Origin of the sequence: Oceanicaulis sp. UBA2681 (genome assembly GCF_002354675.1) — a bacterium.
GTDB lineage: Bacteria > Pseudomonadota > Alphaproteobacteria > Caulobacterales > Maricaulaceae > Oceanicaulis > Oceanicaulis alexandrii.
Genome location: NZ_DEMB01000004.1, coordinates 117,133 through 171,592, shown reverse-complemented (window position 1 = coordinate 171,592; position 54,460 = coordinate 117,133). Strand labels below are relative to the sequence as shown.

Annotated in this window: 59 protein-coding genes and 1 pseudogene; 32 read left to right on the top strand and 28 right to left on the bottom strand. The window is 63.6% G+C overall.

All coding sequences use genetic code 11. The features are described 5' to 3' along the window. Positions 1-34: 34 nt before the first annotated feature. Together trmD and rplS are read left to right on the top strand one after the other, a co-directional pair. A complete protein-coding gene (trmD, locus tag B3M53_RS04045; protein ID WP_273021064.1) occupies positions 35-739 on the top strand; it encodes a tRNA (guanosine(37)-N1)-methyltransferase TrmD in 705 nt (234 codons plus the stop codon). Next, a complete protein-coding gene (gene rplS, locus B3M53_RS04040) occupies positions 736-1,134 on the top strand; it encodes a 50S ribosomal protein L19 (protein WP_022700711.1) in 399 nt (132 codons plus the stop codon). Before trmD ends, rplS begins: the two co-directional genes overlap by 4 nt. 180 nt (positions 1,135-1,314) lie before the next feature. Here rplS and B3M53_RS04035 read toward each other — a convergent pair whose 3' ends face one another. Together B3M53_RS04035 and B3M53_RS04030 are read right to left on the bottom strand one after the other, a co-directional pair. Next, positions 1,315-2,337, bottom strand: coding sequence for a glycerophosphodiester phosphodiesterase family protein (locus tag B3M53_RS04035; protein WP_273021062.1), 1,023 nt, complete (start codon positions 2,335-2,337; stop codon positions 1,315-1,317). A gap of 84 nt (positions 2,338-2,421) precedes the next feature. Then, entirely contained in the window at positions 2,422-2,631 is a 210-nt protein-coding gene (locus tag B3M53_RS04030) for a hypothetical protein (protein ID WP_022700713.1), read from the bottom strand. 151 nt (positions 2,632-2,782) lie between these two features. Between B3M53_RS04030 and B3M53_RS04025 the strand changes: the two genes are divergently transcribed. Both B3M53_RS04025 and B3M53_RS04020 read left to right on the top strand, forming a co-directional pair. Further along, entirely contained in the window at positions 2,783-4,762 is a 1,980-nt protein-coding gene (locus tag B3M53_RS04025; RefSeq protein WP_273021059.1) for a transglycosylase domain-containing protein, read from the top strand. Positions 4,763-4,862: 100 nt separating this feature from the next. Further along, complete coding sequence (locus B3M53_RS04020) at positions 4,863-6,392, top strand: hypothetical protein (RefSeq protein WP_273021058.1); 1,530 nt, start codon at positions 4,863-4,865, stop codon at positions 6,390-6,392. A 21-nt stretch (positions 6,393-6,413) separates the two neighbouring features. On the opposite strand, the gene B3M53_RS04015 is transcribed toward B3M53_RS04020, so the two are convergent. Beyond that, a complete protein-coding gene (locus tag B3M53_RS04015) occupies positions 6,414-7,676 on the bottom strand; it encodes a polyhydroxyalkanoate depolymerase (RefSeq protein WP_273021056.1) in 1,263 nt (420 codons plus the stop codon). A 60-nt stretch (positions 7,677-7,736) separates the two neighbouring features. Then, the gene (locus B3M53_RS04010; protein ID WP_273021055.1) at positions 7,737-8,393 is read right to left on the bottom strand and encodes an SCO family protein; all 657 of its coding nucleotides are present in this window, start codon (positions 8,391-8,393) and stop codon (positions 7,737-7,739) included. Between the two features lie 247 nt (positions 8,394-8,640). Here B3M53_RS04010 and B3M53_RS04005 point away from each other — a divergent pair, with 247 nt between their 5' ends. The 3 genes from B3M53_RS04005 to B3M53_RS03995 all read left to right on the top strand — a co-directional run bounded on the left by B3M53_RS04005 (position 8,641) and on the right by B3M53_RS03995 (position 11,379). Next, complete coding sequence (locus B3M53_RS04005) at positions 8,641-9,999, top strand: ActS/PrrB/RegB family redox-sensitive histidine kinase (protein WP_160092808.1); 1,359 nt, start codon at positions 8,641-8,643, stop codon at positions 9,997-9,999. A gap of 111 nt (positions 10,000-10,110) precedes the next feature. Continuing rightward, entirely contained in the window at positions 10,111-10,668 is a 558-nt protein-coding gene (locus B3M53_RS04000) for an ActR/PrrA/RegA family redox response regulator transcription factor (RefSeq protein ID WP_022700719.1), read from the top strand. Positions 10,669-10,698: 30 nt separating this feature from the next. Further along, on the top strand, positions 10,699-11,379 hold the full coding sequence (locus tag B3M53_RS03995; protein WP_273021053.1) for a DJ-1/PfpI family protein: 681 nt from the start codon (positions 10,699-10,701) through the stop codon (positions 11,377-11,379). Here the strand turns inward: B3M53_RS03995 and B3M53_RS03990 are convergent. Together B3M53_RS03990 and mmcB are read right to left on the bottom strand one after the other, a co-directional pair. Beyond that, positions 11,339-12,052, bottom strand: a complete 714-nt coding sequence (locus B3M53_RS03990; protein WP_273021052.1) for a hypothetical protein — start codon at positions 12,050-12,052, stop codon at positions 11,339-11,341. The two genes, B3M53_RS03995 and B3M53_RS03990, sit on opposite strands and share 41 nt — an antisense overlap. Before the next feature lie 56 nt (positions 12,053-12,108). Next, a complete protein-coding gene (gene mmcB, locus B3M53_RS03985; RefSeq protein ID WP_273021051.1) occupies positions 12,109-12,564 on the bottom strand; it encodes a DNA repair putative endonuclease MmcB in 456 nt (151 codons plus the stop codon). A gap of 83 nt (positions 12,565-12,647) precedes the next feature. Between mmcB and B3M53_RS03980 the strand changes: the two genes are divergently transcribed. From B3M53_RS03980 to B3M53_RS03960, 5 genes are all read left to right on the top strand, one after another. Beyond that, positions 12,648-13,064 carry a metallopeptidase family protein gene (locus B3M53_RS03980; RefSeq protein WP_273021050.1) on the top strand — a complete coding sequence of 139 codons (417 nt, stop codon included), beginning with the start codon at positions 12,648-12,650 and terminating at the stop codon, positions 13,062-13,064. Between the two features lie 22 nt (positions 13,065-13,086). After that, a complete protein-coding gene (locus tag B3M53_RS03975) occupies positions 13,087-13,935 on the top strand; it encodes a DMT family transporter (protein ID WP_273021048.1) in 849 nt (282 codons plus the stop codon). A gap of 77 nt (positions 13,936-14,012) precedes the next feature. Continuing rightward, on the top strand, positions 14,013-14,702 hold the full coding sequence (locus B3M53_RS03970) for an inner membrane-spanning protein YciB (RefSeq protein WP_273021046.1): 690 nt from the start codon (positions 14,013-14,015) through the stop codon (positions 14,700-14,702). A 113-nt stretch (positions 14,703-14,815) separates the two neighbouring features. After that, entirely contained in the window at positions 14,816-15,469 is a 654-nt protein-coding gene (locus B3M53_RS03965) for a hypothetical protein (RefSeq protein ID WP_273021044.1), read from the top strand. 59 nt (positions 15,470-15,528) lie between these two features. Further along, positions 15,529-16,245, top strand: coding sequence for a DUF1223 domain-containing protein (locus B3M53_RS03960; RefSeq protein ID WP_273021042.1), 717 nt, complete (start codon positions 15,529-15,531; stop codon positions 16,243-16,245). 3 nt (positions 16,246-16,248) lie between these two features. On the opposite strand, the gene B3M53_RS03955 is transcribed toward B3M53_RS03960, so the two are convergent. The 5 genes from B3M53_RS03955 to B3M53_RS03935 form a co-directional block, all read right to left on the bottom strand. Next, positions 16,249-16,809, bottom strand: coding sequence for a DUF1579 family protein (locus B3M53_RS03955; RefSeq protein ID WP_273021040.1), 561 nt, complete (start codon positions 16,807-16,809; stop codon positions 16,249-16,251). 70 nt (positions 16,810-16,879) lie between these two features. Beyond that, positions 16,880-17,911, bottom strand: a complete 1,032-nt coding sequence (locus B3M53_RS03950; RefSeq protein WP_273021038.1) for a DUF4340 domain-containing protein — start codon at positions 17,909-17,911, stop codon at positions 16,880-16,882. After that, positions 17,908-19,755, bottom strand: coding sequence for a GldG family protein (locus B3M53_RS03945; RefSeq protein ID WP_273021037.1), 1,848 nt, complete (start codon positions 19,753-19,755; stop codon positions 17,908-17,910). Before B3M53_RS03945 ends, B3M53_RS03950 begins: the two co-directional genes overlap by 4 nt. Beyond that, positions 19,752-20,492, bottom strand: coding sequence for an ABC transporter permease (locus B3M53_RS03940; RefSeq protein WP_022700730.1), 741 nt, complete (start codon positions 20,490-20,492; stop codon positions 19,752-19,754). The genes B3M53_RS03945 and B3M53_RS03940 overlap by 4 nt, the downstream gene beginning before the upstream one ends. Beyond that, positions 20,489-21,241, bottom strand: a complete 753-nt coding sequence (locus tag B3M53_RS03935) for an ABC transporter ATP-binding protein (RefSeq protein ID WP_273021036.1) — start codon at positions 21,239-21,241, stop codon at positions 20,489-20,491. Before B3M53_RS03935 ends, B3M53_RS03940 begins: the two co-directional genes overlap by 4 nt. Positions 21,242-21,571: 330 nt before the next feature. Between B3M53_RS03935 and B3M53_RS03930 the strand changes: the two genes are divergently transcribed. Beyond that, positions 21,572-21,919, top strand: a complete 348-nt coding sequence (locus B3M53_RS03930; protein ID WP_022700732.1) for a DUF2794 domain-containing protein — start codon at positions 21,572-21,574, stop codon at positions 21,917-21,919. 66 nt (positions 21,920-21,985) lie between these two features. Here the strand turns inward: B3M53_RS03930 and B3M53_RS03925 are convergent, their stop codons facing one another. Beyond that, positions 21,986-22,747 carry a Bax inhibitor-1/YccA family protein gene (locus B3M53_RS03925; RefSeq protein ID WP_273021035.1) on the bottom strand — a complete coding sequence of 254 codons (762 nt, stop codon included), beginning with the start codon at positions 22,745-22,747 and terminating at the stop codon, positions 21,986-21,988. A 154-nt stretch (positions 22,748-22,901) separates the two neighbouring features. Here B3M53_RS03925 and thpR point away from each other — a divergent pair, with 154 nt between their 5' ends. Both thpR and B3M53_RS03915 read left to right on the top strand, forming a co-directional pair. Further along, positions 22,902-23,489, top strand: a complete 588-nt coding sequence (thpR, locus tag B3M53_RS03920) for an RNA 2',3'-cyclic phosphodiesterase (protein ID WP_273021033.1) — start codon at positions 22,902-22,904, stop codon at positions 23,487-23,489. Between the two features lie 133 nt (positions 23,490-23,622). Beyond that, positions 23,623-24,414, top strand: a complete 792-nt coding sequence (locus B3M53_RS03915; RefSeq protein WP_273021032.1) for a CPBP family intramembrane glutamic endopeptidase — start codon at positions 23,623-23,625, stop codon at positions 24,412-24,414. On the opposite strand, the gene B3M53_RS03910 is transcribed toward B3M53_RS03915, so the two are convergent. The 8 genes from B3M53_RS03910 to mutM form a co-directional block, all read right to left on the bottom strand. Further along, complete coding sequence (locus tag B3M53_RS03910) at positions 24,395-25,036, bottom strand: TetR/AcrR family transcriptional regulator (RefSeq protein ID WP_273021030.1); 642 nt, start codon at positions 25,034-25,036, stop codon at positions 24,395-24,397. The genes B3M53_RS03915 and B3M53_RS03910 overlap by 20 nt on opposite strands. Positions 25,037-25,073: 37 nt before the next feature. Next, positions 25,074-26,240, bottom strand: a complete 1,167-nt coding sequence (gene recF, locus B3M53_RS03905; protein ID WP_022700738.1) for a DNA replication/repair protein RecF — start codon at positions 26,238-26,240, stop codon at positions 25,074-25,076. Continuing rightward, on the bottom strand, positions 26,237-27,355 hold the full coding sequence (gene dnaN, locus B3M53_RS03900) for a DNA polymerase III subunit beta (RefSeq protein ID WP_160092823.1): 1,119 nt from the start codon (positions 27,353-27,355) through the stop codon (positions 26,237-26,239). The genes recF and dnaN overlap by 4 nt, the downstream gene beginning before the upstream one ends. 123 nt (positions 27,356-27,478) lie before the next feature. Beyond that, positions 27,479-28,921: a chromosomal replication initiator protein DnaA gene (gene dnaA, locus B3M53_RS03895; protein WP_273021027.1), complete on the bottom strand. Its 1,443-nt coding sequence runs from the start codon at positions 28,919-28,921 to the stop codon at positions 27,479-27,481. Between the two features lie 457 nt (positions 28,922-29,378). Next, the gene (rpsT, locus tag B3M53_RS03890) at positions 29,379-29,648 is read right to left on the bottom strand and encodes a 30S ribosomal protein S20 (protein WP_022700741.1); all 270 of its coding nucleotides are present in this window, start codon (positions 29,646-29,648) and stop codon (positions 29,379-29,381) included. Positions 29,649-29,768: 120 nt separating this feature from the next. Continuing rightward, positions 29,769-30,545 carry an enoyl-CoA hydratase gene (locus B3M53_RS03885; RefSeq protein ID WP_022700742.1) on the bottom strand — a complete coding sequence of 259 codons (777 nt, stop codon included), beginning with the start codon at positions 30,543-30,545 and terminating at the stop codon, positions 29,769-29,771. Positions 30,546-30,651: 106 nt separating this feature from the next. Then, entirely contained in the window at positions 30,652-31,566 is a 915-nt protein-coding gene (locus B3M53_RS03880) for a TraB/GumN family protein (RefSeq protein WP_273021025.1), read from the bottom strand. A 110-nt stretch (positions 31,567-31,676) separates the two neighbouring features. After that, entirely contained in the window at positions 31,677-32,537 is an 861-nt protein-coding gene (gene mutM, locus B3M53_RS03875) for a bifunctional DNA-formamidopyrimidine glycosylase/DNA-(apurinic or apyrimidinic site) lyase (RefSeq protein ID WP_286799655.1), read from the bottom strand. Between the two features lie 45 nt (positions 32,538-32,582). Between mutM and B3M53_RS03870 the strand changes: the two genes are divergently transcribed. The 10 genes and pseudogenes from B3M53_RS03870 (at position 32,583) to dut (ending at position 40,597) form a co-directional block, all read left to right on the top strand. Then, positions 32,583-33,227: a hypothetical protein gene (locus tag B3M53_RS03870; protein WP_160092826.1), complete on the top strand. Its 645-nt coding sequence runs from the start codon at positions 32,583-32,585 to the stop codon at positions 33,225-33,227. Between the two features lie 61 nt (positions 33,228-33,288). Then, positions 33,289-34,062 (top strand): class I SAM-dependent methyltransferase, encoded by a 774-nt coding sequence (locus B3M53_RS03865; RefSeq protein ID WP_028284593.1) that lies wholly within the window; start codon positions 33,289-33,291, stop codon positions 34,060-34,062. Positions 34,063-34,165: 103 nt separating this feature from the next. Continuing rightward, a complete protein-coding gene (locus B3M53_RS03860) occupies positions 34,166-34,531 on the top strand; it encodes a YciI family protein (RefSeq protein ID WP_022700746.1) in 366 nt (121 codons plus the stop codon). Continuing rightward, entirely contained in the window at positions 34,528-34,872 is a 345-nt protein-coding gene (locus B3M53_RS03855; RefSeq protein ID WP_273021021.1) for a YciI family protein, read from the top strand. The genes B3M53_RS03860 and B3M53_RS03855 overlap by 4 nt, the downstream gene beginning before the upstream one ends. Further along, complete coding sequence (locus B3M53_RS03850) at positions 34,859-36,106, top strand: RNA polymerase sigma factor (protein WP_273021019.1); 1,248 nt, start codon at positions 34,859-34,861, stop codon at positions 36,104-36,106. The genes B3M53_RS03855 and B3M53_RS03850 overlap by 14 nt, the downstream gene beginning before the upstream one ends. A gap of 63 nt (positions 36,107-36,169) precedes the next feature. Next, positions 36,170-37,699, top strand: coding sequence for a 2-polyprenylphenol 6-hydroxylase (gene ubiB, locus B3M53_RS03845; RefSeq protein WP_273021017.1), 1,530 nt, complete (start codon positions 36,170-36,172; stop codon positions 37,697-37,699). Between the two features lie 67 nt (positions 37,700-37,766). Continuing rightward, positions 37,767-38,938: pseudogene (gene coaBC, locus B3M53_RS14680) on the top strand (bifunctional phosphopantothenoylcysteine decarboxylase/phosphopantothenate--cysteine ligase CoaBC). Between the two features lie 73 nt (positions 38,939-39,011). After that, complete coding sequence (locus B3M53_RS03830) at positions 39,012-39,506, top strand: hypothetical protein (RefSeq protein WP_022700750.1); 495 nt, start codon at positions 39,012-39,014, stop codon at positions 39,504-39,506. Positions 39,507-39,633: 127 nt separating this feature from the next. Then, the gene (locus B3M53_RS03825) at positions 39,634-40,128 is read left to right on the top strand and encodes a hypothetical protein (RefSeq protein WP_022700751.1); all 495 of its coding nucleotides are present in this window, start codon (positions 39,634-39,636) and stop codon (positions 40,126-40,128) included. A gap of 22 nt (positions 40,129-40,150) precedes the next feature. Next, complete coding sequence (gene dut / locus B3M53_RS03820; protein ID WP_022700752.1) at positions 40,151-40,597, top strand: dUTP diphosphatase; 447 nt, start codon at positions 40,151-40,153, stop codon at positions 40,595-40,597. Here the strand turns inward: dut and B3M53_RS03815 are convergent. The 4 genes from B3M53_RS03815 to B3M53_RS03800 form a co-directional block, all read right to left on the bottom strand. Beyond that, the gene (locus B3M53_RS03815) at positions 40,594-41,403 is read right to left on the bottom strand and encodes a PIN domain-containing protein (protein WP_273021014.1); all 810 of its coding nucleotides are present in this window, start codon (positions 41,401-41,403) and stop codon (positions 40,594-40,596) included. The genes dut and B3M53_RS03815 overlap by 4 nt on opposite strands. Next, positions 41,400-42,704, bottom strand: coding sequence for an ATP-dependent DNA helicase (locus B3M53_RS03810; RefSeq protein WP_022700754.1), 1,305 nt, complete (start codon positions 42,702-42,704; stop codon positions 41,400-41,402). The genes B3M53_RS03815 and B3M53_RS03810 overlap by 4 nt, the downstream gene beginning before the upstream one ends. A gap of 64 nt (positions 42,705-42,768) precedes the next feature. Continuing rightward, a complete protein-coding gene (locus B3M53_RS03805; RefSeq protein WP_022700755.1) occupies positions 42,769-43,314 on the bottom strand; it encodes a hypothetical protein in 546 nt (181 codons plus the stop codon). A gap of 87 nt (positions 43,315-43,401) precedes the next feature. Continuing rightward, positions 43,402-43,821, bottom strand: a complete 420-nt coding sequence (locus B3M53_RS03800) for a hypothetical protein (RefSeq protein WP_273021012.1) — start codon at positions 43,819-43,821, stop codon at positions 43,402-43,404. Positions 43,822-43,927: 106 nt separating this feature from the next. On the opposite strand from B3M53_RS03800, the gene B3M53_RS03795 reads away from it, so the two are divergent. After that, complete coding sequence (locus B3M53_RS03795; protein WP_273021011.1) at positions 43,928-44,704, top strand: HesA/MoeB/ThiF family protein; 777 nt, start codon at positions 43,928-43,930, stop codon at positions 44,702-44,704. 243 nt (positions 44,705-44,947) lie between these two features. Here the strand turns inward: B3M53_RS03795 and B3M53_RS03790 are convergent, their stop codons facing one another. After that, complete coding sequence (locus tag B3M53_RS03790; RefSeq protein ID WP_156861404.1) at positions 44,948-45,187, bottom strand: hypothetical protein; 240 nt, start codon at positions 45,185-45,187, stop codon at positions 44,948-44,950. Beyond that, complete coding sequence (locus B3M53_RS03785; protein ID WP_273021010.1) at positions 45,174-46,079, bottom strand: MBL fold metallo-hydrolase; 906 nt, start codon at positions 46,077-46,079, stop codon at positions 45,174-45,176. The genes B3M53_RS03790 and B3M53_RS03785 overlap by 14 nt, the downstream gene beginning before the upstream one ends. A gap of 138 nt (positions 46,080-46,217) precedes the next feature. Between B3M53_RS03785 and B3M53_RS03780 the strand changes: the two genes are divergently transcribed. From B3M53_RS03780 to fabB, 3 genes are all read left to right on the top strand, one after another. After that, on the top strand, positions 46,218-46,808 hold the full coding sequence (locus B3M53_RS03780; RefSeq protein ID WP_022700760.1) for an SH3 domain-containing protein: 591 nt from the start codon (positions 46,218-46,220) through the stop codon (positions 46,806-46,808). Between the two features lie 114 nt (positions 46,809-46,922). Then, positions 46,923-47,459, top strand: a complete 537-nt coding sequence (gene fabA, locus B3M53_RS03775) for a 3-hydroxyacyl-[acyl-carrier-protein] dehydratase FabA (protein WP_160092837.1) — start codon at positions 46,923-46,925, stop codon at positions 47,457-47,459. After that, positions 47,456-48,670, top strand: coding sequence for a beta-ketoacyl-ACP synthase I (gene fabB, locus B3M53_RS03770; RefSeq protein WP_273021007.1), 1,215 nt, complete (start codon positions 47,456-47,458; stop codon positions 48,668-48,670). The genes fabA and fabB overlap by 4 nt, the downstream gene beginning before the upstream one ends. Before the next feature lie 274 nt (positions 48,671-48,944). Here the strand turns inward: fabB and B3M53_RS03765 are convergent, their stop codons facing one another. Both B3M53_RS03765 and katG read right to left on the bottom strand, forming a co-directional pair. Next, a complete protein-coding gene (locus B3M53_RS03765) occupies positions 48,945-49,859 on the bottom strand; it encodes a hydrogen peroxide-inducible genes activator (RefSeq protein ID WP_273021005.1) in 915 nt (304 codons plus the stop codon). An 89-nt stretch (positions 49,860-49,948) separates the two neighbouring features. After that, entirely contained in the window at positions 49,949-52,123 is a 2,175-nt protein-coding gene (gene katG, locus B3M53_RS03760; protein WP_273021004.1) for a catalase/peroxidase HPI, read from the bottom strand. 359 nt (positions 52,124-52,482) lie between these two features. Between katG and B3M53_RS03755 the strand changes: the two genes are divergently transcribed. The 3 genes from B3M53_RS03755 to B3M53_RS03745 all read left to right on the top strand — a co-directional run bounded on the left by B3M53_RS03755 (position 52,483) and on the right by B3M53_RS03745 (position 54,206). Next, on the top strand, positions 52,483-53,034 hold the full coding sequence (locus B3M53_RS03755; protein ID WP_160092841.1) for a peroxiredoxin: 552 nt from the start codon (positions 52,483-52,485) through the stop codon (positions 53,032-53,034). 206 nt (positions 53,035-53,240) lie between these two features. Further along, a complete protein-coding gene (locus tag B3M53_RS03750) occupies positions 53,241-53,771 on the top strand; it encodes a carboxymuconolactone decarboxylase family protein (protein WP_273021003.1) in 531 nt (176 codons plus the stop codon). 129 nt (positions 53,772-53,900) lie between these two features. Continuing rightward, positions 53,901-54,206: a hypothetical protein gene (locus B3M53_RS03745; RefSeq protein WP_022700767.1), complete on the top strand. Its 306-nt coding sequence runs from the start codon at positions 53,901-53,903 to the stop codon at positions 54,204-54,206. Positions 54,207-54,460: the final 254 nt, after the last annotated feature.

Genomic DNA, 54,460 nt, shown 5'->3' with positions numbered 1-54,460 from the left:
CGTCACAGGGTTTGGCGCCCCATAAGCGCGCGCCATGACGTTTAACGCTTCGGTTCTCACCCTCTATCCGGACGCTTTTCCGGGTCCGCTTGGGGTCTCATTGCTCGAGACTGCAAGAAAGAACGGACTCTGGGCGCTTGAGACGGTGGACATCCGGTCGTTTTCCCGTCATAAGCACGCCTCCGTTGACGACACGCCGGCTGGCGGCGGCCCAGGAATGGTGCTGCGCCCTGACGTATCGGCGGCGGCGATCGACAGTCTGCCCAGAGAGGGACGGCCGTTGATCTATCTGACGCCTCGGGGCAAGCCGCTCACTCAAGCCATGGTGCGAGAGTGGTCGGCGGGTCCGGGCGTTATTGTCTTTTGCGGCCGCTTCGAAGGTCTCGACCAACGGGTCATTGAAGCGCGCGGCATGGACGAGGTGAGTGTCGGCGACGCCGTGCTCGCCGGGGGGGAAGCCCCCGCCATGGTCCTCATCGAGGCCTGTGTGCGGCTGATCCCCGGCGTGCTTGGCAAGATCGAGAGCACCGAAGACGAGAGTTTTGAGGGTGATCTGCTCGAATACCCCCATTATACGCGACCGCGTGAATGGGAAGGGCATGAAATACCCGACGTTTTGCTGTCAGGCGATCATGGCCGGATCGCCCGGTGGCGTAAGGAACAGGCCGAAGATATAACGCGACTGCGCCGACCCGATCTCTGGAAGAGATATCAGCGGCGTCAAGGAGAAGAGCCATGAACCTGATCCAACAGCTCGAGCAGGAAGAAGCCGTCCGCGTGCTCGGCGACAAGAAAATCCCCGAGTTCTCTCCGGGTGACACGCTGACCGTGAACGTGTGGATCCGCGAAGGCGACCGCCAGCGGGTTCAGCGTTTCGAAGGCGTCTGCATCGCGCGCTCCGGCGGCGGTCTGAACGAGAACTTCACCGTGCGTAAAATCAGCTTCGGCGAAGGCGTGGAACGCGTCTGGCCGGTGCACTCTCCGCTGATCGAGTCCATCGAGATCAAGCGCAAGGGTAAAGTGCGTCGCGCCAAGCTGTATTATCTGCGTGATCGCCGCGGCAAGTCCGCGCGTATCGCCGAGCGCACCACCGGTCGCGGCATCGAGCCGCGCGGCAAGAAGAAACAAGGCTAAGGCCTTACCCCTCTTCTTGAGCGACAAGATAACGCCCGCCGGAGCAATCCGGCGGGCGCTTTGTGTTGTGAAGTTTTACGAGGCCCTGCGGGCTGTTGATCCTCGCTGACGCTGCGGGCGGCCTTTGGCCTTGCGGCCCTGACGGGCCGGGGCGCAGAGCCTGAACCTGCTTCAGATCAGCTATTCGCTCGCCATCTCTTCGCGCACCGCGACCGCCGTTGCGGGGAAATCGGTGAAAACGCCGTCCACACCGACTGAATACAGCGCACGCAGCTCGTCCTGCACGGTGTCGCCGGTCAGCGGCTCTCGATCATCTCGCACCGTCCAGACATGCACGGCGAGCCCCAGATCATGCGCCTGCTCGACAAAGCCCGTGCTGTCGCCCGTCGGCGTGAGCAACAGGGTTTTGTAGGCGCCAATGCCGTCCGCGAACTGGGCGATCTCCTCCAGGCTCAGCCCGCCGGCGTTTGCGCCCTCCGCATCCGGACCCGCATACAGCATGGCGAGCGGAAGCTCTGACACAGCGTTGAGGCGCTGCAAGAACGGGGCGTCAAAGGACTGGATGACCACCGGCGCATCCGCCCGGTTCAGATCATGCGCCTCGAGCGCCGCCAGCAATGCCGGGAGCGGATCAAGACCCATCGCCGTGAGTTCCGCCGGCAGTTTCACTTCAGGCTCAATGGCGATCTCGCAGGCGCAACGCTCTTGCTCGGCGGCCACAAAGTCCAGGAAATCCTCAAACGTCATAACCGGGTATTGCCCATTATAGGACTGGTCGCGATCGTCCATGGTCTGGCTTGCCGTCAGGGTGCGGAGCTCCGCTGCGGTGAAGGTCGGAACCCACCAATCCTCGCGCCCCAGGATCACGCTGCGGCGATCCGCGAATTCAGGCCGGTTGGCGATATCGGTGGAGTGCGACAGATACGGATCATGGCGCACGATCAGAACGCCGTCCGACGACATGACCAGATCCGGCTCGATCACATCCGCGCCCTGTTCCAGCGCCAGCTGATAGGCCGCCTGGCTATGTTCAGGGCGCAAACCCGACGCGCCGCGATGGGCGATCACCTGCGGGGGCTGACCGTCCAGCGTGGTCCACACCGGCGCAGTCGCGTCCGGCCCGGCGCCCGTCTGCGGCGCATCCGATTGGGAACAGGCGCTCGCCAGCAGCGGCGCGATCACAAGAGCGGCAATACGGTTCATGGTCATCCCCTCGCCATGTCCAACACAGGAGGCGGACTGTAATCCGCGCCGCACAAATTCAGAGTGATGTTTTCGTGACGGCGCTTAGCCGCGCACGCCGCGCCCTGTGGGGTCAATCGGGTCATCGGCCGGGCCCGGTCCGCCGGGCTCTGACGGCGCGCAATAGGGCCAGCTGCCTGAATTGGGGCCCTGGCCCGTACACACGGAATCGCCTTCCGGGATCATGGCGCAGCCCGAAACGGCCAGCAGAACGGCCAGCGACGCGCTCAGACTCACAAGACGGCGAATAGACATGATGAAACCCCTCCACGCCCGGCCTGATCCGGGCATGACAAGCTTCCCCCGCCTTCCAAGCAGACGCAACCCGGCCCTCGCGCTTTTATAGTTCACGCAGCCTTAACGCCGCATCGGGCATCAAGGCGGGGTCTCAAGTCTGGACGCTGTCATGGCTCGCACACACCGCCCCGCCCGATCCCGCAAAGGCCGCATGCCGGTCTGGTTGCGCGTGCTCGCCATACTGGTGATCGCCGGCGGATTGCTGACCACAGGCGTCGTCGTGCATCTGGCGCGCACCCTGCCCGATCTCAGCGCCATAGAACCCGCGCCGCACACCGGTGAAACCGTTCTGCTGGATCGCGATGGCCGCACCATTGCGCGCCGGGGCCAGTCCACCAGCGCCGTGATCACCGCCGACGCCTTGCCGCAAAACCTCGCCGACGCGGTGCTGGCGGTCGAGGACCGGCGCTTTTACAGCCATTTCGGCATCGACCTGATCGGCACGGCGCGCGCGCTGATGGCCAATATCCGCGCAGGCCGCGTGGTTCAGGGCGGCTCCACCATCACCCAGCAATTGGCCAAGAACCTGTTTCTCAGCTCCGAGCGCACCTATGAGCGCAAGGCGCAGGAAGTGCTGCTGGCGCTCTGGCTGGAGCATCGCTTCACCAAGGACGAAATCCTCGCCCTCTATCTCAACCGCGTCTATTTCGGCGCCGGCGCCTGGGGGGCGGAGGCTGCGTCCCGGCGTTACTTCAGCAAGCCCGCCGACGATCTGAGCATTGGCGAAGCCGCCTTGCTGGCCGGGCTTCTGAAAGCGCCGTCCCGGTACGCGCCGACCAACGACTCCCGACGCGCTTCGGTGCGCGCCACGGTGGTTCTGGACCTGATGTACGCCACAGGCCGGATCAGCCAGAGCGAACGCATCGACGCCGCTTCCACCCCGATCCGGGTCTCGCGCGGCAGCTCCAGCCCCGGCGCGGGCTGGTTTGCGGACTGGGTGATGACCCAGGTGCGCGAGCTGGCGCCGGGGCATCAAGGCGATCTGATCGTCCGCACCACGCTGGATGTAGACGCCCAGCGCGCCGCTGAAACCGCGTTGACGCAAGGGCTTGAGAACCCTGATTGGGCCCGCGGCGCAAGTGAAGGCGCGCTGATCGCGCTTGATAGCCAGGGCGGGGTGCGCGCCATGGTGGGCGGGCATGATTATGCGCAAGCGCCGTTCAATCGCGCCGTGAACGCCCGGCGTCAGCCCGGCTCCGCCTTCAAACCCTTTGTCTACGCCGCCGCCTTTGAAGGCGGTCTGAGCCCCGAAGACGTCTTTGTCGATGCGCCCATCTCCTATGGCGACTGGGCGCCGCAAAACTATGGCGATCGCTATGAAGGCGAGATGAGCCTCGAGCGCGCCTTCGCCCGCTCGTCCAACGCCGTCGCCGTGCAGGTGGCCGAAGCCACGGGGCGGGGCTGGGTGATGCGCACCGCGCGCCGCATGGGCATTCACAGCCCGCTTGAAAACACCCACGCCCTGTCGCTGGGCGCGTATGAAGTCACGCCGCTGGAGCTGGGCCAGGCCTATCTGCCCTTCATGAATGGCGGCCGCAGCGCCGACGCCTATGCGATTTTATCGGTGCGCACGGCTGAGGGCGACATCCTGTTCGAGCATCAACCCCAGCAGGGCGAGCGGGTGCTGGCGGATCGTATTTTACGACAGATGGATCAGCTGTTTGACGCCGCCGTCAGCTATGGCACCGCCCGCAGCGCCCCTGTGGACGGACGGCTTGTGCGCGGCAAGACCGGCACCACCAACGACAATCGCGACGCCTGGTTCGCCGGCTGGATGGATGGACTGACCGCGGTCGTCTGGATGGGCAATGACGATTATTCCGCCACGACGGACGCTGTGGGCGGCGCCGGACCCGCCCGGGTTTTCGCCGCCTTCATGAGCGCCGCGCCCGTGCCGCCGCGGGGGCTGGACGCCGTGCTGGCGGATGCGCCGCGCAGCGATGACCCCATCGCCAACCTGCTCAGCCCGCCTTCACAAACCCAGCCGACAGGAGACGCCGCACCTCAGCCAGACGAGGCGGAAGAAACGCCCTCGGATGATGGTGACCCGATTGCGGACCTGTTGGGCCGTCTGGGCGGCGCACAATAATCCTCTGACGCTCCCACCTGACACGGCCGGCAACGTCTCTGTGTTTGCGCCGGGTCTTGCGATAGGCTCGCCAAACCAAAGCTTCGCCAAAGGATGAATCATGGCTCTACAGACCCGCCGCGCCCCGCTCGCTGTCGTGCTCGCTCTGGGATTGGGCCTCGCGGCCTGCGCTCCCGAGGCGGGTCAGGGCGACCGCGCTGAAACACGCACCCGCCCGGTCAGCGAAGCCCAGGCCCAGTCTGCGCTGGCCGATTTCGGCCTGGAGGAGCAAGGTCGCGCCAGCTGGTCCGAACGCCGGTTTGAACGCGGCGCCTACATCTTCACAGATTTCGCCATGACGCTGGAAGATGGCCGCCTGACGGCGAGCGAACTGATTTTGACCGGTCCGCAAAGGCTGGAAGACCAGCCCTTTTTCACCGCCCTGGAACTGCAAAACGCCGTGATCGAAGCGCCTGACGGCGAACTGAGCACTCACGTTCTGAGCTTGGTCGAACCGTCTGAAACTCTGGCGCGCAAGATCGCAGACCTGCTCCGCGGTGAGGACAGCCTTGGGGATCTGGACGAAGACCGCTCGGGGTTCGGCTTCGCCCGGTTCGAAATGGCCGAACTGGCGATGCAATTTGAAGATACGCCGTCCAGCGCGTTGTCCCTGACGCTTGGAGCGGTGGTGCTTGAAGGCTTTGAAGAGGGTGAAACCCTGCAAACGGGTCAGCTGAGCGCGCTGACGCTGGATGGTCGTGACGAACAAGGCGGCCCCCTGTCCCTGCGCCTGGGCGAGATGCAGGTTTCGGGCGTGAAACTGGACGGTCTTGATGAGGGCTCGCCCTTCGGCGCCAGCCTGATGTCGCCCGATCAGGCTCCTTATGAGACGCTGACCCTGAATGATCTGCTGGTTTCAGTGGGCGGGATCGCCATCACCCTGCCCGAATTGACCGCCAGCGTGGAGTCGCTGGGAAGCGGCGTGTTGTCCTCGCAGTTGAACCTGCCTTCACTGACCCTGAGCCCGGCCCCCGGTCATCCGCAAAGCGCTGATATCGTCCGTAGCTTTGACATGCTGGGCTATGATCAGCTTGAGCTTAGCGCGTCAGGGGAAAGCCGTTACGACCCTGAGACGGACCGCGCCTGGACGGAAGACGAAAATATCATTCGCCTCGTGGACGGCCTCACCCTCAGCTTTGAGCAGGACGTGTCGGGCCTGAGCGCCTATGCGGAACAAGCCGAGGGTCTGACGGCTGACAAACCCGGCGCGACGCCGGATCCCGCTCAACTGATGGCGCCCTTGATGATCCATCGATTCAGGCTGCAGCTGACTGACGAATCCCTGATGGAGCGCATCACCAGCCAGATCGCCCAGAGCTCCGGCGTCAGCGAGCAACAGGCCCGCGTTCAGCTTGGCGCGATGTCACGGATGGGACTGGCGTTCGCAGGCGCGCAACTGCCCGCGGGTCTTGTGGATCAGGCTGGACCGGCGCTGGACCGCTTCATCAGCTCGGGCGGCGTGCTGACCCTTGAAATGAACCCCGAAGCCCCCGTGTCCGCGGCGGCGTTCGCGGCGTATCCGGCTCCGGATGCGCAGACCCTGGGTTTGCGCATCACCCATGAGGGCGGCGACGCGCCGGCTCCGAAATAACCTCAGGCGGACAAAGGGGCGTTACGCCCCTTTGTCATGCTCGGCCATGAAGGCTTTCATTTTCGGCGCGATCTCTTCGCGGAACCGGCGGCCATTGAAGACGCCGTAATGACCGACGCCGGGCTGGACATGGTCCAGACGCAGCGATTCAGGCAGGTTCGAGCACAGGGTGTGCGCCGCCTGGGTCTGGCCGATGCCGGAAATATCGTCGTTCTCGCCCTCGACCGTCAGAAGCGCGACATCGGTGATCGTTTCCGGTCGCACCAGACGCTCGCCCACATGCATCTCACCCCGCGCCAGCGTATGCGCCTGGAAGACCTCGTGGATGGTCTGAAGGTAGAATTCCTCGGTCAGGTCCATCACGGACAGGTATTCATCATAGAACTGACGATGACGGTCGGCGCTGTCGCCGTCGCCCTCCACCATGTGTTGGAAGAAGTCCCAATGGGCGTCCACATGGCGTTCGAAATTCATGTTGATGAAGCCGGTCAGCTGCAGGAAGCCCGGATACACCCGGCGCATCGCGCCCGGATACACGGCCGGCACCGTCTGGATCAGATTGTCCCGGAACCATTCATACGGACGCTCTTCAGCCAGTTTATTGGGCACGGTGGGGGATTTTCGCGCATCAATGGGCGAGCCCATGAAGGTCATCGAGGACGGACGTTTCGGATCCTCATCCTCAGCCATCAGCGCAATCGCCGCCAGGGTCGGCGGGCCAGGCTGACAGACCGCCACCACATGGGGGTTGTCGCCCAGCGCCGTGATCATCTCGCGCACATAGAGCACGTAATCACCGAGATCGAAGCGTCCGTCATTGACCGCAACCTTGCGCGCATCCGTCCAGTCGGTGATGTAGACCTCGTGATCAGGCAAAAAGGCCTCGACCGTGCCGCGCAGCAAGGTCGCGTGATGGCCCGACATGGGCGCCACGATCAGGACGGAGCGGTCCTTGAGTTCTGTCACCTTCACGCCGCGCGCCTTTGCGAGCGCCGCCCGGTCGCGCTTAAAATGAAGCAGCGAACAAAACGGTTTGCTCCAGACGGTGTCGGTCACGACGTCCACAGGCTGGTCATTGACCAGAACCGGGCTCAGCTCCCATTCGGGCTTGCCGTAATAGCGCGTCAGGCTTTCAAACAGGTCCGCAGCGGCGGCCGTGGTGCGGCCCGCCAGGGTGTCGAAGGCCGGATGGAGCGGAGAGCGCAGCGACTGCCGGGTCATATTGGCGGCGGCGCGCCAGGGCATCATCGCCGCCCGGCTCATTTCCAGAAAAGAGTAAAGCATAGCCATTATCCTCCACGCCGGGAGCTCGGCAGAGCCCGCAGCGTTGTCAGCTCATCGCAATTATGCCGGGTTATTCTCTAAAAACTGTTGAAGTCGTGACGCGATCTGATCCGGCGTCGCTTGATGTGGAAAGACTTCAACAAATTCTCCCTCACGCCCCATCAAGTAGATGAGCGAGGAATGGTCCATGGTGTACTCCGCCAGCGTACCGTCATCTTCCACACGGCGATAATAAACGCGGTAGGCGCGCGCCGCTTCACGGACCTGGTCTTCACTGCCGGTCAACCCTCTCAGCCCTTCGGGGAAGGCGGGCGAATCCACGTAGGAGGCCAGCGCTTCAGGCGTGTCGCGTTCGGGATCGACGGTGATCAGAAGCGGCTGGAACTGCGCCCGCTGCGCGTCCGGCAAACGGTCCAGCGCCGCCGCCATGACCTGCAGCGAGGTCGGACAGATGTCCGGGCAATAGGTGAAGCCAAAATAGATCAACATCGGGCGACCGGCGAAGTCGGCGTCGGTCACGGTCTGTCCGGTCTGGTCGACCAGGGTGAACGCGCCGCCGATATCCGCTTCCCCGGACATGCGCACGGGCGCTGCGCCCGGCGACCCGGATCGCGCCGGGTTTTGGCCTGAGAGCGTCAAAAGAAGAATCGCAGCCAGCCCGGCCAGAACAGCGGCGATCACCGGGAAAAGCCAGATCGGTCGATTTTTCAAGTCCATGAAGAATCCTGTGTGTGGCTGTGCGCTGGCGCAGCGCGAACCATCCCATTGATCTACGACATTCTTGTGTCAGATGCGAGCCCTGGCTATGGCGGTGCAGCATAAGTGATGACCGAATACAGCCTAAGCGGGCGAACACCCCGCCTTCCGCGAGATGGCGGAGCCGCAGCGCGTCAGAACGTCCCGTTGACGGTTTGGGCGGTCATGGATCAGCTGCAGGGCTGACGATCTGGGGAAGAACAACACCGTGCGCGACACCATGACTGAGCCTGACTGGTCAGAGCTTGACGCTGACCCGAACCTGACGCCGGTGTTCGGGCGTGTGCGCTTGCGGACCTTGATCCTGCTGCGCTGGCTGGCGGTGACAGGCCAGACCATGGCCGTCATCGTGGTGTATTACGGGCTGGGGTTTGACTTGCCGCTGGGCGCCTGTCTGGGCGTGATCGCGGCCAGCGCCTGGGTGAACGCCTGGTTGTCGCTGGCCATGCCGACCCAGCGCTTCGCCAAGGATTGGGAAGCTTTCCTGCAGCTGGCCTATGACGTGATCCAGCTGATGGTCCTGCTGGCCCTGACCGGCGGTCTGACCAATCCGTTCTCGGTCATGCTGGTCGGGCCGGTGGTCATCGCCGTCGCCGCCCTGCCCGGTCGCTGGTGGCTGACGCTGGCCGCCATCGCCATCGTCGGCTCGATCTCGCTGAGCATCTGGCATTTGCCTCTGCCCTGGTCGGACGCCGAGGCCGTGGTGCTGCCCTCCACATACCGGGCCGGGATCTGGGTGGCGCTGGCGATCGCCATCGCCTTCACCGCCGTCTACGCCTGGCGCGTCGGGTTTGAAGCCCAGCGCATGGGCGCCGCCCTCGCCGCCACCCAGAGCGTTCTGGCGCGTGAACAGCGTTTGTCGGCCCTGGGCGCGCTCGCCGCCGCCGCAGCGCACGAGCTGGGCACCCCGCTCGCCACCATCCAGCTGACCGCAAAAGAAATGCTGCGCGCCGCCCAGGATGATCTCTCGCGCGAGGATGCGGACCTGATCATCTCCCAGGCGCAACGGTGCCGGGACATCCTGCAACGCCTGTCGCAATCGTCTCACAACACCGCCGACAAAATGCACGAGCGCATCGGCTTGCGTGAATTGATGGAGGAAGCCGCCGCACCGCTCAAAGGGCTGGACGCCCATGTGGTGGTGAAGCTCGCGCCCACCCCCGAGCATCCCGACGCCCCCGTCCTGAAACGTCAGACCGAGCTGTTATACGGACTTGGCAACTTCATTGAAAACGCTGTGGATTTTGCCCAAACCGAAGTCCAGATCATCGGCGCCTGGAGCGACACCCAGCTCAATATCATCGTTCAGGATGACGGGCCGGGCTTTCCGCCCGACATCCTCGCCAAGCTGGGCGAGCCCTATGTGACCACGCGGCGCAGCCAGCCCGGCTATGGCGGGCTGGGGCTGGGGGTCTTCATCGCCGTCACCTTGATCGAACGCATTGGCGGCACGGTCGACCTGACCAATGCCATGGACGGCGGCGCACGCGTGTCTCTCACCCTGCCGCGCGCAGCGCTGGAGGCCGAACCGATGAGCGATGTGGGCGCATCCGATTTATCGCCCTAAATCTGATCCGTAAAAGCTGCTCTGATCTCATTGCGCCCTTTGCAGACAGGGGGCGAATGGGGCTAAATCATGGGCCTGATTTCTCGACCCGGTTAAAGGAGCCCCTCGGCCGTGACCGAACACACTGAACTGGACCTGCCCGAAGACAAGACCTTGCTGCTGGTCGACGATGACGAGCCGCTTCGCAATCGCCTGGCGCGCGCGATGTCGAGCCGCGGTTTTGACGTGATCGACGCCGTCGGCACCGTGGCGGAGGCGATGAGCATCGCCCGCAATAATCCGCCCGCCTTCGCGGTCGTGGATTTGCGTCTGGATGACGGGGACGGGCTGGACGTGGTGCGGGCGCTGCACGAAACCCGCGAGGATTGCCGCGTCATCATGCTGACCGGATATGGCAATATCGCCACCGCCGTCGCGGCGGTGAAATCAGGCGCCGTGGATTATCTCGCCAAACCCGCCGACGCCGATGACGTCATGAAAGCCCTGCTCGCCCGGCCCGACGCCAAGCCGGCCCCGCCGGAAAATCCCATGAGCGCGGATCGCGTCCGCTGGGAGCACATCCAGCGCGTCTTCGAGCTGTGCAATCACAATGTGTCGGAGACCGCGCGTCGGCTGAACATGCATCGCCGCACCCTGCAGCGCATTCTCGCCAAACGCGCGCCCCGCTAGAGCGACGGCGAGCGGCGATGGAGGTCGATCATGGGACTGACCGTCGGGTTCTTGCTCTTTGACGATCTGACCCAGCTCGACTTCACCGGGCCGTTGCAGGTCCTGAACCGATTGCCGGATGCCGAGATCGCCTTGATCGCCAAGTCCGAGGGGCCGGTGCGCACCGATTGCGGCCCCTTCATCCTGCCCAATCACACGCTCGAAACCGCCCCCGATCTCGATCTGCTGTGCGTTCCCGGCGGGTATGGCGTCGACGCGGTGATGCAGGACGCCGCCATGCTGGACTTTGTCCGTCGCCAGGCCGCGCAGGCGCAATACGTCACCTCGGTCTGCACCGGCGCCTTCATTCTGGGCGCTGCGGGTCTGTTGCGCGGTGTGCGCGCCACGACGCACTGGCGCTATCACGACCATCTCAAAGCCTTTGGCGCGATCCCTGTGAAAGACCGCGTCGTCCATGACGGCCGCATCATCACGGGCGGCGGCGTGACGGCGGGCATTGATTTCGCGCTGAGCCTGGTGCGCGAAATCGCAGGCGAAGACCACGCCAGCGCGGTACAGTTGAGCCTGGAATACGATCCCGCCCCGCCTCTGCAATCGGGCCGCCCCGAACTGGCCTCCGCACAGGTTCGTGACGCGGTCGAATCGCGAATGGGGCCAAGGCTTGAGGCGTTCAGGACTGTTCTGGAGAAGATGGGTCTGACGGCCGACTAGATCCACCCGTCCAGTAGACTCGTTTGCGGTCAAGCTCTGACAAACCCGCCGCCAAGCCCTGCATCATCAGATCGGATTTCACGGTGCGCACCGGCCCGGCCGCAGCGCCGGATCCGTCCAGCGGCGTGATCTGGGTCAGACCCGATCCCAGCTGATGACGCCACAGCGCTAGCGATACCCAGGGCGCATTATCGCGCAAGCCGTCATGGATCGCTTCATACAGCGCCGCAAGAGCCGGGTCGGAATTGGTGACATACAGGCTGTCGAGACTGCCCATCAGCTTGCTGCGCTCCATCTGGCGCGTCGCATACTGGCTCTGATTGGTCTTGGTCTCGATCAGGCAGGCGCGCCAGAGCGATCCCTCTGGACGCACGAAAATCCCATCTATCCCCTGGGGTCCGGCGCCGGGCTTGCCGTTCAATACCGTCCAGCCTTGCGAGGCCATCATCAGGGCGGTCAGCGCTTCGCCGAACGCGCCCTGATCATTGGAAGTGACAAAATCATGGGCCCGAACGCCAGAAAAGGCCGGCAAACCCAGAGCGGGCGGCGGAGACACCGGGCGCGGAATGATCTTTGGCTTCATGCCCAGCAAGACGCGCCAAGCCCAGTGCGCCAGCATCCCGCCAGCGACCGCCAGTCCCGCGCTCAGCCCCGCCAGCCAGATCACACCCATAGCTTCGCCCCCCGCATCCAATGGGCACGCTAGCGCGCCTTGGCGGTGCGATCAGCTCAAATCGCCCTGAGCGCGCGTTCAGCCGCGTTGCGGGCGAATTTCAGCGTCAACGCCTTGCGCCGGGCGGGGGCGAGCTTGGCGACCGGGCTTTCACGCACCACCGCGCCGCCAAACCCATCCGCGATGATCAGGCCCGTCTGTTCGGGCAGCATCTCGGCGGGAAACCGGTCCGACACCGCGAAATAGAACCGGTCGCACCAGGCAAAGTAATCGGGCCATTTCTCATCGGTGCGAAAGTCCTGAACGCCGGATTTCACCTCGACGATCACCATCTCGCCCTTGGGGCCAAGACCCGCCAGATCCGCGCGGCGCCCGCACGGCAGGGTGAACTCGGCGATGGCCGTGATCCCGAGATCCAGCAGCAAACGCGCCGTGCCGCGCATCAGAAGGCGCGCGTCATCGATTGCGGGATTGCTGGCGCGGGCGGTCGGGAGGGGATCTGAAACAGCCATCAGCGCATTTTGTTCAACTTATGTTCCAATGACAAGCCCTGCGGCCACTGGCGACCCGGTCTCGATCATCCTATTTGTCATCCATGTTCAAACCCGCCGACCTCTCACGCCTCACCGCGCCCGATGAAAGCCTCTTCCTCGAGATCGCCCAGAGCGCCTGGGACGGCTTGCCCGCACAGTTTCGGGCCCTGTGCGGCAATGTGGTGATCCAGACGCCAGACTTTGCGGACGCGGCGACGCTGTCGCATTTCAAGATGGAGAGCCCGTATGAGCTGACCGGGCTCTATCACGGGGTGGATCTGACCCAGAAATCCGTGCTCGATCCTGCAGGCGGACCCGATTACGTCTTTCTCTATCGGCTGCCGATCCTGCTGGAATGGTGCGAGCGCGGAAATGTGACCCTGTCCGAGATCATCTCTCATGTGCTGGTGCATGAGATCGGCCATCATTTCGGCCTCTCAGATGAAGACATGCACGCCATAGAGGACGCTGCAGACTGATCGGCGTATGAGCTGAGGGGTAATGGAGACGATCCCGCCCCTCGCCGCGCTCGCTGCGCTTGTCTCGGCCATGGCCCATGCCGGCATGGCGCTGTTCACCAAGCAAGCCAAAGACACCCTCACATTCCGGGCGGTGTCGATGGTCTTTTCAGCCCTGTGGCTCAGCCCGGTCCTGTTTTTCTTTCCGCTCCCGAGCTGGGACGTCTGGCGCTTCCTGCTGCTGGGCGCAGGCCTCATCTGGGCGTTCAACATGCTGATGATCGCCGCCTTTCAGCGCGGGTCGATGAATCTGGTCTATCCGGTCATGCGCGGCGCCGCGCCCGCCATCGCCGGCCTGTTCGCGTTTTTCATCCTGGGCGAACCGCTGAGTCCGCTGGCGATATTGGGCCTGTCCGTCGCCTCCGCCGCCATCATCGCTTTCGCCTGGCCTGAAAAGGGCGGCGCGCCCAAGGCGGCTGCGCTGGGCTTTGCGCTCTCGGCTGCCGTGATGACGGCGAGCTATACGGTCAATGACGCCTCGGGCGTGCGCGCGGCAGGGTCCGCGCTCATCTACGCGGCCTGGTTCTTTGTCCTCAGCGCCCTGTCGCTGGGCCTGACCGCCTGGGTGCGGCGCGGCGATCAAGTGTTGAGCGTCGCGCGCGCCGAGCTGCGGCGCGGTTTTTTCGCGTCCTTTTTCAACATCACCACATACGGCCTCGCGCTGTACGCCTACGCCAACGCCCCGGTCGCTCCGATGGCGGCGCTGCGGGAGACGTCTGTGGTGTTCGGCGCCATCGTGGCGGCGGTGATCCTGAAAGAGCCGCTGGGACGGCGACGCATCGTGCTGGCGGGCGTTCTGGCGCTCGGGCTCGCCGCCATTCAGCTGGGTTAAGTCGATCCGACTTTCGCTGACCGTCGTATTAGGGCAGTAAGAGAGTTCCACCCTCGCCATTGCGGACACAGAGTTTCATGTCAGACGCCACGCCCGACACCGCCTCCAGCAAGACCATCGGCCAAAGCTCCAAGCTTCTGGTGGATGTGGGGCCCGCCGCGATCTTCATGATCACCTATAATGTGGCCAAGCGCCTCGCCGAGGATCAGGCGATTTACTGGGCGACCGGCATTTTCATGCTCGCGACGGCGGCCGCCGTGGTCTACGCCGTGATCACGCAAAAGCGCTTCCCGCCCATGCTGGCGGTGACCTTCGTCATCGTCACCCTGTTCGGCGGCATGACGATCTATCTGCAAGACCCGATCTTCATCTTCATCAAGCCCACCATCATCAATCTGATCTTCTGCTTTGCGATCCTGTTCAGCTTCGCGCTCGGCTTTAACGTCTGGAAGCGCCTGTTCGGCTCGATCTATTCCATGCCCGAGCACGCCTGGGTCATGCTAGGCATTCGCTGGGCGCTGTTCTTCGCTTTCCTGGCGCTGCTGAACGAAGTGATGTGGCGGCATATCGTGGACGCAGACTTGCCTGAAACCATGCGCTGGTTTGCGGGGCTTGAGCTGACCGAAGGCTTCTGGGTCAATTTCCGCTTCTTCGGCACCTTCCCGCTCTTCTTCCTGTTCGTGCTCGCCAATGTGCCCATGACGCTGAAATACGCCAAGGCGGCCGACGAGGACGGCGACAGCGAAGCTGAACAGCAGGACGCCTGAGACGGGTTTCGCTTGTCGCGATTCCCCATCCGCAATAGCCTTGATGGGTGAGACGCTTACGCCAGAGAATCCAGCGGAGAAACACCGCCGCCTTTCAAAGCCCGGTCAGCTGGATGCTGCTCGCGACCTTGCTCGGCTTAGGCATTGTCTGGCGCTTGATTGAGCTGTTTGTGATTACGCAGCTCAGTTGCGGCGAAACCTTGCGATTCTGGCAAGGAGAAGCGCCACTGGGGCCAACCCTACTGGGCGTATTCGCCGTCGCCTTCACCGCCATGTTTTGCCTGTGGGTGATTGATCTCACCCGGGTCCGTCATCGACGCCCGGCCATTTGGGCGACCACGGTTCAGGCTTTTCTGTTTGTCGCTATTCTGACCGTTCTGACCACCTGGTCGAGCTTCATCAACACGTACTCGGTCTTCAAGCCGATCAGCGATACTTTGCGATACAGCTTCCATGTGATCCGGATCGCGAATGTTTCAGAGGTCCTCTTATTTGAAGCCAATCCGGGATATGAGTATTGGTCTACCAAACGGATATGGGAGAAAGAGCTTGGTCCGCTTGTTATGGGCCGCCATTCATTTAAAGACTGCTCTTGCATGAGCCTGTCACAGCAGCGCACGCGCGAAGAACTGATGTGGCTCGCCTATGATGTTCAGCAGGGCGCTCTCACCCACGAAGAGGCCAATCAGATCCGGCGCGACACGCCCAAGCCCATAGAGCCTGAATGGTGCGAGGCGACGCTGGATCTGGCCCGAACCGTTTATTGAAACAGGCCATAACGGCCCTGTGATTATCACCTGAGCGGGATATGGGGTAGTAAGCATTTATGCTGACCTGGTTCTCCGTTCTGGCCCTTCTGTTTCAGGCCCATTCCACCCCGCCCGCACCGGCGGCGGACGCATCCGTGCGTGCGGCGCCGGACGCGGTGATCGTGGTGGAGCTCTTCACCTCGCAAGGCTGTCCGCTCTGCCCCGCCGCCAATCAGCTGCTGGCGGATTTCGGCGCGCGCGAGGACGTGATCGCCCTGGCCTGGGGGGTGAATTACTGGGACGCCTATGGCTGGGCGGACCAGTTCGCCATGCCGGAATTTGCGGATCGTCAGAAAGCCTATGTGGAGGCGGGCGAGGCCATGCGGGTCTACACCCCGCACTTCGTCATCAATGGCGCGCCTGAACAACTGCGCTTTGATCCCGCGCGCATCACCGCGGCGCTGGACGACAGCGCGCCCCGGCCCACAGCGCACATCCGCGAAAGCGAAGACGGCGCATACAGCCTGTCTCTTGAGGGCGCGCGCGCGGCGCCGGCTGAAATCTGGCTGGTGCAATACACGCCGGGCATTGAAGAACGTCAGATCGAGAGCGGCCGCAACGCCGGCCTGCGCATGACGCATTTCAACATGGTGCGCTCGGTTGAAAAGCTGGCGGACTGGACCGGCGGAGACGCGGCCTATGTGTTGCCCGAACCCGCGGACGATCTGGACGCCGTGGTGCTCGTGCAGGACGGCCCGGGCGGCCGCATCCTCACCGCCGCCCGGCTGCCCTGACGCCTAGTTGGCGGGAGCGTAGTCCTGATCGAAATAGAGCGTCCAGCTCTCGCCGCGATCCGCGCTCATATAAATGTCGAATTCATGCCCGTCCGCATGGGTGAAATCATAGACCAGCTTGAAATGAAGCTGTCCGCCCTCAATGGGATAGGACGTGTCGGGTCGCAGATTGGTGGCGACCAATCGGCCCGCATCGTCAAAATCGCCCTCATAGATATCCAATAGCCCATACGCGTCATCCATGACGCTCAAGCGGTAGAGCTCGCGATAGGGATCATAGCTGAACAGGGTGCGCAGATGGGTGGATCCGTCAGCGCCCAGATCGATATGGGCGTTCTCCTCCAGGCCGCGATCATTGAACACGAAGCGGGTTTGGGCCTCGCCTGGATCAAGCGCCTGCGCGCCGCCAGGCCCCATGACTTGTCCGGTCACCACCCAATCGCCGGCCAAAGGCGCAAGCCGCGCCATCGCCTCGATCTGACGCTCAGAGACGCCATCCTGCGCCTGCGCGCCCGTGCTGAGCACGCACAAGACGACCCCCAACAGACTGTGTTTGAACCCCATCAACGCCTCCCGACCGATTGTCCTGCGATCACTGTGGCGCAGGCCGTAAGCGGTCAAAAGTTAATAGGGGTTAATTCGTCGGCTCGGCCACCTGATCAAGACCGCGGGTCAGGCGCTCATAGGCGTCTTCGCTGACCAGAAACGCCCAGCCCTCGACCTGGGCGTTGAAATGATCGGCGCGCGGCGCGGCGTCATCGGCCAAAGCCGCCAGCTCGATGGTCACCCAGCGCTCATCCCCCTCGGCAAAGAACAGCATTTCATAGGCGAGACCCGAAAACGTCACCGCGGCGTGGCGGGAGACATAGGCGCCCACCAGTTCCTGAACGGGTTTGACGTCGCGAAACCGCAATTGCGCGCCCGCGGTGGCCACGCCATTGGCCGCGCCGGCGGTCACCAGACGCCAGCCTGACGGCTCGCGCAGCTCGTAATACCGCTGCGCCTCGCCCGCCCGCATCACCCGCCAGCTGGGGCCGAACTCAGGCTGGATCTCGGCGCGCGCAATCGCAGACGCCTCATGGTTCCAGAACTCAAGCCCCATCCAGCGCCCCGGATCGCCCAGCAGCGCCGGGTCAATCACCGGTCCAGAGGCCGCATACGCGCGCACGCCGCCGGGCCGCCGCACATAAACGCCGCCCTCGTCGCGCAAGCGCCCGGTGATCAGATCAACGATCAGACCCCCCTCAGCGTCAGAGACGGAAATCCGCACGCCAGCGCCGCCCGCCTGTGGATCGCCCAGCCCCAGCCGGTCAAACTTGTCCGCATCGCGGGTCATGGCTTCGGTAAAGCTCAAGCCTTGCAGCATGGCGTCCAGCTCGGCGATGCGTTCGGCGCGGACGGGATAATCCCCGCGGCTCGCCATCACCCAGCTCGCGCCGCGTTTTTCCATGACAAAGTTTGCGCCCGCGGTCTCAATCTGGATACGCGCCGCCGCACTCGCTTGCGCAGCCCAGCCTTCAACGACCGGGCCGGACACGTCCGGCGCCTGTCCGATGCGGGCATCGCGCCAGACCACCACACCGCCCAGACTGAGCAAGGATAGAGCCAACGCCAGTGCGATCAGGCCCTGAACGCCGCGGCGTTTATGGGGGGTGTGACCGCTCATGCGCGATGCCTCCTGCGCACGAGCGCCGCGAAGACGCCAAACGCCAGAACGACCAGCGGCGGCAGCCACAGGGTCCACAGCAAGAGCCGGTTTTCCAGCGCGTCGATCTCCACCCGGAACCCGCGCTCGATCTCCCGCAGGCGTTCCCGCGCATCCAGAATCTGCAGGCGCAGGGCGTCCGCCTCGGCCGCGTCATCGCTGCCCGCGCCGCCCAATGCCGAGGCCCGACCCAGACGGGTGAGCTCATCCAGCCGGCCTTCCGCCTCGTTCAACTCGGCTTGAAGCGTGTCCTGAAGCGTCAGATAGCGCGCTTCGGCGCGGGTGCGCAGATCATCCACCCGTGTCATGGGACGGTTCGAACTGGACCGGGACCGCAGCGAGACCAGCGCGCGATCGCCCGCCAGCCGGTCCACCAGATTGAGCACCAGCGCCAGATTGTCCGCCACCACCTGTTCGCCCTGTACCGGATCGGCGCGCAGGAAGAAGGCGGGATCAAACAGGTCCACATCCGCCAGCACAATCACTTCGCCGGGGCCCGTGCTTTCATCAAGATGGGCGCGATTAAGCGGTGCGCCGTCTTCGGCGGGCGGCCCGTCCGAAAATGCGGTTTGCAGGACCCCGTCCAGAAGCAGACCCAGCGTCAGGGGCGCATCCGGATCCGCCTCGAAACCGCGCATCAGCTCTTCCGGCGACGGGCTGGACGCGGCGATGTCCGCATCCAGACGCGCAGCCTGGGCGCTGGTGGTCAGAAGCGGCGTCGCGCTCAGACCGGACTGGCCGTCAAACCCCAAGACCCCCGGCGCGCCCAGATTGACCGCGCGCGACAAGCCCGCAAGGCTTGGCAGTGTCTGGTTCAGCCCCGAGGGCGGAACCGAGAACCACAACGGATAGGCGCGCATGCGCGTGCGACCGCCTTCTATGATCTGCACCGGCAAGCCCGTTTCAGCGTCCATCGCCACGGCGTTCCGGTCGTAAAGCACACCCCAGCTGGCGAACAGGCGCCCCAGATCGGTCGCCCGCTGGGCGTTCAGCGGAGGCAAGCCGTCAGGCCCCGGTTTGAGCGCCAGATGCGCCATCGGGTCCACCGCGACCAGAGCCCGCCCCCGCGCCAGAATGAACTGGTCGACCAGATAAAGCTGGGTCTCGCTCATCATCGGCGGATGGATCACCAACAGGGCGTCGGCGTCGTCCGGAATGGCGTCAAAATCAGGCTCGAGCCAGCTCAGCTGATAGGTCGCGCCCAGCTCGTCGATGATGCGGTTACCGCTGCGGCCCTCGCGATCCGGCGCAAAGGGCAGATCGGAAATGATCGCCAGATGGGGCGTGCGCGCACGCTCCAGCTCGGCGACCAGGCGCACGATCTCGTATTCCAGCCGGGCTTCGTCCTGAGGATCGAAAAAGGCGATGATGCGGGCGTCATCCACCGCGTTGCGGCCCACCAGACCGAAAAAGATCTGACCGCCGCCTTCGACCGGAACCGGCTGCAAGCCGGACGCGATGGCGGCGTCTTCTTCGGGCGAGAACGGGGCGGGATCAATCTCTTCCAGGCGCAGGGCGCCGCCCGAGCGTGCGGCCAGGGTTCGCAAAAGCTCGCGCACCCGCGCGCCATAGGCCCGCACTTCGGGATAGCCCGCGGCGTCCGCGCGCGAATAGTAAAAATCAAGGCTCATCGGCTCGTCCAGCCGATCCAGAACGTCCTGCGTCCCCTCTGAAAGCTGATAGAGGCCGCGTTCAGTCAGATCGATGCGGGCGCCGTCCAGCAGAATGCGAGAGGCCATGTTCAACCCGGCGAAGCCCAGGATCAGGCTGAAAATCATGACCCAGAGAAAGCGTGTGCGGTTCATCGTCCGCCTCCACGGCGCGCATCAATCAGCGCCATGGCGAGTCCGAGCCCAAGGCCCATCAGGGAGAGAAAGTAGAGAATGTCCGCCAGGCTGATTACGCCCCGGCGCAGGCTGTCAAACCGCGCAAGCGCCGACAGGTCCGCCAGCGCTTCAGCGACAGCCCCCGGCAGATGCGCGGACAGGGCGTCCAGGACGAAGGGCGCGCCTGAAACCGTCACCAGAAAGCACGCCCCGGCGCCCAGCACGAAGGCGATCACCTGATTGGGCGTGGACGCGGACAGGGCCTGCCCCAGCGCCAGATACCCGCCCGCCAGCAGGAGCGCGCCCAGATAAGCGGTGGCGATGGCGGCGTTGTCAGGGCTGCCCAGATAATTCATCGCCCCCCACATGGGGAAGGTCAGGATCAGGGCCAGACAGGCGACGCTGAGCGCGGCGAGAAACTTGCCCAGCACCATTTCATAAAGCGCGATCGGGCTGGCGAGCAGCACCTCGAGCGTGCCCCGGTCACGTTCTTCCGCCCAGGCGCGCATGGCGAGCGCCGGCATCAACACAAGCAATAGCCAGGGCATGTAATCAAAAAGCGGGCTGAGATCGGCGCGGCCGGTGTCAAACAACCGGCCCACCCGCCACGCAAAAGCAGGCGCGGCGAAGGCGAAGACCGACAGGAACACGTAAGCCAGAGGCGTCTCGAAATACGCCGCCACTTCACGCCGATAGACCGCGATCAGACCCGTCATGAGCGGGGCTCCGCGACGTCGCTGATTACTGGGTCGGCGAGGGGGCGTGTGAGCACGCGGAAGGCGCTTTCGAGACTGCCGCCCGCCATCCGCGCGACCTCGGCGGGCGTTCCATCCATCTTGATGCGGCCGTCGGCGATCACCACGGCGCGTGAACACATCGCCTCCACCTCATCCAGCAGGTGCGTAGAGATCAGAATGGCCTTCTTAGGCGCCATCTCGGAGATCAGGGCGCGCACGCCGTCCTTCTGGTTGGGGTCGAGCCCGTCGGTAGGTTCATCCAGGATCAGAACGGGCGGATCATGGGCGATGGCCGCCGCCAACGCAGCGCGGCGCTTATAGCCCTTGGACAAGGCGCCGATCGGTTTGTCCGCCATGGCGCCCAGGCGCGCCCGATCCAGCGCAACCCGTGTCGCTTCATCCAGATTGGCGCCCGAATAGCCGCGCGCCCGCAACCCGAAGCGGACAAAGCCGCGCGCCGTCATGGACGGATAGGCCGGCGCGCCTTCAGGCAGATAACCCAGATGGCTTTGCGCCGTACGCCGGTTCAGATGACAATCGTAATCGGCGATCAGCGCCTGACCGGAATCAGGCTCCAGGCAGCCCGCCAGCATGCGCATGGTTGTGGATTTGCCGGCGCCGTTAGGGCCGAGAAACGCGACCACCTCGCCGCGCTCGACCTGAAACGACACCTCGTCCACGGCCAGATGGCCGGCAAAGCGTTTGATCAGGCGATCGGCGCGGATCATGGGCGGACTATCATCCCGGCGGCGGCGGAAAAGAGCGTATCAGGCGTAGCTTACCTCAGCGCCTGACACCAGTGTTCTACAAGGCTCCCGTGACCAAAGCCTGAAGATTTCCAAGTCGCAAACAAGACGGGAAAGGTGTCGACCGACGCAAGCCTCCAGACCCGGGGGGCTGGGGGGGCTGTGAATCCAGATCAGGCGGCTTTGTGTGCGCCAGCCGACAGCTTTAAAGTGCTGACGGGGTTAGGCTGCGCAAGGACGAAAATGAGGCGAGATTGCGGCGCACTGTGAAAACTTCGTAAGGTCCGGACTTAAGGGTAATTCAGAGCAGACATGGCATTAACTCCCCTTCCCACGCCCCGCCCCCGCGATGACCGGGTGATGTTTCATCGCATTGAACTGGACCAGATCCTAAGAGTTTACGGGATGATGGTGGCGGGCGGCGAATGGCGCGACTACGCGATTGACGGGCTGAAGGATCGCGCGGAGTTCTCGATTTTCAGGAACGCCGCCGAAGTCCCGATCTACCGCATCGTGAAAACCCCCGCGGACGCCCGCAAACAGGGCGCGTGGAAAGTGGTGGCGCCCGGCGGCGCCATTCTCAAGCGCGGCCATGAGCTGACCAGCGTGCTGAAGGTGTTCGACAACCAGCTCAAAAAGCTCAGCTGGAGCGGATCCTGAGGACCAGACACAAAAAACCCCGGAGCAGCGCTCCGGGGTTTTTCTCTGTCTGATCAGCCGGTCCGCTTATTCGCGGTTGCCCAGCATCATCAGCACGATCTGGAACATGTTGATGAAGGCGATGTAGAGGTTCAGAGCGCCGTAATAGGTCAGCACGCTCAAGGACCGCTGGTCGCCGCGCGCTTCCACATAGGTCAGCTTCAGCGACTGGGTCTGCCAGGCCACCACGCCGGCCATCAGGCCCAGAATGGCGAACTGGATGATCCATTGCAGGGCCGAGCTTTCCATGAAGAACACGTTCAGCAGCGAGATCAGCACCACGCCGATCATCGCCATCACCAGGAAGGTGCCGATGGGCTGCAGGTTCGTCTTGGTGGTGTAGCCATAAAGCGACAGGCCGAAGAAGGCCGCCGCCGTGATGACGAAGGCCTGCGCGATCGTGCCGAAGGTGATGTTGATGGAGCCGGTCAGCGTCTCCGCCGTCATGCCCGAGGTCGCCATCAGAACCCAGACGCCAAGGCCTGTACCGATCAGCGAGACCACAGCCCAGTACAGGACCGCCGCGCCCAGGGGCGAGGGATTGCGCATGAAGAACATGGAGCCGAACAGCAAAGCGATCGGGCCGAACTGCACGACGAAGCGCAGCGGCGAGTTGAACACAAGCGCCGTCACCGGATCCACCGTACCCGCCACAAAGGCGAGGACCGCAGAGAGCAGCAGGCCGAGGCCCATCTTGTTGTAAACGCCCAGCATGAAGCTGCGCAGGCCGGCATCCACAGAGGTGTCGAGCGTCTGTGCGCCGTAAGCAGGGTGCGAGAACTGGTTCATGATGTCCTTCTCAACCAGAGATACTATCGCGCGCCGTTGCGCGCTGTCCGGTGTGAATATCGGAGTTTTGCGCTCAGGTTTCAAGTGAAACCGGACGCGAACATGCGCCAATACCCCTTATTCTAAAAGGGATTTCATCCCTGATGCAGGGCGGATGCTTGACGAATCTGGCTCGGCCATGCCCCCTGCGACCATGTCGCTTCGCATCTTCGCCGCCCTGCCCCTGTCTGACGCCGTCCTGGATCAAGCCTGCGCCGAGATGACCGGCGTGCCCGGCGCCAATTGGCGGCCGCGTGAGAATTTGCACATCACCCTCGCCTATTATGGCGAACTGGAAGAGCCCGTCATTGAAGAGCTCGATCTCGCCCTCGGGACGATCAAGCTGGCGCCGTTCGAGCTCCGCCTGCAGGGCGCCGGCCGCTTTGGCGGAGGAGATCCCAGCGCAATCTGGCTCGGCGTCGCGCCAAATCCCGCCCTCAGCGATCTCGCTCGGCGTTGCCGAAAAGCCGCCCTGTCGCTCGGGATCAAGATGGAGACGCGCGCCTATCTGCCCCATGTGACCCTCGCTTATCTCAACAAGGATGTTGAGGTGAGCCGCATCCAACGCTTTGAACAAAGACTGGGCCTGTTCAAGTCCGAGCCCTTCACCGCGGACCGCTTCCATTTGTATTCAAGCTGGGCGCGCAAACCCCATACGCCCAATCTCTATCGGATCGAGACCGAGTATCCGCTCATCGCTTAGCAGTGCTAGCCGTGCGCCTTCGCTGATTTCGTAAAAGTCTCGCTATCCCTGCCCAACTCGGACGCTCTGAGTTGACAATCATGTCAGCATGTCAGATATGAATATGAATTCATATTCAGTTTGGAGAATGCTCATGCCATCCCCGTCTTCCCCTTTCCCCTCCACGACTGGAATCTGGGAGGCCATATCGGCGGAGCCCGCCTTGAGTGCGGGCTTTGCAGCCATCCTGATCGCGTTCATTTACGCCGAAATCAGCACACGCGCCGCTCGACGTCGCACCGAAGCCGGCGCAACGCGGAACACGCTGAAGACCATGACTGAAACCATCCTGATGCTGTGGATGCTCGGCAGTGTCTGCCTTGTGTGCTGGATGGCGTCAGGTCGGGATCTGGCAGGTCTGGGCCTGATCTTGCCTAACCTCAGCGGCCCTGAAGCCTGGCGCGGCTGGCTGAGCTGGGCGGCGGCGATCGCCCTGACGCTGTTTCTCCTGAGCCAGCTCCTCCCCCTGCGCACTCAGGAAGGTCGCGAAGCCATGGCCAAAGCCCTGTCCGGCATGGAAGGCGTCGACATGATCCAGCCCCGCACGCCGGTTGAACACCGGCGGTTCCAGCTGATGGCCTTCAGCGCGGGCTGGAATGAAGAGATCATCTTTCGCGGGTTTCTGATGGGGGCGCTGGCGCTCTACCTGCCGCTGTGGATCGCCGCCCTCACCTCCATGATCATCTTTATCGGCTTTCATACCTATCAGGGCGTCTCGGGGATGATCCGCATCATTCCCATCACCATCGGCATGACAGGCCTGGTCGTGCTGTCCGGCTCGCTCTGGCCGGCTATTGTCGTGCATGTGGCGGCGGATGTGGTCGGCGGGCTGTATCTCTATCTCAGCCAACCCTCCGCCGAGCGGCTCAGTCGCGCGGCGCCGTAAGATACCCCCAGGCGAAATCCGCCAACTCTTCCGCCAGCGCCTCAAGGCTCAGGCCCCGCGGCGCGGGCGGACCGAGATCAGGATAGAGCCCCGCCTCGATCAACGCCGTATTGAGAAAATAGGTCAGGGTTTCAACCGCTATCGTCCGGTCTGACTGGGTGATCTCGGATGCAAAATGATCGTACAAGGCGCCGACAGACTGGCGCCCCGCCTCGGAAATCGCCTCCCAGCCATCTCCGATCAGATCCGGGCGTGTATGCGCATAGAGATGCGCGGCTCTCATCAGATGCGCTTCGCGCGCCATGAACTGCGCGCCCACCCGCAATGTCCGGCGCAACACGCCGCGCAGGCTCTCATCATCATCGCTTTGCGCTTCGGCGTGCTGTTCCGACTTGTGATCGTCGAGGCGCGCCTTGTAGAGCTCGAACAGGACGGGGATGAAGGCGTCCTTGTTCTCAAACCTGGTGTAGACCGCGCCCACCGACACGCCCGCCTCGCGGGCGATCTCGGCGACGGAAATGTTCTCAAACGCCTTGTCGCGCAATAATCGCTCAAGCGCAGCGACCAGCCTGTCACGCGTCTGCTGGGACCGAGTTTGGAGTGCGGGTTTTGCGCCTTTCATGAGAGAGGTTGAACTCCGATCCAGCCGTGATGACAAGTCAATCCACGCAAACTGCGTGGCCGTCTGACACTTCAATCGCCTGAACGCCTTTCCCAAAGGCGGAGAACAACGAGCGCTCCACCCCGGTCATGAAAGCCTGCACGCCCAGATCGAGCACAGTCTCCGCCAGCCCTTCACGGCGCGCGGCGTCCAGATGCGCGCAGGCTTCGTCAAAGATCAGCACCGGACCACGTCCTGACAACCGGCGGATCGCCGCCGCTTGCGCCAGGGCCAGACCCAGAACCATGGATTTTTGTTCGCCCGTCGAGCAATCGGACGCGGGCTGATCCTTGGCGCGGTGACGGGCTTCCAGCTCAGTCCGGTGCGGACCGGTCAGCGCCCGGCCCGCCGCGCTGTCGCGCGGACGCACCCGAGACAATTCGGCCATGAACCAGTCTTCCGCCTCGCCGGCTTTCATCCCCTCAGCAAGCTGGGCCTCCACCGCGCCGTCGAGCGCCAGATCCGCTTTTGGAAACTGGCTCTCGGGTCTTGTGTCGATCTCGTCCTGAAGCCGCGCCAGCGCATCCAGACGCGCCGCCGCCAGCGCCACGCCGGAGGCGGCCATTTCCGCTTCCAGCGCGTTCAGCCAGTCAGGATCGGCGCGACCGCCCTCCGCCATGCGGTCCAGAAGCCGCTGACGCTCTTTCATGGACTTCTCATAGGCGCTGGCCGAACTGGCGTGATCCGGCGCCGCAGCCAGCACCAGCCGATCAAAAAACCGCAGCCTGTCAGATCGCGCCCCGGCCCAGAGCCGGTCTTCGCGCGGGGTCAGCCACAGCATCGGGATCAAACGCGCCAACTCGGTCTGGGTCGCAGCCGCGCCGTCGAGCCTGGTCCGGCGACGGCTCGGCTGGTTGGGATCCGCGCCCGTGGCCAGGCTGACAGGACCTTCCGGCGTCACCGCCTCGGCATAGACGGCCCAGAGCGGATCGACGCCTTCAGTGGTGCGTCGGCGCACGGCGTCCGCCCCGGCGGCGCGCAAACCGCGCCCCGGCCCCAGAAAGGACACCGCTTCAACCAGATTGGTCTTGCCAGACCCGTTCTCTCCGAACAGGGCGACCGGGCGCGCATCCAAGCTCAGATCGAGCCGGGCGTAATTGCGAAATCCGGTTAGCTTGAGCCGGGTGACGGCCGGCCCACCGGTGTCAGAACCGCCCAGGGTCACACCCGCAGCGGCATCAGCACATATTCCGCATCTGTATCGCCAGAGTCCGTCACGCGCGTCGGCGAGCCGGAGTCGGCCAGCTCGAAGATCGCTTCATCGCCTTCGATCTGGCTGGCCACGTCCAGCAGATAGCGGGCGTTAAAGCCGATCGTCATCTCATCCGCACTATAGTCGGCGACCAGTTCTTCACTGGCGGCGCCGCTTTCAGGGTTGTTCACCGTGAGCGTGACCTGGCCGGGCGCGAGCGAAAGCTTCACCGACCGCGACTTTTCTTGACTGATGGTCGCCACACGGTCCACCGCCTGGGCGAAGGGCGCCCGGTCCACGCGCATGATCTTGTCATTGCCGCGCGGGATCACCCGCTCGTAATCGGGGAAGGTGCCGTCGATCAGTTTCGAGGTCAGCACCGCTGCGCCGAGCTGGAAGCGGATTTTGCCGTCAGAGACAGACACGTCCACATCACCGTCGAGATCCTCGAGCAAACGGCGCAATTCCTGGATCGGCTTGCGCGGCACGATCACGGCGGGCATGCCCGCGGCGCCGTCCGGCAGATCGGTTTCCGCCAGCGCCAGACGGTGGCCATCGGTGGCCACGGCGCGCAGGGTCTTGCGACCATCACGCTCGGCGGCGTGCAGATGGATGCCGTTCAGGTAATACCGCGTCTCTTCTGTGGAGATCGCGAAGCGCGTCTTGTCGATCAGACGGGCGATCTCGCTGGCGGGCGCGGTGAAGCTGACCGCCAGATCCTCGCTGGGCATCACCGGGAAGTCGCCCGGCGGCAGGATCGGCAGGTTAAAGCGCGACCGTCCCGCTGACAGCAGGATGCGCGGATCATCGCCGCCCAGCTCCAGGGTCACCTGACTGCCTTCAGGTAATTTGCGGGCGATCTCATAAAGCGTGTGCGCCGGCGCAGTGATCAAGCCTTCACGCTCCACCTGCGCTTCCGCTTCCTCCACGATCTCCATATCAAGATCGGTGGCGGTGAACCGGGCAAATCCGTCAGAAGCGTTGATCAGAACGTTGGACAGGATCGGAATGGTGTTGCGGCGCTCAACGACGGCCTGAACATGGCCAAGGGCCTTGAGCAGGATCGCGCGCTCGATGGTGAGCTTCATATGTCGCCTCGAACAGAAAATTCAAAACACATGGCGAGAATCGCCTGATTTGGGTGCAGCACAATAGCCTAAAAAAAACGACCGCAAGAAGGGGTCTTGCGGTCGTTTTTTCAATTGAACTGCTTAACCGCGCAGGCGTCGCCGCAACGCCTCGACATCTTCGGCCAGAACAGCGTCCGATGTGAGGGTCTCGGTGATCTTGTTCACCGCATGAATAACGGTGGAATGGTCACGCCCGCCAAAGCGCCGACCAATGTCCGGCAGCGACCGCGTCGTCATGGTTTTCGCCAGATACATGGCGATATGGCGCGGACGCACCACGGCTTTTGTGCGGCGCTTGGAGATCAGGTCATCCACCGTGATGGAGAAATAGCTCGCCGTCATTTTCTGGATGTCGTCCACCGTGATGCGGCGCTCGGCCTTCACCGGCAGCTCGCCCAGCGCCTCCTCCACCGTCTCCATGGTGACGGGACGGTTCATATAGGCGGTGCGCACGATGATGTTGTTCAGAACGCCCTCAAGCTCGCGGGCGGAGCTGGTGACCCGGGCCGCCAGGAAATCCCGCACGGTCTCCGGCACTTCCAGATCCGGGCAATGATTGCGCGCCTGGGCGATCTTGCAATCGAGGATCTTGCGACGCAGATCGAGATCCGGGCCCTGGAGCGGGCAATTGAACCCGCCCGCCATCACATTGCGCAGACGATCATCGGACACGCTGAGCTGGGACGGTGCGCAATGAGAGGCGAGCACCACCTGCTTTTCCGCGCTGATGAGGGAGGTGACCGTCTGCAGGAACTCGTCTTCGGTGCGAGGCTTGCCGCAAATGAAGTGCACGTCGTCGATCAGCAGCATGTCGCAATCACGCACCAGATCCTTGAACGGCTGAACATCACGCGCCCGAAGCGCGGACTGGAAGCCGTTCAGGAACTCTTCCGCTGTCAGGTAGAGCACCTTCTTGCGTTTGCCGCTCAGCGAGGCGGCGTGCGCGATCGCAGCCAGAAGGTGGGATTTGCCCACCCCGTAATCGCCATGGAAAAAGACCGGATTGAACGGCGGAGCATCGGCGCTGGCCACGGCGCGCGCCGCGGTCGCCGCCATCATGTTCGCCGAACCGACCATGAAAGTGTCGAAGGTGAAGCGCGCTTCGCGTTTGGCGTCGCTGTCTTCCACCGTGTCTTCCACAAGCGGCAGGGCTGCGGTTTCCGACATGCCGCCCGCCGACAGGGCGGCCACGCTGACGGTATGCGACTTCTGCGTGGCGAGCGTTTTTTCCGTGCAGATCAGAATATCGCAGGCCTCCTCGGCTACGGTCGCCCACAGGGCGCGCAGACGCATGCCGACATTGTCTTCCACCCAGGAACGGCCGAACTCGTTCGGACAGATCACGCAGACGCGTCCCGCAGCATCCAGCTCCACGCGAAGACGCGCGATCTCGGCGGCGTAGACCAGATCTCCGCACTCTTCACGCAAGCGGGCGCGGACTGCGCGCCAGACGGCGACGATCGAGCTGGAATCCATCATGGCCGCACCGTCACGTCGCGCCGTCGCATCTTGAGAATACCCCATATGCCCCAACCTTCATTTCACTCTGCGCGCCCTGGTAATCCCAGGGTCACGGCTTTAATTTTGAACGCAGCTTTCCCGCACCGAGCGCGCATCTTTCTGCGCTCAGCGACCATCCTTTGGTCCGTGTGGGGACTGCTCCGTCGAGACCCTCAGGTTACCGTCACGAGCGAGCGAATCAACATGATTAACCCACGCATTTTCCGGATTCCGCGCTTGACAGGTTGATTCCTAAAGCAGGTCGGGCGTTTGGCGATCTGAAAAAAATTTCGCTGTTTTCAGGGCTTGCGTCACAGCGTTTTCGTGATCTAGCGCCACCCAGGCCAGCCTCAGGAATATCGTAATTACTTCTTTGAAAGATATAGAAGTTTTCAGATGCACCAAAATGACGCAGAACAAAAAAGAACGCCCGCACGGGTTCGTGCGAGCGTTCTTTTTTAGTCCGGGTATGGAGCGTGTTTTACGACGCCGCCATAGACTTCACGCGAGCCGAAAGGCGCGAAACCTTGCGAGCGCCGGTGTTCTTGTGGATGACGCCTTTGCTGACCGCTTTCATCAGTTCGGACTCAGCCGTGCGAAGCGCGGCGCGCGCCTGATCCTGGTCGCCGGTGGCGATGGCCAGGTCCAGCTTCTTCACATACGTGCGCATGCGAGTGCGGCGGGCTTTGTTCAGAGCGGTGCGGCGCTCAATCTTGCGCGCCATTTTCTTGGCGGAGGACGTGTTCGCCATAAGATCTCCAGATCCGTATGATCAAGGGCGCCTGGCCAGAGCCGGCCGCCGGGTAAAACTATGAGGCGCGGCGTATACCGGTCCCCGCAGGTGCGGTCAACAGGTATACGCCAAAATTCATCACCGGTGTTTGAAATGCGCAGCGCGTTTGTCAGCAAACGCAGCCATGCCCTCGGTCTGATCCTCGGTGGCGAATTGGGACTGGAACACGCGGCGTTCAAAGCGAACGCCTTCGGCCAGACCCATTTCAAACGCCGTATTGACGGCCTCTTTGGTCATCATGGCGATAGGCAGGGATTTGGATGCGATCGTGGTGGCCGCCTCCATCGCCACGTCCAGCAGCTCTTCGGCCGGCACGACGCGGCTGACCAGCCCCGCGCGCTCGGCTTCCTTGGCCGGCATCATGCGCCCGGTCAGGCACATGTCCATGGCCTTGGCCTTGCCCACGGCGCGCGGCAGACGCTGGGTGCCGCCCGCGCCCGGCATGACGCCGAGATTGATCTCGGGCTGGCCGAACTTGGCGGTTTCAGAGGCGATGATGAAATCACACATCATCGCGATCTCGCAGCCGCCGCCCAGCGCATAGCCGGACACCGCCGCGATGATCGGTTTTCTGAAGCGCGCCACGCTCTCCCACGACTCTGCGAAGGGGTCGTGCTTGTACAGGGAGATGAAATCCTTCTCCTGCAGCTCCTTGATGTCGGCGCCGGCGGCGAACGCCTTGGCCGAGCCGGTCAGGATCACGCAACCGATGTCCTCATCGCGCTCGAACGCAGCCAGCGCATCCTTGAGCTCATTGGTCAGCTCGTCACACAGCGCGTTCAGGGCGGACGGACGGTCCAGGGTGATAACGCCCACACGGCCTTCGGTTTTTACTTGGATCGTATTGTAGGCCATGCGGCCCTCCGATGCAGTTACACGCTCTTCAGCGCAGGGTATGCGGCAAAACGGGCGCCCTCTTAGCGGAAGCCAAGGCGCGGGTCACCCCCGCGCCGTCATCCGCTTACTGGATTTGCCAGACACCATATCCCAGATTGCGCAGCACTTCCGCCAACCCCTCCGGGCCAGGCAAATGCCCGACGCCGACCGCGATCATGACATCTTCATCGCCCATCATGATCTGGTCGATCTGCTCTGCCCAATCGTAATTCCGGTTCACGATCAGGGCTTGATACATTTCAGGAGAGTCCGACTTCATGCGATCATTGATCATGTGATCAATGGTCTCGATGTCCCCAACTTCCCAGGCCATGGCCAGCTCATCCAGCAAATACGGCTCTTGAACCGATTGCTCGAGCGAGCTTTCCAGATCGCGTACCTGAACAGCCAGCGGCAGACCCGCCAGGAAGCCGAGTTGCTGCTCCGCCGTTTCGAAATACCGCACATCATCGGTGATCGGCTCGATCATGGCCTGAAGCGCGACTTCAACGCCGTATTGCGGATCATACCCCTGAGCCATGGCCATGGAGGACGCCAGAGACACGCTCGCGAGCCAAGGCTGCAACGGATCCAGTGAGGCCATCATGGCTTCCGCCGGCACGCCCATCCGCTGGGCGAGGGTCGCCAGATTGGCCTTGCCCTCATCACTCAGCATGGACGACAGCGTCTGGCCCTGGGGGTTCAGGCCCAATTGCGGGACAAGCGCCTGGATCTGGGCCTGCGCTTCAGCGCTGTGCACATCCGCTTCGAACCAGACCTGGTCCACGCTCGCCAGAAGCTCTTCGAAATAGGTGGTCCGCCATTCGGTATCAGGCTTGAGCAGGTGAATGGTGCCGATGATGTAAGCGACATTATCCTCATCTTCGAGCATCCACATGCTCGGCCCGAGCTCGGCCTCCTCCACGTCCATGGTTTGAGCAACCGCCGGCGTGGCGAACACAGTCAGGGCCAGAAGCGCCCAGAGAATACGGTCCAGCATAAAATGCCTCTCTTTAATTCAGATCGTGACGCAAAGGGATAAACGCCCGGGGACGGGGTTCAACCCAAACCGGTATGGTTAACAAAAGTTCATGTTGAGAACAGGTCTGGCTAGCGCTGGCAGGACGGACAGAAAAAGCTCGACCGGCCCGACTGAACGATGCGCTCGACACAGCTGTCCTCACAGCGATGGCAGGGTTCGCCTTCGCGCCCATAGACGTCAAACCGGTGCTGGAAATACCCCATGGCGCCGTCGGCCCCGGCATAGTCGCGCAAGGTGGAGCCGCCAGCCTCGATCGCTTCGGCGATGACGTCGCGCACCGCCGGCGCCAGACGTGCGGCCCGGGCGCCGGGTATGGAGTTGCATAGCCGCCTGGGGCTGATCTTCGCCCGCCACAACGCCTCGCAGACATAGATATTGCCCAGGCCCGCCACGACGCTCTGATCCAGAAGCCCCGCCTTGACCGGGCTGCGCCGGGTCTTGAAGGCTTTGTTGAGCCGGTCTTCTGAAAACCCGTTCGACAAGGGCTCCGGCCCCAGATCCTTCAGATAGGGCTGGATGTCTTCCTGGTCGGTTTCATAGAGCGTCATGAAACCAAACCGGCGCGGATCGTTGTACGTGACCGTCACGCCGCCCTCGATGTGAAACACCATGTGATCATGGGTCGGATTGGCGGGCGCAGCGTAGACGAAATCACCCGGCTGCCGGCTCAGATCGTCTGCAGTCACCGAGAACCGGCCCGACATGCCCAGATGCATAAGCAAGGTTTCGCCCGAGCCCAGCCGCGCCAGCAGATATTTCGACCGTCGATCCAGCCTTTCCACCACAGTTCCGGTCAGGCGCTCTGCAAAGCGTTCGGGAAACGGGAACCGCAAGTCCGGGCGCCGCGCTTCGGCCCGCAGAATCCGGCGACCCTCCATCGCGGGGGTCAGGCCGCGTCGCACTGTCTCGACTTCAGGCAATTCCGGCATCACACTCTTCCGCACAGACAATCCTCGAGGGGGAGGACATAGGCCATGAGCCCAGCGCGCGCGAGCCTTGTGCCTGTCGAAGACGCGATCACCATCGTCACGGCGGCGCTTGATGCGCTTGTCCGGCGCCGGGCGTCCATTGACGCCCCGGTCGAGTATGTCCGGCGTGTCGCGCATCCCTGGACGGATGACCTGGCGTTTGAGCTGGCGCTGCAGATCGACGCCGCCCAGACCGGGGGCGAGCTGCAACCGATGCAGGAAGTCTCCACCGCCTTTCGCCGGGTGGCGCGGGACGCCCCGGAGATGAAGGTGCGGCTCGTTCAGGGTCTGCCCCACACCATTCGCTGGCGCATTTACGCCCCCGATGACAGCGCGTTGCTGGAGCAACCTGTGGCCATCCAGAGCCAATGGCGCGGCGCCTGGCCGCATCTGAGCCGCGCCTGTGATGATCTGGCCCAGACTCGCGCCAGCCTGCGCGTGCTGGCGACCCAGGCGGACCCCGACAGGGATGTGGACGACCTGACCCTCGCCACCGCTTGCGCCTACAGGATCTCAGCCTTCGCCCCGCCGCGCGAACCCGTGCTGCTGGCGTTTTATGCGCCCGAGGGCGGCTGGCGCAGTCAGGCCGGCTTTTCGCTTTACAGCTATCAGACCGGCGAGCGGACCCTGACGCCGCTTGCTTCAGGTTGAGGCGAAACGGCGCGGCATCTCAGACTGGCGTTCCAGGCGCGCGCGCACTAGCTTGCCCACCATGACCCAGACTTCAGATCACGACACCGTCTCCTTTGGTTTCAAGGATGTGGCCCGCACCGAAAAGCAGGGCCTTGTCCGCAACGTGTTTGACCGTTCGGCGCGCAAATACGACCTGATGAATGATCTGATGAGTCTCGGGGTTCACCGGGTCTGGAAAGACATCACCGTCACCAAGGCCGGACCGCGGCCCGGCGCGCGCCTGATCGATGTGGCGGGCGGAACCGGCGACATCGCCCGCGCCTGGCTCGATCGCGCCGACGCGCTGACCGAACGCCGCGGCAGTGACCAATACGCCGAAGCCGTGGTCGCCGACATTAACGAACAGATGCTGCTGGCGGGCCTCAAGCGCGGCGACCGCGCCCGGCTCGACTGGTGCACCGCGAACGCGGAATGCCTGCCTTTTGAGAGCGGTGTCGCGGACGCCGTCACCATCGGCTTCGGCATTCGCAACGTCACCGACCGGATCAAGGCGCTGAAAGACATGCGCCGCGTGCTCAAGCCCGGCGGACGCTTTGTCTGTCTGGAATTTTCGCGCCCCACCACGCGCCCGCTCGAGAAGCTTTATGACGCCTGGTCCTTCGGCGCGATTCCGCAGATCGGCGAATGGATCGCCAAGGACCGCGACAGCTATCAGTATCTGGTGGAGTCCATCCGCAAATTTCCCCATCAGGACGCCTTCGCGGCCGAGCTGGAAGAGGCCGGGTTCGCCCGCGTCAGCGTGACGAACCTGTCCGGCGGCATCGCCGCGATCCATATGGGCTGGAAAGTCTAGGCGGACCTTTCCAACTTTTTTCACGCGTCCTGTCGAAACGGGCACGGCTCAACCGTCCTTGGATCATCCCTGTCATGTCGGCAGGGAGAACAGGGAGGGAGCGATGCAGTTTGCACTCCTCATTTATGAAACCGCGCGCGATTTCGCTCGCAGGCAGGGATCGGGGGCTGCGGCCTACTGGTCGAGCTGGACAGCGTATTCAGGCGCGCTCAACCCCCATACGCATCTGGGCGCCTGCCTGCAGGCTCCGGAGACCGGCGTCGTGTTGCGGCGCGCCGGCGAACACCGACGACTGAGCGACGGCCCCTATTCAGACTCGCCCGAACAGCTGGGCGGCGTCATTATGATCGACATGAACAGTGTCGAGGATGCGCTCAGCTGGGCCGAACGCTGCCCGGCGGCCCGCAATGGCGCCGTCGAGGTGCGTCCCCTTCAACTGATCAGCGACAACACGGAGACCCCGTCATGAAATACGCCCTTTTGATTTATGGCGCGGAAAGCCAGTGGAACACGCTGAGCGAAGCCGAGCAAATGGCCATGTTTGAAAAGCACGGCGCGTATTCTGAAGCGCTGGTCCAAGCTGGCCTGATGGTGTCGGGCGAACCGCTGGATGTGGCTGAAACCGCCAAACGCATCACCGATGACGGCGTGCAGGACGGTCCCTATGCCGACACCAAGGAGCAGCTGGGCGGGTTCTATGTGATCGAAGCGGGCACCCTGCAGACGGCGCTGGACTGGGCGGCCAAATGCCCGCGCCTGCCCGGCGACCAGATCGAGGTTCGTCCCGTCCCGGCCTATGGCGACGCCTGATCAGCGGATCGAGCATGACAAAGCACGCGCGACGGCGGACGCTGTCGCGCGTGCTTCCTATGGACGTCTTGTGGCCCGTCTCGCCCGGCGATGGGCCGATCTGACCCGTGCCGAGGACGCGCTGTCTGACGCCTTCGAGCGCGCCTTGCGCACCTGGCCGGACACGGGCCTGCCGGACCATCCCGAAGCCTGGCTCCTGACAACCGCCCATCGCCGACTGATCGACGGCGCCCGCCAAAGCGGCGTTCAGGCTCGGGCCGAGCCCGAACTCCGGCGCCTGCTTGAAGAGGTCTCCGAACGCGCGGATCCCGACGCCCTGCCCGATGATCGCCTGGGGCTGATGCTGGCCTGCGCGCACCGAGATCTCGACCCCGCCCTTCACACGCCGCTGATGCTGCAAGCGGTGCTTGGGCTCGATGCGGCCCGGATCGGCGCAGCGTTTCTCGTCAGCCCCGCCGCCATGGGTCAGCGCCTGTCGCGCGGCAAGGCGAGGCTGCGTGAACGCGGCGCCCGGTTTGAACAGCCCGGCGCGGACCAGCTGACCGAACACATCACGCCCGTGCTGAACGCGGTCTACGCAGCCTATGGAACCGGTTGGGACGAAATCGGGGCCAGCGAAAGCCGGGTCCGGGGTCTCGCGGGTGAGGCGCTCTATCTCAGCCAGCTGCTGACTGAGCTGGCGCCGGAGATCGCCGAAGTCTGGGGGCTCTATGCGCTGATCGCCCATTGCGAGGCGCGCTCCCCGGCGAGGCGGGATGCTGAAGGCCGCTTCATTCCCCTCTCTGAACAAACCACACACCTTTGGTGTGAAAGCTCAATCACCCAAGCGGAAACCGCCCTGCGTCGCGCACTCAAACTGGCCCCGCCCGGCCGCTATGCGCTGGAGGCCTCGATCCAGTCCGTGCATGCCGAACGCCGCCGGAGTGGGGAGACGAACTGGCTGGCCGCCGCTGCGCTCTATGACGGGTTAGTCAGACATACATCCAGCCTGGGCGCTCTGACGGCGCGCGCTTGCGCCCATGGCGAGGCGTTCGGAGCCGAGCGAGCACTCGACTTGCTGAGTGAACTCAAGGATCAGACGGCGGACTATCAGCCCTTCTGGGCGGCGCAGGCGCACTGGCTGGCGCAGGCCGGGCGCGGCGATGAAGCGGCAGGCGCCTATGAACGCGCCATGGCGCTGAGCGCTGATCCAGCAGTGCGCCAATACCTGTTTGAACGCGCCCAAGCACTTTGACGCAGCCGCCAAGGCGCCGCTTCCCCTCGCCAAACCCCCTTCATCGCCCTAAACCTCACTCCCGTGTTTGGTACGCTCTCAAATATCTTCCGCCTGACGCGCGCCGCCTGGACTTTGGCCCGTCATGACGCGATTTTTCCGGCTGAGTACCAGTCGGCGTTTCCTGCGCCGGCGCGGGTGCTGGGCCGGTTCGCGCGTCTGATCGCCATTCGCGACCGCGCGAAAAATCCCGGCGAACGCCTGGCCCATGCCCTGGAAAAGCTGGGCCCGTCCTATGTGAAATTCGGCCAGGTGCTCGCCACCCGCGCGGATGTAATTGGGGCGGAGTTCGCGCGCGGGCTGTCACGGCTGCAAGACCGGATGGAGCCGTTCGGCCTGGAGCAGGCGCGCGCCACGGTGGAAGCCGAGTTCGGCAAGCCCGTCGAAGCGCTGTTCTCGGAATTCGGCGAACCCGTCGCCGCCGCGTCCATCGCGCAGGTGCACAGGGCGAAAACCATCGATGGCCGCGATGTGGCGGTGAAAATCCTCCGCCCGGACGTCGCAGAGCGCATCAAGCGCGACATCGCCGCCATGCGCCTGGGCTCCAAACTCGCCGAAGGCCTGTTCCCGGCGTCCAAACGCATGGAGCCGCGCGCCTTTGTGGAGACGGTGGCGCGCTCTTTGGTGCTGGAGCTGGATCTGCGGCTTGAAGCGGCCGCCGCCAATGAGCTGAGCGAAGCGGCGGTGGCGGCGCAGAACTTCTTCATCCCCGACGTCGTCTGGCCGCTGACTGCCAAGAAGGTCCTGACCACCCAATGGATTGACGCCATACCGCTGACCGATATGGACGCGGTGCGCGCAGCGGGGGTGGATACAGTGAAACTTGCGGGCGATCTGACCGACGCCTTCCTGTCCACTGCGCTGGAGCAAGGCGTGTTTCACGCCGATCTGCATGCGGGCAATCTGTTCGTGACGAAGGACGGCCTTCTGTGGGCGGTGGATTTCGGCATTATCGGACGGCTGGGACGCGGCGAGCGGCGCTATTTGGCGCGCATCCTTCACGGCTTTTTGACGCGCGATTATGACGGCGCGGCGCAAGCGCATTTTGACGCCGGCTATGTGCCTCATCATCATTCCCGCGATGATTTCGCCAGCGCCCTGCGCGCGGTCGCCGAGCCCATTTTCGGCAAGAGCGCCGGCGAAACGCCCATGAGCCGGGTGTTGATGCAGCTGTTTGAAGTCACAGACCTTTATGACATGCACCTTCAGCCTCAGCTGGTGCTCTTGCAAAAGACCATGGTGCAGGCCGAGGGCGTCTGCCGTCTTCTGACAGACGATCATAATATGTGGCAGGCCTCTGGTCCCGCCGTGGAGCGCTTCATGCGCCGCGAGCTGGGGCCGCAAGGCCGCATCGAGGATCTAATGGAATCCTTTGACCGCGCCAAGACCATCCTCAAGCGCCTGCCCGACACGCTGGACGAGCTGACCGAGACCGCCAAGGTCCTGCGTGAACGCGACACCCGGCAGTCCGCAAACCCGACCTGGCTGATTGCCGCGCTCAGCGTCGTCGCCGGGGCTTCAACCGCGATTGCGGTGCTGCTGGCGGTGATGTGATCTGAGCCAAGGTGACGTGGCGGCCCGTTCGGGGTAAGCCTAAGCTGAAACACCCGCGAGGCATGTCATGGCGGATAAACGCATTCTTCTGATCATCGGCGGCGGCATCGCGGCCTATAAATCGCTCGAGCTGATCCGCGAGCTGGCGCGGCGCTCGATCAGGACGCGCGCCATCCTGACCGAAGCCGGCAAGCAGTTCGTCACCCCGATGAGCGTGGGCGCGCTGACGGCGGACAAGGTCTATAGCGATCTGTTCTCGCTGACCGATGAGGCCGAGATGGGCCATATCGAGCTGTCGCGCTCGGCTGATCTTGTGGTCGTCTGCCCGGCCACCGCCAATCTGATGGCCAAAGCCGCCCAGGGCATCGCTGATGACCTGGCCACCACCACGCTTCTGGCCACCGACAAGGCGGTGCTGATGGCGCCGGCGATGAATGTGCGCATGTGGACCCATCCCGCCACGCAAGCCAACCTCAAAACCCTCGAGAGCTATGGCGTCACCGTTCTGGAGCCTGATGACGGCGAGATGGCGTGTGGCGAATTTGGTCCCGGCCGCCTGCCCGAACCGGTGCGGATCGCGGACGCCATCGAGGCCGCGCTGAAATCATGAAGGCCATCGTCACCGCCGGCCCGACGCTGGAGCCGATCGACCCGGTCCGCTTCCTCTCCAATCGCTCCTCGGGCCAGCAGGGCTACGCCATCGCCGAGGCGCTGCGTGATCAGGGCTTCGAGGTGGTGCTGATTTCGGGCCCGACAGCGCTCAATGATCCCGCAGGCCTTCAGACCGTCCGCATCGAAACCGCGCGCGACATGCTCGCGGCGGTGAACGAGCATCTGCCCGCAGACGTGTTCGTCTCCGTGGCCGCCGTTGCGGACTGGCGTCCGGCGGAAGCCGCCGACAAGAAGCTCAAACTCGACAAGGGCGCACTGGCGAGCCTGCCGCTTGCCGAAAATCCGGACATCCTGAAGACCATCTCCCGATACGGCCCGGACCAACGCCCGCGCCTGGTGGTGGGATTCGCCGCCGAAACCCATGACGTCATCGAACATGCCCGCGCCAAACGACTGCGCAAAGGGTGCGACTGGATCGTCGCCAACGACGTGTCAGGCGATGTGATGGGCGGAGCGGAGAACGCCGCGCTCCTGATTACCCCGGAGGGGGAGGAGCCCTTCGAACGGGCGGCCAAGTCGGCGCTGGCCCAGAAACTGGCTGAGAGAATTCACCAAGCACTTTCATAGACTTCAGACTGGGTTTGAAATCGCCCCCCTCAGATTGTTAGGGTCGGGGCGTTTAGCAAACTCAGGACCTGATATGAAAACCGCACTGACCGCCCTCGCCCTTGCCGGGTTCAGCGCCGCCGCCGCCCAGGCGGATTGTTACTCGATCTATCCGCAAGGCTCGGGCCAGCCGCCGGCTCCGATGGCCGGCTACACCGTGACCGAAGCCGCCGACCTGGACGGCTTGATGGATCCGCCGCCGCTGGCGGAGGGCGCAAACGCCATCGCCTGCGAGCGTGACAGCATCGTGCCTCGCCCCAATGATTTCGAGCTGGTGCGCTATCATTCCACGCCGCTTCTCATCTCCAACGGGGAAGGCGAAGAGACCCAAATGCTGATTCTCGGTTTCCAGCCGGCCATGGAAGACGAGAACGGCGAGATGACCGAGCCGCAATACCGGGTCCAGATGGCCCAGGGCGGGCTCAACGATGACGAGCGCACCGGCATTATCGGCGCCCTTGAAGGCTTCGCCGAAAGCGAGCAAGCGCTGGATGCGTTCTTAAGCGCCCAGGCCGAACAAGACAGCTGACTTCAGGCCTCCCGCGCTCACGCCGGAGCTCTGCGCCAGCGTGAGCGCGGCTGTGCCTGAAGACTATATTTGATACCGCTGATAATCCTCTCTAGGGTCGCGAAAACCAAGTCAGAGGGGATATGAGATGAAAGCTGTCCTAGCCGTCGCACTGGCGCTCGCCGCATCGCCTCAGGCCCTTGCGGACTGTTCTGCCGTCAACACAGCCCAACCGTCCGATACGCCCGTCCTTCTGGAGGGGTTTGACCTCGTTGAAGCCGCGAGTCAGCCAGGACTCATGGCGCGGCCTGACATGCCTGAAGGCGCTGACGCCATCGTTTGCTTTCGTGAGAGCATCGTACCCGAGCCCAATGATTTTGAATTGGTGCGGTATCACCAGATTCCATTGATGATCCGCCTGGATCAGGATGGACGTCCGCCTGCCCTGCTCATCATGGCGTACATCGGCGAGCAAGAATCCGCCGATGGCGAAATCGTCCCGGCTCAATACATCGCCCAATTGCCCCAGGGGGAAGTGACACAGGCAGAAGCAGACGCCATCAACGCGTCCATGTCCTCAATCGAGCAGCGCGAAGCCGCCCTCCTGGAGGAAATGGCCCAGCAGGGTCAGGTTCTGGACTAATCGTGTAGCAAGGCGCGTCGTCATGAAGCTGAATGTCAAAACGCTGGAACATTTTGAAGGTCTGGACCTGCCAGCCTACCAGACTTCCGGCTCCGCGGGTCTCGACCTGCCCGCCGCCGTGCCCGCAGACGCGCCCGTGGTGATCGAACCTGGCGAGTGGAAACTCATCCCCACCGGCATCTGCATCGCCTTGCCCGAGGGCTATGAAGCCCAGATCCGGCCCCGGTCGGGCCTGGCGGCCAAGAAGGGCATTTCCTGCGTCAACACGCCCGGCACGGTGGACGCCGATTATCGCGGCGAATTGCATGTGAACCTGATCAATCACGGCAAGGAGCCGTTCATCGTCCAGCGCGGCGAGCGCATCGCGCAAATGGTGATCGGCCAGTTCACCCAGATCCGCTGGAACCCGGTCGAAACGCTGGATGAAACCGCTCGTGGCGCCGGCGGGTTCGGCTCGACCGGCGTCTAAAAGCCCAGCTTTTTCGCCAACGACCCTAGCCTTGCGCGTTGCAAGGCCAGCCCGAAACGCGGCGCGCTGAGCCCAAGCCGGTGCGCCGCGCCCAATACGGCAGCTGTCGCCGCCTCGGGCGCGAGTCCCAACCGGCTGGCGATGAATTCACCAGACGGACGGGCATACAGCCCCAGCGGTTTCAAGGTCGCGCGGGGGAAGTCCTTCATATTTTCCGTCAGGATCACCCGCGCCTGCCCGGCCGCGGCGGCCTGCATCACATGGGCGTCGTCCGGGTCGGGCAGTTTGCCGGTCACCTTGATCAAATCCGCTTCTTCGGTCGGGACCATCGCTTCAGGCCAGGCATGCTCTAGCGCCATGACCAGTTGCGACGCTTCGCCCGGCCCATCGCGATCCGGCTTTCCGTCGACGATGCGCGCATGGGCGTGACCGGTTTCAAACAGGACTTTTTCAGACCAGCGCGGATAGAAAAACCCAGCCTCCGCCAGCGCCAGGACCAGATGCCGCCGCACCGCGCTGGCGAGCACGCAGGCGTCCAGAAACACCGCCGGCCGATCAAAGTCCTCGGGAAGGGCGACCGCGTCCGGCGCCGCGATCACCGGAGCGTCCGAACCGGACGGCGCCAGATGCGGGCCGTCCATGCGCGCCAGATTCTTGAACGCCTGCGCCCGGACCCGATCCCGCTGCTCGGCGAGGCGTTTGACGCTGCGATCATCCAGCGCTTCGGCGAACTCGCCCTGCGCGACAAGTTGGTTCAGGCCCCAGGCGTCCACGCCCAGTGCGCGCTGCGCAGCCTCAGGCGTCATCCGCCAATCCCCAGCGGGGCGGGATCACAGAAGGCTTTGACGTCAAACAGGCGCTGATCCGTAATGATGTCAGAAGGCTGCAAGGGCCGAGACAATTCCAACCCTTCAAGGGTTCGCGCGCGCGACAGCGCCACATAGGCCTGCCCATGGGCGAAGAGGCGGCGCGAGACGTCGAGATAGACCTTGTCGAGCGTCAGGCCCTGCGCCTTGTGAATGGTCATCGCCCAGGCGAGCCTGAGCGGATACTGCACATAAGAGCCAATGGTTTCGCGCTTGAGCTTGCTGGACTGGCCGTCCGCAGCGTAGCGGATCCGCTCCCAGCTTACAGGCTCGATGGTGACGAACTGGTCGTTCACATGCACTTTGACGCCATCTGACGAAAAGCCCACCACTTCACCGATGGAGCCGTTCACATACCGCCCGCCGGGATCATTGCGGATCATCATGACGCGCGCGCCGACTTTCAGAACCAGCGGATCGTCGGTCGGGAAGAGGCGCGGATCAAACTCACCCTCCACCTTGCCCGAAAAGCCCCGCGGTTCGCCGCGCAAGCCCTCAAGCCGGGCCTGATTGATCGAGGAAGCGGCCTGATTGGTCGGGGTCAGCACCACATGGGTGCCAGACGCTTCAAGGCCGATCCGGCCCGTCACGCGCGCGTTCAGAATCTCGGCCAGGTCAGGGGTCAGCTCGCCGTCCCGCACAGCATTGAGCACTTCGACAAACTCTGGGTCCGCCTGACGATGGACCTCGGTCAGCTCCACCATGGTGAAGCCGGCGTCGCGGAAAGCGGGCGCGTGAAAGAAAAACGGCCCGCCATAGGTGTCTTCCAGAAACGCCCCTTCCTCGCCCTGTGCAATCGGCGGCAATTGCGCCAGATCGCCCACCAGGATGATGCGCACCCCGCCAAAGGGTTCGGCGCTGTCGCGATTGAGACGCAGCGAGAAATCCACCGCCTGCATCATGTCCGAGCGCACCATGGAGATCTCGTCGATCACCAGAGTGGTCAGCGCTTTCACCGTGCGTGCATTGCGCAGGCGGCGAATATCGCCCGGCGTGATCAGGCGCGGCGGCAGGCGGAAGAAGCTGTGAAGGGTCTGCCCGCCCGCATTCATCGCCGCGACGCCCGTCGGCGCCACCACGGCGGCCTGCGGCCCGAGGCGTTGCAGGATCGCGCGCGTAACGGTGGTTTTACCCGTGCCGGCCCGGCCCGTCAGAAACAGATGAGCGCCGCCATTGATGGCGTAATCCACGACCGCTTGCTGGTCCGGCGAGAGAGTGAATGAGGGGCGAGGGGTCAGCACGGTCAGGCTCCTTCAAGGGAGCCTGACCTTGGCCTGCTTTGACAATGAACGCCAGTGACGCGCCTCAGCGCCGCCAGATGGATTCACACGGCTGGTAAGGCGTACTGACACTTTCCACACGGCCCTGCGCATCGACGACCGCGTTCACTTCGCAAGGCACTTCAATAAAGCGCGCCCGCGTTGATCCCGAAGTCCGCATGAGCGCGGCGCCGGTCACGCCGCCCGCAGCCCGGCTGCCGTCTGACGCAGGGCGCGACCCGGCGCTGTGTCTCGGCGCTTGGATGACAGAGGCGGTGCGAACGACAGACGTGTCCGGCCCAACCCGGGTCCATTCCAGGGTCTCGTCCAGGTGAAGCGCGACGCGCATCTGATCTGCAGGCTCTTCGCGAAGCATGCGCGAGACGGCCCCAGGTGTTTCAAGAGAGAGCACTTCAAAGGTCAATGCGACCCGTCCATCGCCGACAGGACCGCCGGCGACCGGATCGCCATAGGCTGCGATCATCTGGCTGAGCGAAGCGCCCTCAAAGCTGGACGGTCGCTCGACCTGCTGGGCCTGGGCGCTTCCCAGCGCGCACAGGGCGACCGCCACCGGCGTCAGTGTCTTGATCATGATCTTGTCTCCTCTCAGAAGAGACAAGCGTACGCCCCGACATGAAGTCTTACAACATTTTCCCCGAAAAGGAGAAAACGACTCCGCCTAGTACAGCTCTTCGGCCACGCAAGCATCGCCGACAAAGCGGAAATCACGCACCACGCCTTCAGGGTCGATCACGAAGCGGGTTTCGCACTCCACCCACCAGCTGCGGGCGGGCTCGTACACAGTCTCGTCATAGCGTTCGATACGGGTCCGGCGTTCGCCATACTCGTCAACATACGTCACGCGGCGTTCATTGGGGATGGTGCGATAGCCGCCCGGATCGGTGCGCTGTTGTTCACGCATATAGCTCCACACCTCGCCCCCATCGCTCAAGCTGTCCACGCTGTCGGGGGAGCCGAACTCCACCAGCAGGACATCCTGGGTCCGCCCCACCAGCTGGGTCATCTGCTGGCGATAGCCTTCAGAGGTGGCGCAGGCGGCCACGATCAGGGCCAGGGCGGCGGCGATCTGGTATTTCATCTGTGCATCCCCATGGTTGGCGGTTCACACTGGGCTACACTCATCTTCATGAACGCAAGCTGAGCAGACAGGGTCTGCCCGCCGCCTGCAAGCAAGGTCGACCGTCATGGCCGTGGACGTCAAACGACATGCCCGACACATTGTCCTGAAAGAACTGGGCGGTCCGGGCCAGCAGAAGCTGTCCCGCGCCCGCATCACCGTGATCGGCGCAGGCGGGCTGGGCGCGCCAGCCTTGCTCTATCTGGCCGCGGCGGGCGTCGGTCATTTGCGCATCGTCGATCCCGACACCGTGTCGCTGAGCAATCTGCAACGACAAATCCTGTTTCGCACAGACGATGTGGACGCTGCGAAGGCCGAGCGCGCCCGCGACGTGCTGACGGCGCTGGATCCCGGTGTAAGCGTGGAAGCGGTCTGCGAACGTGCAACCGTCGACACGCTGCCGGACCTGCTGGAGGGCGCTGATCTGGTGCTGGACGGCTGCGACGACTTCGCCACCCGCTTCGCCGTCAACACAGCTGCGATCGCGGCCGGAATTCCGCTGGTTTCAGGCGCTGTGGGTCGCTGGGAGGGACAGGTCGCTGTTTTCGCGCCGCATCAGAAACCCGACGCGCCCTGTTATCAATGCTGGGTGCCGGAAACACCGCCCGATGCAGAAGACTGCGCCGTCATGGGCGTCGTCGGCGCCCTGACCGGGGTGATCGGGTCGATGATGGCGATGGAGGCGATCAAGCTGATCACCGGCGCTGGCGAGCCGCTGATCGGGAGGATTTGCGTCTATGATGGTCTGTCGGGTCGGGCCCGGACGGTTACTCTGCCGGCATCCCGCAGCTGCCCGGCTTGCGCATCGGGCAGAACTGACACCCCCCGCACCGGCCCCGTCTGATCCGGAACCAGGCGAGCGCGCCCAGAAGCACGCTCGGCGCGACGCCCACCAGCATCGCCAGCCAGACGCTGCGGCCCAGAACCCCGACCAAAAGCGTAACCACAACCCCGACCGCCAGAAAGCTGAGCAGGGTCAGATCGGCTCTGCGCCGGGGGGTGGAAGCATGATTGATCAGCATCGTGACTGCGTACCTGAGACACTCTGCCTCTGTCCTACCCTATGCCGGGCAGGCGCGGCAAGTCGTCACAGTCGGCCGCGATGCTTGCCGGAATGATGCTGGGCCAGGGTCTTGGCGGCGCGGCGCGCGTTGACCACGACAAACAGATAGATGCCGCCCGCAAAAACGAGCCCGACCGCCATGCCGGAGAGCCAGCTCCCCAGCAAGGCGGCGAAGGTCAGCCCCATCACCCCGGCGATCATCACGATGAGCGTCAGGATGCGCGGTTCAGGCATCCAGACCGTGCTAGTTTTACTCTGTTTCACCCGTGATATCCCGGTACAGCGTCCAGACCATGCGTTCGGTGGTGATGAAAGCCCAATTCCACTCGTCATGGAAGGCCGCCAGCGGCTCTGCGTCCTGAACCTGCTGCAAATTCATGCCTTGCTCGACCAGCGCCGCCACTTCGGCCTTGGCCTGGGTCAGCATGGTGATGCTGGCTTCAAGATCGGCTTTAGTCGACAGCGGGCCATGGCCGGGAATGATCTGGGTGTCGGAATCCGCCACGTCCACAATGGCCTGCATGCCGGCGATGAACCCGTCCACCGTGCCGCCATTGTCGAGATCGATATAGGGGAACCAGCCAGAGAACAGCAGATCGCCGGCATGGATGACGTTCGCATCCTCAAACACCACGAAGATGTCGCCATTGGTATGGGCGTCGGGGGTGTGGTGCAGGCGCGCGCTCAGGCCGTTGATCGTGACCACATCACCGTCATTGACGCCCACCGTCGGCAGGAAAGCGCCGGACAGCGGCTCCGGCGTCGCGCCCGTCAGCTGGGCGGTCACCGGATTCATCAACGCGTCACGCACGCTGGGGTGGGCCATGATGGTCGCGCCCTGTTCCGCGAAATAGGCGTTGCCCAGCACATGGTCGCCGTGAAGGTGCGTGTTGAGCACCAGATCCACCGCCCGGTCGCCGGATACGGCGCGCTGCGCGGCGTCGATGGCGGGGGCGAATTGCGGCATCTGGGTGTCGATCATGAAGACGCCGTCTTCACCGACGCTGACGCCCACATTGCCCGCGCGATTGGTGGCGAGCATGTAGATCCCCGATCCCAGATCGCTGGTCTCCACATAGACTTGAGTGTCAGTCTGGGCGTGAGCCTGGACACTGGCGCCGAGCGCAAGGCTGGCGATGAGAGCGGTGCGGATCATGGCGGTTCCCCGATGGCTGCGGTCTGTTGGCCAAATGGGTGTGATGAACGCCCATATCCAGCCCGACTGAAAAACAATCTTAATCCTGAGGCTTCACATTTAACCCCGGATTCACTCTGGCTGGGATGTGGCGCGCCCATGCGGACGCTCTTTGCTTTGATCATCATTGTTTGCGCAGGCTTGGGATCTGGCCCGGCCCGAGCGCAGACCTGCGACACGTTTTCGGGGCTTCCCGTCCCGCGCTTCGTATCGCTGAAATACAATGAAACGCGCGGCCGCGCCGGCCCGTCCTTCGCCCATCCGGTCGCCTGGCTCTATCAGCGCCAGGGACTGCCCATGGAAGTGGTCGCCGAAACGCCGGACTGGCGGCGGGTGCGCGATCCAGAAGGGGAAGACGTCTGGATGCACCGCCGCACCCTGACCGGGCGACGCTCGGTCTGGGCGCAAGACGCGACGCAATTGCTGGCCCGCCCGGATTCAAGCTCCGCCCTGATCGCGGATGTGGAAGCAGGGGCGGTGTTATGGCTGGAGCGGTGCCGGGCTGGCTGGTGCCGCCTGGAAGCCGAGGATCACCGCGGATGGGCGCCTGCAGCGGCGTTCTGGGGCGTCTATCCTGAAGAGACCGAGCCGACCCCCGCGCTTGAGGGGGGGCAAGCGTCATGCTACCGCTCTTCGCCTGAACCAGACGGACGGACGGCGGATCTCGAAAACCCCGCCTCGGCCGACTGACGGATCTGAACCCAGGATGACAGCCTGGCGCGTCGCATTTCACGCGTAGCGCTGGCGCGTTCGCCGCAACTTCCGACCCCCGGCATGCGTCGCCGGGCCGGCACGACGGACCCCATGACAGACCAGAAAAACAGCTACACATATGATGACCTGATCGCCTGCGGCAAAGGCGATCTCTTCGGTCCGGGCAATGCGCAATTGCCGCTGCCGCCCATGTTGATGTTTGATCGCATCACCGAGATCACCTCCGATGGCGGCGCCCATGGCAAAGGCCTTTTGGTGGCCGAACTCGATGTGACCCCCGATCTGTGGTTCTTCGATTGCCACTTCCAGGGCGACCCGGTGATGCCGGGCTGCCTGGGTCTGGACGCCATGTGGCAGCTCGTGGGCTTTTTCCTGGGCTGGACCGGCGCGCCGGGCAAAGGCCGCGCCCTGGGCGTGGGCGAGGTGAAATTCACCGGCCAGGTCCCCCCCAGCGTCAAGAATGTGCGTTACGTCATTGATCTCAAGCGTGTGATCAATCGTCGCCTTGTGCTGGGCATCGCCGATGGCCACGTAGAAGCGGACGGTCAGACCATCTACACGGCGAAAGACTTGCGCGTGGGTCTGTTCCGGCCTGAAGAGCTTAACCAAGGCGGAGAAAAAGCATGAGGCGTGTCGTCGTCACCGGTATCGGCATCGTTTCATCCATCGGCGATAACGCCGCAGAAGTCGCCGCCAGCCTGAAAGCGGGCAAGAGCGGCGTCATTGCGGCCCCTGAATACGCCGATCTGAACTTCAAATGCCAGGTCCATGCCCGCCCGAACGCCAATCCGGCCGAGCATGTGGACAAGCGCGCCTATCGCTTCATGGGCGAAGGCGCCGGCTGGGCTTACATGTCCATGCAACAGGCGATCGAGGACGCGGGGCTCGAGGACAGCGATGTCTCCAACCCGCGCACCGGCCTGATCGTCGGCACCGGCGGTCCCTCTGTGGAGGCGATCGTAAAGGCCGCCGACATCACCCGCGAGAAAGGCCCCAAGCGCATCGGCCCGTTCGCGGTTCCGAAAGCCATGTGCTCGACCGGCTCGGCGACGCTCGCCACTCCGTTCAAGATCAAGGGGCTGAACTATTCGATCAGCTCGGCCTGCACCACGTCCCTGCACTGCATGGGCGCGGCCGCCGAGCAGATCCAATGGGGCAAGCAGGATGTGATGTTCGCCGGCGGCGGTGAAGAGCTGCACTGGGCGCTTTCAAACCTGTTTGACGCCATGGGCGCCATGAGCTCGAACTATAACGACACGCCGTCAGTAGCTTCGCGCGCGTTCGACAAGAACCGCGACGGCTTCGTCATTGCGGGCGGCGCCGGCATTGTGGTGCTGGAAGAGTACGAGCGGGCGAAAGCGCGCGGCGCGACCATCTACGCCGAAGTGCTCGGCTATGGCGCCACCTCTGACGGCCATGACATGGTCCAGCCGTCTGGCGAAGGTGCAGCGCGCTGCATGCAGATCGCGCTGGAAGAGGCCAAGGGTCGCAAGATCGACTACATCAACCCGCACGCCACCTCGACGCCCGTCGGCGACGTGAAAGAGGCCGAAGGTCTGCGCGGCGTGTTCGGCAAGGATGTCCCGGCCCTGTCGGCGACCAAGTCCATGACCGGTCACTCGCTGGGCGCCGCGGGCGTTCAGGAAGCCATCTATTCGCTTCTGATGATGAAAGAGGGCTTCATCGCCCCCTCCATCAATATCGACGAGATGGATCCCGAGCTGGCCGACCTGCCGATCGTCACCGAGACGAAGCAGACCGAGCTCAACACGGTCCTGTCGAACTCCTTCGGGTTTGGCGGCACCAACGGCACCATCATTCTGGGCCGCCCGGACTAGACTCCGCGCCCAGCGCCAAACGAAAACCCCGGCGGAAACGCCGGGGTTTTTTGTTGTCTTCCCACTCCCTCTTCCCCGGCGAAGGCCGGGGAAGAGGGAGAAACAATATTCAAACCCTCTCATCCCCCGATAAACCGGTGAATGCCATGCCTGAGAGGCTGAAACCCCGGCCAAGCGCAGCGCCGAGCCGGGGCCTCCATCAGGATATGGCGCTTTACGCGGAGGGAGGTCCCGGGTCTTCGCTTCGCTCGCCCGGGAATTCAGCGCTTTCTCCCTAACCCTTCAGCGCCTCGCGCACCGCATCGGCCAGCATGCGCGCTTCGTGCTCGCGGGCGCTGCCCTTGCGCCAAGCGACGCCGATTTCCCGGCCGGCCACAGGCGGGTCGAAAGGACGGATGGCGAGGTCGAGCCGGTCCGCGAGCCCCGCATCAATCGCGAGCTTGGGCAGAAGCGTGGCCCCTAGGCCCGATTTCACCATCTGCACGAGCGTATGAAGCGAGGTGGCTGCGAAGTCAGACCGGGCGTCGTTCGTGTCGGGACGGCTGGCCGAGCAGACCGCCAGCGCATGATCGCGCAGGCAATGACCGTCTTCGAGCAGCAAGAGCTGTTCATCCGCCAGCATTTCGGGGCTGAGCGTGTCGCGCTGGGCCAGCGGATGGTCCGGCGTTGCAGCGAACAGAAACTCGTCTTCCAGAACGCCTGTGGTCTCGATGCCGGGCGCGTCATAGGGCAGCGCGATCAGCGCCGCATCCAGACGCCGGTCTTTCAGCGCATCCACCAGCCGGTGTGTCAGGTCTTCGCGCAGGAAGAGTTCAAGCTTGGGATAGTGGGTGCGCAGGCTGGGCAGGACTTTGGGCAGCAAGAAGGGCGCGATTGTAGGGATGACTCCCAGACGGAATGGCCCGCTCAAGGGCTCGCCCGCCGCGCGCGCCACATGGACCAGGTCTTCCGCTTCGGTGAGCACGATGCGCGCCCGCGCCACCGCCGCCTCGCCGGCCGGGGTCAGCACTGCGCCGCGCGCGCCGCGCTCCACAAGGGTGGCGCCCAGGATCGTCTCCAGCTCCTTGATCCCTGCGGACAGGGTGGGCTGGGTCACATGGGCGGCTTCGGCGGCGCGGGAAAATGAGCCGTGCTCGGCGAGCGCCGACAGGAAGGTGAGTTGTCGCAACGTAGGCAGATGGCCAACCATAAGGCGTCCTGATCGTCTAAAAGCGATGTGGGAGGATGCGGGGATAGAACGGGAGCGCCCCCTGGGTTCAGGGAGCGCTCCATCAAGGCTCAAGTCAGGTCAAAACGATCTGCGTTCATGACCTTGGTCCAGGCGGCGACGAAGTCCTTGACGAACTTCTCCTTATTGTCGTCCTGGGCGTAGACCTCGGCATAGGCGCGCAGGATCGAGTTCGATCCGAACACCAGATCCGCGCTGGTGGCGCCCCATTTGACTTCGCCGGTCTTGCGGTTGCGGATCTCATAGAGCCCGTCTTCCGCCGGATGCCAGCTGAGGTCCATATCGGTCAGATTGACGAAGAAGTCGGTCGTCAACGCGCCGATCCGGTCGGTGAAGACCCCGAGGCGCGAGCCGCCATGATTGACGCCCAGCACGCGCAAGCCGCCGACCAGAACCGTCATTTCATTGGCTGTCAGACCCAGAAGCTGGGCGCGATCCAGCAACAGCTCTTCGGCGCTGACCGAGTAGCGGTCCTTCATCCAGTTGCGGAACCCGTCCGCCAGCGGCTCGAGCGGTTCAAAGGATTCCGCATCCGTCATCTCATCGGCCGCATCGCCGCGTCCCGGCGAGAACGGCACTGAAACATCAGAGCCCGCCTGCTTGATCGCCGCTTCCAGACCCACAACGCCGCCCAGCACGATGACATCGGCCACGGAGGCGCCGCTCTGGGCCGCGATCGGCTCCAGCACCGCGAGGACCCGCGCCAGACGCAGGGGCTCATTGCCGTCCCAGTCCTTCTGGGGCGCCAGCCGGATGCGGGCGCCATTGGCGCCGCCGCGCTTGTCAGAGCCGCGGAAGGTGCGGGCGCTATCCCAGGCCGTGGCGATCAGCTCGGCCGGGGTCAGGTCACTGGCGGCGATCTTCGCTTTCACCACGTCCACATCGTAATCGGTTGACCCTTCGGGGATCGGGTCCTGCCAGATCAGGTCTTCGCCGGGCACGTCCGGGCCCACATAATTCGCCTTGGGTCCCATATCGCGGTGGGTCAGCTTGAACCAGGCGCGCGCGAACGTGTCGGCGAAATACTCCGGATCCTTGCGGAAACGCTGGCAGATCTCGTTATAGACCGGGTCCATTTTCATGCCCATATCCGCATCGGTCATAATGGGGTTATGGCGAATGGAGGGGTCGGACGCGTCGACCGGCTTGATATCCTCCGGCATGTTCACCGGCTCCCATTGCCAGGCGCCGGCCGGGGATTTCTTCAGTTCCCAGTCATAGTCAAACAGATACTCGAAATAGCCCATGTCCCACTGGGTGGGATGCTGGGTCCAGGCGCCTTCAATGCCTGACGTGAAGGCGTTCGTCGCCTTGCCTTCAAGGCCGGGATTGGCCCAGCCGAAGCCCTGGGAGTCCACGCCGCAGGCTTCAGGCTCCGCGCCGATCTGATCGACCGCGCCGCGACCATGCGCTTTGCCCACGGTGTGGCCACCGCAGGTGAGAGCCGCGGTCTCTTCGTCATTCATCGCCATGCGCTTGAAGGTCTCGCGCACCTGGGCGGCGGTTTTCAGCGGATCGGGTTGACCGTTCACGCCTTCCGGATTGACGTAGATCAGGCCCATATGCGTCGCCGCAAGGGGGTTTTCGAGCGTGGAGGTGTCGTCGAGATCGCCATAGCGCTCTTCGCTGTTGGCGAGAAACTGCGACTCAGAACCCCAATAGACGTCCGTCTCGGGGCCCCAGATGTCTTCACGGCCATAGCCGAAGCCAAAGGTCTTCAGCCCCATATCCTCATAAGCCACGGTGCCCGACAGAATAATCAGGTCGGCCCAGGACAGCTTGTTGCCGTATTTCTTTTTCACCGGCCATAACAGGCGGCGCGCCTTGTCCAGGCTGGCGTTGTCCGGCCAGGAATTGAGCGGGGCGAAACGGATATTGCCGGACCCGGCGCCGCCGCGGCCGTCCGCCAGGCGGTAAGAGCCCGCCGAGTGCCAGGCGAGGCGAATCATCAGGCCGCCATAATGGCCCCAATCGGCCGGCCACCAGTCCTGGCTGTCATGCAGCAGGGCTTTGACGTCGGCTTTCACCGCATCGAAATCGAGTTTCGCCACTTCCGACTTGTAGTCGAAATCGGGGTCCATCGGATTGGTGCGTGCGCCGCGCTGATGAAGAATGTCGAGATTGAGCGCGTTCGGCCACCATTTGGTGACCGGCTTGTCCATGGCGGTGTTGCCGCCGTGGTGGAACGGGCAACCGCCCGGATTTTTCATATCGTGTCCGTCCATGGTCATGTCCTCCCGGATCAGAACGCTTAGATTGAGCACAATATCACGCCAGGATGAGGCATATATCAAATCAATTTAATTACGGTGAGACATAGGAAATACCAATAATACTAATATCTCTGCGGGTTTGCGCAGGGTCTGGCCCGCCTGAAGCGCTCGGATTTGAAAGAGCGATCAATCACTGAAAAACAGCGTGAAAGAGGCACCAGCTCAGCCGTATTGATAAATCCTATGGGAGCAACAGGAACAATCCATTGGATTTATCAATAGCTCAGGTCCATATCCAGTCTCGTCGAAGGGCGGGCCCCTCAATCATTCGTCCTCGACCCAAGAGATTCAAACCTGCCAGGAGAGAAATTATGCTGGGCATTGGCGACAAGCTCCCCGAATTCGAAGTCACCGGCGTCAAGCCGAAATTCAACGAGCACGAGCAAAACGGCGAGTCCGCTTTCGAGGCGATCACCAACGAGTCCTTCCCGGGCAAGTGGAAAGTCATCGTCTTCTATCCGAAGGATTTCACCTTCGTCTGCCCGACCGAGATCGTGGCTTTCGCCAACCTCGAAGACGAATTTGCTGATCGTGACGCCGTCGTGATGACCGGCTCCACCGACAACGAATTCTCCAAGCTGGGCTGGCGCCGCGAGCACCCGGACCTGAACGGTCTGAACCAGTGGCAGTTCGCTGACACCACCGGTTCGCTGGTTGACGGCCTGGGCGTGCGTTCGCCGGAAGGCGTGGCGTTCCGCTACACCTACATCGTCGACCCGGACGGCGTGATCCAGCACGTGTATGCGACCAACCTGAATGTGGGCCGCAACCCCGAAGACACCCTGCGTGTTCTGGACGCCCTGCAGACCGACGAACTGTGCCCGTGCAACCGCCAGGCTGGCGGCGACACGCTCGCAGCGTAATCGCTTCGCTCAAGGACGGCTCTCTGCGGGGAGCCGTCCGACGGCGGCCCGCCCTGCTTTATCCATGGCCCGCCATGGCTAAAGCCGGACCGGTCGTCCCAATGTCCCCCGCCCTGCGTTCGTCCCCCCCCCTTCAGACGCCGGGCGATCTTTCGTCCTGCTGGACGACCGGTCCAAACCCGCCATTCATCATGAAAGGACGCGCCATGAGCCTTGACGCCCTGAAAAATCGCATGCCCGAACACGCCAAGGACATCAAGCTGAACCTCAGCTCCCTGGCCCGCGAAACCGTGCTCGACGACCAGAAGAAATATGGCTGCTTCCTGGCGTCCGCCTACGCCGTGGGCGAGCGCGAAACCCTGACCGACATTGTTGGCGAGATCGAGGACAAGCTGTCGCCCGAGGCGGTCTCCGCCGCCAAGGCCGCCGCGTCGATCATGGGCATGAACAATGTGTTCTATCGCTTCAACCATCTGGTTTCCGCCAGCGATTACAAAACCATGCCGGCCAAGCTGCGCATGAATGTGATCGGCAATCCGGGCGTCGACAAAGCCGACTTTGAACTGTGGTCGCTCGCTGTGTCCGCCATCAATGGCTGCGGCATGTGCATCGACGCGCACGAACATGAACTGCGCAAGGCCGGCCTCACCGCCGAACAGATCCAGGCCGCCGTCCGCATCGGGTCCGTGGTCAACGCCGCCGCCGCGATCATCCGCGCGGAAAGCGCGCTGGGCTAAGTCCCAGACTCACGATCTCTCCTGAGCCCGTCGGGCGGTCTGTCACAGGCCGTGCCGGCGGGTTTTTTTATGGAGCGCAGGCGATCGCGGTCTTTTGACACACCCCGAACAAGTCCGTATCCTGAAAATATGAGCTATCAACCCGACCAGTCAGAAAGCACCCGCCGCGCCCGCGATTCCGGCGGCGTGAACCGGGCCTGGCGCTGGTTTTCAGAAGCCACCATCCGGACGGCTGAAAGCTATCGCGACCTGCGTTGGCGGGTGGTGATCGGCCATATCGTGCTGGCGGCTGTTCTGGTCATTGTCTCACGCATCAATCCGACCTTCGCCGTCTCGCCCTGGCTCTTGATCATCGGCGTGATCTGGCTGGTGTACGGCGTGCGCATGGGCGGGCTCAAGGCCATCGGCCAGGCCGCTTCACATCCCAAATCCTGACACCAATCGAAGGCCCTACGGCCTCAGATCGTTGACCTGTTCGCATCCGGGCTTAGGCTGGCGCGGTTCTGATATGAGAGCCGCCGGGGAGGGGCCTGTATGAGAGGTTGGTTTAAGATCGCGCTATGGCAGCGCGTGCTTGGCGCGTTGGTGATCGGCGTGATCTTCGGCGGCGTTCTGAGCCAGGTCATGGGCGGCCCTGCAGCCGCCTCTTGGCTGGAGACTTTCGTCAAGCCGGTGGGTGATCTGTTCAT

What these genes read in the sequence shown, in the direction of transcription:
- trmD (WP_273021064.1), top strand. Translation starts at nt 35, where the DNA reads ATGACGTTTAACGCTTCGGTTCTCACCCTCTATCCGGACGCTTTTCCG.
- rplS (WP_022700711.1), top strand. Translation starts at nt 736, where the DNA reads ATGAACCTGATCCAACAGCTCGAGCAGGAAGAAGCCGTCCGCGTGCTC.
- B3M53_RS04035 (WP_273021062.1), bottom strand. Translation starts at nt 2,337, where the DNA reads ATGAACCGTATTGCCGCTCTTGTGATCGCGCCGCTGCTGGCGAGCGCC.
- B3M53_RS04030 (WP_022700713.1), bottom strand. Translation starts at nt 2,631, where the DNA reads ATGTCTATTCGCCGTCTTGTGAGTCTGAGCGCGTCGCTGGCCGTTCTG.
- B3M53_RS04025 (WP_273021059.1), top strand. Translation starts at nt 2,783, where the DNA reads ATGGCTCGCACACACCGCCCCGCCCGATCCCGCAAAGGCCGCATGCCG.
- B3M53_RS04020 (WP_273021058.1), top strand. Translation starts at nt 4,863, where the DNA reads ATGGCTCTACAGACCCGCCGCGCCCCGCTCGCTGTCGTGCTCGCTCTG.
- B3M53_RS04015 (WP_273021056.1), bottom strand. Translation starts at nt 7,676, where the DNA reads ATGCTTTACTCTTTTCTGGAAATGAGCCGGGCGGCGATGATGCCCTGG.
- B3M53_RS04010 (WP_273021055.1), bottom strand. Translation starts at nt 8,393, where the DNA reads ATGGACTTGAAAAATCGACCGATCTGGCTTTTCCCGGTGATCGCCGCT.
- B3M53_RS03995 (WP_273021053.1), top strand. Translation starts at nt 10,699, where the DNA reads ATGGGACTGACCGTCGGGTTCTTGCTCTTTGACGATCTGACCCAGCTC.
- B3M53_RS03990 (WP_273021052.1), bottom strand. Translation starts at nt 12,052, where the DNA reads ATGGGTGTGATCTGGCTGGCGGGGCTGAGCGCGGGACTGGCGGTCGCT.
- mmcB (WP_273021051.1), bottom strand. Translation starts at nt 12,564, where the DNA reads ATGGCTGTTTCAGATCCCCTCCCGACCGCCCGCGCCAGCAATCCCGCA.
- B3M53_RS03980 (WP_273021050.1), top strand. Translation starts at nt 12,648, where the DNA reads ATGTTCAAACCCGCCGACCTCTCACGCCTCACCGCGCCCGATGAAAGC.
- B3M53_RS03975 (WP_273021048.1), top strand. Translation starts at nt 13,087, where the DNA reads ATGGAGACGATCCCGCCCCTCGCCGCGCTCGCTGCGCTTGTCTCGGCC.
- B3M53_RS03970 (WP_273021046.1), top strand. Translation starts at nt 14,013, where the DNA reads ATGTCAGACGCCACGCCCGACACCGCCTCCAGCAAGACCATCGGCCAA.
- B3M53_RS03965 (WP_273021044.1), top strand. Translation starts at nt 14,816, where the DNA reads ATGCTGCTCGCGACCTTGCTCGGCTTAGGCATTGTCTGGCGCTTGATT.
- B3M53_RS03960 (WP_273021042.1), top strand. Translation starts at nt 15,529, where the DNA reads ATGCTGACCTGGTTCTCCGTTCTGGCCCTTCTGTTTCAGGCCCATTCC.
- B3M53_RS03955 (WP_273021040.1), bottom strand. Translation starts at nt 16,809, where the DNA reads ATGGGGTTCAAACACAGTCTGTTGGGGGTCGTCTTGTGCGTGCTCAGC.
- B3M53_RS03950 (WP_273021038.1), bottom strand. Translation starts at nt 17,911, where the DNA reads ATGAGCGGTCACACCCCCCATAAACGCCGCGGCGTTCAGGGCCTGATC.
- B3M53_RS03945 (WP_273021037.1), bottom strand. Translation starts at nt 19,755, where the DNA reads ATGAACCGCACACGCTTTCTCTGGGTCATGATTTTCAGCCTGATCCTG.
- B3M53_RS03940 (WP_022700730.1), bottom strand. Translation starts at nt 20,492, where the DNA reads ATGACGGGTCTGATCGCGGTCTATCGGCGTGAAGTGGCGGCGTATTTC.
- B3M53_RS03935 (WP_273021036.1), bottom strand. Translation starts at nt 21,241, where the DNA reads ATGATCCGCGCCGATCGCCTGATCAAACGCTTTGCCGGCCATCTGGCC.
- B3M53_RS03930 (WP_022700732.1), top strand. Translation starts at nt 21,572, where the DNA reads ATGGCATTAACTCCCCTTCCCACGCCCCGCCCCCGCGATGACCGGGTG.
- B3M53_RS03925 (WP_273021035.1), bottom strand. Translation starts at nt 22,747, where the DNA reads ATGAACCAGTTCTCGCACCCTGCTTACGGCGCACAGACGCTCGACACC.
- thpR (WP_273021033.1), top strand. Translation starts at nt 22,902, where the DNA reads ATGCTTGACGAATCTGGCTCGGCCATGCCCCCTGCGACCATGTCGCTT.
- B3M53_RS03915 (WP_273021032.1), top strand. Translation starts at nt 23,623, where the DNA reads ATGCCATCCCCGTCTTCCCCTTTCCCCTCCACGACTGGAATCTGGGAG.
- B3M53_RS03910 (WP_273021030.1), bottom strand. Translation starts at nt 25,036, where the DNA reads ATGAAAGGCGCAAAACCCGCACTCCAAACTCGGTCCCAGCAGACGCGT.
- dnaN (WP_160092823.1), bottom strand. Translation starts at nt 27,355, where the DNA reads ATGAAGCTCACCATCGAGCGCGCGATCCTGCTCAAGGCCCTTGGCCAT.
- dnaA (WP_273021027.1), bottom strand. Translation starts at nt 28,921, where the DNA reads ATGGGGTATTCTCAAGATGCGACGGCGCGACGTGACGGTGCGGCCATG.
- rpsT (WP_022700741.1), bottom strand. Translation starts at nt 29,648, where the DNA reads ATGGCGAACACGTCCTCCGCCAAGAAAATGGCGCGCAAGATTGAGCGC.
- B3M53_RS03885 (WP_022700742.1), bottom strand. Translation starts at nt 30,545, where the DNA reads ATGGCCTACAATACGATCCAAGTAAAAACCGAAGGCCGTGTGGGCGTT.
- B3M53_RS03880 (WP_273021025.1), bottom strand. Translation starts at nt 31,566, where the DNA reads ATGCTGGACCGTATTCTCTGGGCGCTTCTGGCCCTGACTGTGTTCGCC.
- mutM (WP_286799655.1), bottom strand. Translation starts at nt 32,537, where the DNA reads ATGCCGGAATTGCCTGAAGTCGAGACAGTGCGACGCGGCCTGACCCCC.
- B3M53_RS03870 (WP_160092826.1), top strand. Translation starts at nt 32,583, where the DNA reads ATGAGCCCAGCGCGCGCGAGCCTTGTGCCTGTCGAAGACGCGATCACC.
- B3M53_RS03865 (WP_028284593.1), top strand. Translation starts at nt 33,289, where the DNA reads ATGACCCAGACTTCAGATCACGACACCGTCTCCTTTGGTTTCAAGGAT.
- B3M53_RS03860 (WP_022700746.1), top strand. Translation starts at nt 34,166, where the DNA reads ATGCAGTTTGCACTCCTCATTTATGAAACCGCGCGCGATTTCGCTCGC.
- B3M53_RS03855 (WP_273021021.1), top strand. Translation starts at nt 34,528, where the DNA reads ATGAAATACGCCCTTTTGATTTATGGCGCGGAAAGCCAGTGGAACACG.
- B3M53_RS03850 (WP_273021019.1), top strand. Translation starts at nt 34,859, where the DNA reads ATGGCGACGCCTGATCAGCGGATCGAGCATGACAAAGCACGCGCGACG.
- B3M53_RS03830 (WP_022700750.1), top strand. Translation starts at nt 39,012, where the DNA reads ATGAAAACCGCACTGACCGCCCTCGCCCTTGCCGGGTTCAGCGCCGCC.
- B3M53_RS03825 (WP_022700751.1), top strand. Translation starts at nt 39,634, where the DNA reads ATGAAAGCTGTCCTAGCCGTCGCACTGGCGCTCGCCGCATCGCCTCAG.
- dut (WP_022700752.1), top strand. Translation starts at nt 40,151, where the DNA reads ATGAAGCTGAATGTCAAAACGCTGGAACATTTTGAAGGTCTGGACCTG.
- B3M53_RS03815 (WP_273021014.1), bottom strand. Translation starts at nt 41,403, where the DNA reads ATGACGCCTGAGGCTGCGCAGCGCGCACTGGGCGTGGACGCCTGGGGC.
- B3M53_RS03805 (WP_022700755.1), bottom strand. Translation starts at nt 43,314, where the DNA reads ATGATCAAGACACTGACGCCGGTGGCGGTCGCCCTGTGCGCGCTGGGA.
- B3M53_RS03800 (WP_273021012.1), bottom strand. Translation starts at nt 43,821, where the DNA reads ATGAAATACCAGATCGCCGCCGCCCTGGCCCTGATCGTGGCCGCCTGC.
- B3M53_RS03795 (WP_273021011.1), top strand. Translation starts at nt 43,928, where the DNA reads ATGGCCGTGGACGTCAAACGACATGCCCGACACATTGTCCTGAAAGAA.
- B3M53_RS03785 (WP_273021010.1), bottom strand. Translation starts at nt 46,079, where the DNA reads ATGATCCGCACCGCTCTCATCGCCAGCCTTGCGCTCGGCGCCAGTGTC.
- B3M53_RS03780 (WP_022700760.1), top strand. Translation starts at nt 46,218, where the DNA reads ATGCGGACGCTCTTTGCTTTGATCATCATTGTTTGCGCAGGCTTGGGA.
- fabA (WP_160092837.1), top strand. Translation starts at nt 46,923, where the DNA reads ATGACAGACCAGAAAAACAGCTACACATATGATGACCTGATCGCCTGC.
- fabB (WP_273021007.1), top strand. Translation starts at nt 47,456, where the DNA reads ATGAGGCGTGTCGTCGTCACCGGTATCGGCATCGTTTCATCCATCGGC.
- B3M53_RS03765 (WP_273021005.1), bottom strand. Translation starts at nt 49,859, where the DNA reads ATGGTTGGCCATCTGCCTACGTTGCGACAACTCACCTTCCTGTCGGCG.
- katG (WP_273021004.1), bottom strand. Translation starts at nt 52,123, where the DNA reads ATGGACGGACACGATATGAAAAATCCGGGCGGTTGCCCGTTCCACCAC.
- B3M53_RS03755 (WP_160092841.1), top strand. Translation starts at nt 52,483, where the DNA reads ATGCTGGGCATTGGCGACAAGCTCCCCGAATTCGAAGTCACCGGCGTC.
- B3M53_RS03750 (WP_273021003.1), top strand. Translation starts at nt 53,241, where the DNA reads ATGAGCCTTGACGCCCTGAAAAATCGCATGCCCGAACACGCCAAGGAC.
- B3M53_RS03745 (WP_022700767.1), top strand. Translation starts at nt 53,901, where the DNA reads ATGAGCTATCAACCCGACCAGTCAGAAAGCACCCGCCGCGCCCGCGAT.